The sequence below is a fragment of the Marinibacterium sp. SX1 genome, assembly GCF_050389775.1.
In the GTDB taxonomy this organism is placed as follows: domain Bacteria; phylum Pseudomonadota; class Alphaproteobacteria; order Rhodobacterales; family Rhodobacteraceae; genus Marinibacterium.
The window spans coordinates 2,575,001-2,631,474 of record NZ_CP177144.1; the positions used below are offsets into that span (position 1 = coordinate 2,575,001).

Below are 56,474 nucleotides of genomic sequence, written 5' to 3' on the forward strand. Positions count from 1 at the left end.
TGGGAGAGCGCCTGATTTGCATTCAGGAGGTCAGGAGTTCGATCCTCCTAGGCTCCACCAAGTTATGGCCCTTGTACAACCACTTATGGGCCCCAACCAAGCTTGCGAAAGCAAGGTCAGATGGGTCGGTAGCTCAGGTGGTTAGAGCGCACGCCTGATAAGCGTGAGGTCGGAGGTTCAAGTCCTCCTCGACCCACCATCGTCTCTTTTGCGAAGCAAAGGAGAGCGAGTGCGACAGGCTCTTTGCATGGCAAAGATGCCGAGAGGCACTCAGTTGAGGTCAAGCAAAGCATCTTCGGATCCCGATAGGCAGACAATGCCGATTAGACCGTCGAGCACTGAGCGATCAGTGTTCCATCGTCCAATCGGACGTCTTTTACATCGTTTAGAGAGAAAAATATCAACACTGTTTGATCGCACCGAGTGTGGTGTGGATCTCAGTCGTTCCTCTTCGTGCTCAAGTAGCGCTCCGCGCGGTAGCACATAAGAAGAGGCGGCAGCCGGACCGAGTGCTTCCTCGCTCGTCCGATTGTATCGCGGCTGAAACGAACAGAGTTGTCCAAGTCAAGTACACTAACCAAGGATCCATTGGATCCTGGGCATCGCAAGCGAAAGCACGAGTGGCGATGTTCGGGAGTAATGGATCTGGGATAGTATGCTTTTTGGTCCGGAAACAGGGATCGAGGGTTGTTCCAGCTTCCCATATCGATCGCGATGGATCTTGATCGTTCTACCCGCTACCTTTGGGCACCCATTGCCCTCAAGTAGCAAAGCGGTAGGGCATTATATCATGTCTGTCTCTTTCTGGATCAAATCAAGCGCGAGAAGGGCGTTTGGTGAATGCCTTGGCAGTAAGAGGCGATGAAGGACGTGATACTCTGCGATAAGTCCTGGGGAGCTGAGAATAAGCTTTGATCCAGGAATTTCCGAATGGGGCAACCCACCAGAAAGTTTGTTATAATTGCCTTATGGCAGCTTATAGCGGGCTTAATCTGGTACTTATTACCTGAATACATAGGGTTTTAAGAGCAAACCCGGGGAACTGAAACATCTAAGTACCCGGAGGAAAGGACATCAATAGATACTCCCCTAGTAGCGGCGAGCGAACGGGGACCAGCCGAGCCTTGAGAGTGAGAAGAACATGTTGGGAAGCATGGCCATAGCGGGTGACAGCCCCGTATTCTAAGCTCGATGGGACGTATTAAGTAGGGCGGGACACGTGAAATCCTGTTCGAAGATCGGAGGACCACCTCCGAAGGCTAAGTACTCCTTACTGACCGATAGTGAACCAGTACCGTGAGGGAAAGGTGAAAAGCACCCCGACGAGGGGAGTGAAACAGTACCTGAAACCGAACGCCTACAATCAGTCGGAGCCCTTCGGGGTGACGGCGTACCTTTTGTATAATGGGTCATCGACTTGGTCTCACGTGCAAGCTTAAGCCGTTAGGTGTAGGCGCAGCGAAAGCGAGTCTTAATAGGGCGTCGAGTTCGTGGGATCAGACCCGAAACCGAGTGATCTAGGCATGATCAGGCTGAAGGTTGGGTAACACCAACTGGAGGGCCGAACCCACACCTGTTGAAAAAGGTCGGGATGAATTGTGCCTAGGGGTGAAAGGCCAATCAAACTCGGAGATAGCTGGTTCTCTGCGAAATCTATTTAGGTAGAGCGTCATCCGAATACCCCGGGGGGTAGAGCACTGGATGGGTAATGGGGCCCCACAGGCTTACTGATCCTAACCAAACTCCGAATACCCGGGAGTACTAGATGGCAGACACACTGCGGGTGCTAACGCCCGTAGTGGAGAGGGAAACAACCCTGACCTCCAGCTAAGGCCCCCAATTCATGGCTAAGTGGGAAAGCAGGTGGGACGACCAAAACAACCAGGAGGTTGGCTTAGAAGCAGCCATCCTTTAAAGATAGCGTAACAGCTCACTGGTCTAAACAAGTTGTCCTGCGGCGAAGATGTAACGGGGCTCAAGCCATGAGCCGAAGCTGAGGATGCCGTAAGGCATGGTAGCAGAGCGTAGTGTGACATAGTCTCATGTCTCCTTAGCAGGTTCGCCTGCATTGGAGACAAGAGGCTTTCGATGAAGCCGGGGCGTGAGCCATCCGGTGGAGAGATCACTAGCGAGAATGATGACATGAGTAGCGACAAAGAGTGTGAGAGACACTCTCGCCGAAAGTCCAAGGGTTCCTGCTTAAAGCTAATCTGAGCAGGGTAAGCCGGCCCCTAAGCCGAGGCCGAAAGGCGTAGGCGATGGGAACCAGTTTAATATTACTGGGCCAGGAGGATGTGACGGATCGTGGCGGCGTGCGTATCTTATCGGATTGATGCGTATCCAAGACGGTTCCTGGAAATAGCCCTCCATCAGACCGTACCCTAAACCGACACAGGTGGACTGGTAGAGCATACCAAGGCGCTTGAGAGAACGATGTTGAAGGAACTCGGCAAAATACCTCCGTAAGTTCGCGAGAAGGAGGCCCGGTACATGAGTGCCGGGGGCACAAACCAGGGGGTGGCGACTGTTTATTAAAAACACAGGGCTCTGCGAAGTCGCAAGACGACGTATAGGGTCTGACGCCTGCCCGGTGCCTGAAGGTTAAAAGGAGGGGTGAGAGCTCTGAATTGAAGCCCAGGTAAACGGCGGCCGTAACTATAACGGTCCTAAGGTAGCGAAATTCCTTGTCGGGTAAGTTCCGACCTGCACGAATGGCGTAACGACTTCCCCGCTGTCTCCAACATCGACTCAGCGAAATTGAATTGCCTGTCAAGATGCAGGCTTCCCGCGGTTAGACGGAAAGACCCCGTGCACCTTTACTACAACTTCAGACTGGCAACAGGACTGGGATGTGCAGGATAGGTGGTAGGCTTTGAACCGGGAACGCCAGTTTCCGTGGAGCCTCCCTTGAGATACCACCCTTCGCATTCTTGTTGTCTAACCGCGGCCCGTTATCCGGGTCCGGGACCCTCTGTGGTGGGTAGTTTGACTGGGGCGGTCGCCTCCTAAAGCGTAACGGAGGCGCGCGAAGGTTGGCTCAGAGCGGTCGGAAATCGCTCGTTGAGTGCAATGGCAGAAGCCAGCCTGACTGCAAGACTGACAAGTCGAGCAGAGTCGAAAGACGGCCATAGTGATCCGGTGGTCCCGAGTGGAAGGGCCATCGCTCAACGGATAAAAGGTACGCCGGGGATAACAGGCTGATACTGCCCAAGAGTCCATATCGACGGCAGTGTTTGGCACCTCGATGTCGGCTCATCTCATCCTGGGGCTGGAGCAGGTCCCAAGGGTACGGCTGTTCGCCGTTTAAAGAGGTACGTGAGCTGGGTTTAGAACGTCGTGAGACAGTTCGGTCCCTATCTGCCGTGGGTGTAGGAGACTTGAGAGGAGTTGCCCCTAGTACGAGAGGACCGGGGTGAACGATCCACTGGTGGACCAGTTGTTATGCCAATAGCAGTGCTGGGTAGCTATGATCGGACAGGATAACCGCTGAAGGCATCTAAGCGGGAAGCCCCCCTCAAAACAAGGTCTCCCTGAGGGCCGTGGTAGACGACCACGTCGATAGGCCGGAGGTGTAAGCGTAGCGATACGTTCAGCTGACCGGTACTAATGGCCCGATAGGCTTGATTTGATCCAGTAACAGGCAGACTGTTACCCAAATCAGACCAAATCGCATACACATCACATGATGTACAAAACCTGGACAACACGTTGATATTGACTGCAGGCCGCATGTGACATCCTCACATGCGCGCCTGGAACGTCAACGTGCGCCAACGCGCCTTTTGCCATGCAAAAGACGCTGCCTGGCGCCCGTCGCGCAAAGCGCGACGTTGGCTTTTTACTCGGTTTGGTGGCCATAGCGCGAGCAAAACACCCGGTCCCTTCCCGAACCCGGAAGTTAAGTGCCGCCGCGGCAATGGTACTGCGTCTCAAGACGTGGGAGAGTAGCTCACCGCCAAACCTAGCAAAAAGCCAAGCCTCTCAACGATGTAACAATCAAGATCACAAACGCGCCCCAGCAAGGGGCGCTTTTTGCGTTCGGGCCTACCCTTATCGTAGCAGATCCACGCTCAGAACCGTCGGAAGATGCTTGGCGATCTCGTTCCAGGTCTCACCTTCATCCGCGCTGGCATAGACCGAACCGGAATTTGTCCCGAAATAGAGCCCGGCGGTGGCATGGTCGTCGGTGGTCATGGCCTGCCGCAGCACCGTGAAATAGCAATTTTCCTGCGGCAGCCCGGCCCGCATCGGCGCCCAATCCACCCCGCCATTGCGCGACCGCCAGACCGCCGCGCTGGCCCCCGGCGGAAACCGCCCGATGGAATCTCCGTTCATTGGCAGGACCCAGATCGTCGCCGGGTCATGGGGATGCACGGCAATCGGAAAACCAAAGGACGAGGGCAGCCCGTCCGTCACATCGCGCCAGTTCCGCCCGCCGTCCTGGCTGCTCAGCACGCCGTGATGGTTCTGCTGGTACAGCAGGTCGTTCTCGCCCCGGGCCCGTACCATGTTGTGCACGCACATGCCGACCTCGGTATCGCTGCCGGCCGCCGGATGGTCCGTCGCGGCCCGTCCACAGGCATTGTCGCGCCTGTTGCGCCGCTCCCAGGTTTGGCCATGGTCTTCGGTGCCAAAGACACCCGCCGCCGAGATCCCGACCCAGCAGCGCGCGGGATCGGTGGGGTGGCGGACAATCGTATGCAGGGTCAGCCCCGCGCCGCCGGCCTCCCAGCTGTCCGCCGACGGGTGATCGGTCAGCCCGTCCAGGCGCGCCCAGCTTGCGCCGCCATCATCGCTGCAGAGCAACATGGCCGGACGCGTGCCGGCCAGCAGGCGCCCATGGGCCATGGACAGCGACCAGACGGAATCGAACTGGCCGGTGAAGGGGCCGGGCGGCAGCGGGGTCATGCCAAGTGTCTGGGCCAGCTCGGGATTGTCCCGCAGGAACCCATCGGCCTCGCCATCCGAGAGCTTGGCCAGCGTCCAGGTCTCGCCTCGGTCGGTAGACCGCCAGACACCCGCGCCGGTCCAGCCGCCGCCTCCCGCGGCCCAGATGCACCCGGCCGCCTTGTCGCCGGTCATGTGGTTGATCGGCCAGAGATCGCAGAAGGGCCCACGCAATGTCCAGCCCCGGCGATCAGGGCTGTCGAGCAGAAAGGCGCCCTTGGTCGTGCCGATCAGTAGCGTGACGTCCTGGTCCATGCGAGCCCCCTGGAACCGCCGAAAGCCTGGGCGCGATGATAACACGCCGCGCCGCTTCTGTCGTGGGAACCGTGGCCGGCAGGGCAGGGGGTGAGGATGTCATAATTTCCTTACAGATGCCCTTGCCTTCCCCGCGCCGGGGGCATAGCTAGGCGTCATTGGCGCGGGATGGAGCAGCCCGGTAGCTCGTCAGGCTCATAACCTGAAGGTCGCAGGTTCAAATCCTGCTCCCGCAACCAATAAACAGAAAACGCCCCGCGTCTTCGCCCGGGGCGTTTCTGCATTCAGGGGCCTTGAACAACCCGAGCCCGACGCGGAAGGGCAAACCTTGCCGCGCCTTCACCCGGTCTGGCCCTCACCGTGGCAAACAGCCGGCCGCCGTCGTGTATTCGGCATCTGACAGTTTCTCCATCCAGGTCACCGCAGAGCCGTCCACCGCTTCGGACAGCGCGATATGGGCCATCGGCCCGTCGGCCGACGCTCCGTGCCAATGGCGGGCGGCGGGCGGGATCATGACGAAATCGCCCGGGCCGGCGCTGACCACCTCCTGGCCCTCGATCTGCACCAGCGCACAGCCTTCGGTGACATACAGCGTCTGGCCCAGCGGATGGGTGTGCCACGCCGTATGGGCGCCGGCGTCAAAGCGCACCAGGCCGCCGCCCAACCGTGCCGCGCCGGGGGCCGAGAACAGCGGGCCGACGGTCACGGTGCCGGTAAAGGTGGCCTCGGGCCCGGCAAAGGTTTCACCATCGGCGCGCACGACCGACAATTCGGTCAGCTCGGGGGCGGGGGCCGCATCGGCTCGGGCTTCGAAGACCGCGCGCATCGGGCCGACGGCCGAAAAGGCCCGGGGCCAGCCGGTGTAATAGGCCAGGTGGCGCACCATCTCGGCGGCCTCGTCGCGGGTCAGCCCGGCATCCATGGCCCGGCCCAGGTGATAGCCCAGCTGTTCGGCCTGGCCCATGGCCACCAGCCCGGCCACGGTGACCAGGCTGCGATCGCGCGGGGCCAGCCCGCCGCGCAGCCAGAGATCGGCAAAGAGCACGTCATCGGTGTCATCGGCCAAGCCCGGCGCAAAGGGCCGTGCGTTGCGGTCGACCGAGGCCGCCCGGGCGGCTTCCTGGGGGGCGTCTGGCGTCAGCGGCGTGGCCCGCGTGTCGATCTCGACACGGATGCCCCGGGCGTCAAAGACCTCCTTCAGCTCGTAGACCGAAGAGATCGCCACCGGCCAGCCGGCGTAGAAGGCCAGGTGGGTGACCAGTTCGGAGAGTTCCTCGGGCGTCACGCCATTGTCCAGCGCCCGGCCCATGTGGCCGCGCACCTGGGCGATGCGCCCGCCGGCCACCAGCGCCGAGACCGTTGTCAGCGACCGGTCGCGGGCCGACAGGCTGTCGGCATCGGGCCAGACCGCGCCAAAGAGCACATCGTCGGTATAGCGGCCGAGCTGCGGCGCCACCTGATAGACCGCATCCGGGGCGATCCCGCCTTCGGGCCGGGTCTGGGCGTCGGCCGCGGTCATTGCGGTGGCCACGGTCATGGCGGTTGCGATCTTCTTCATCATCGTCTCCTTGGCTGGGGCGAGGGTGCCTGCTGTCAGAGATCGGGCCGATTGCCCCGGAGTTAAGGCCGCTCCGGGGGATTGTAGTAATGCTGGTGGTTCATCAATCGACGCGGCGCTTTGTACTCACGAATATGTCATCGCATTGCCCAGCTGAGCCCCGCCGCCCGTGCAGGTGCGGCAAATCTTTCGCAAGTGCGGCGCAGGTTTTCACATATATGTAGTTTCGCCCTCCGAAGCCCGGGCCGGAAGGGGCCAGCGTTTCACACTTGTGAAACTGAAATGCATGAACGGGTTTCCTTTTGACAGCGGCGCGGCGATGGCGCGAGATCGGGACACACGGGCGGAGTGGAGGCCGCCCCGGTGGGAGGAGTACCCGATGCGTGGCCTGATGCAGGACCGCCAATTGCTCGTGTCGTCATTGATCGAGCATGCCGGTCGTTATCACCCTGATGTCGAGATCGTGTCGCGGACCTGCGAAGGCCCGACCGTCCGGCAAACCTATCGCGGCCTGGCCGACCGGGCGCGTCAACTGGCCCGGGCACTGATCGCCCTGGGCGTGAAACCGGGCGACCGGGTGGCTACACTGGCCTGGAACACCCATCGCCATCTCGAGCTCTACTTTGCGGTCTCGGGCATCGGCGCGGTGCTGCACACGGTCAACCCGCGGCTGTTTCCCGAACAGATCGCCTATATCGTCAACCATGCCGGCGCGCGGGTGCTAATGTTCGACATCACCTTCGACGGGCTGGTCGCCGGGCTGCGCCCGGAGCTGGATACGGTCGATACGCTGGTCGCCCTGACCGATGCGGACCACATGGCGGGCATGCCAGAGGGCGCGCTGTGTTACGAAACGCTGGTGGCCGCCCAGGACAGCGCCTTTGACTGGCCGATGGTCGACGAGGATGCGGCTTCGTCGCTATGTTACACCTCGGGCACGACGGGCAATCCCAAGGGCGTGCTCTATTCCCACCGTTCGACGGTTCTGCATGCGATGATGCTGTGCCAGGTTGACGGGCTGGGCCTGTCGCGGCGCGACAGCACGTTGCTTTGCGTGCCGCTGTTCCATGTCAACGCCTGGGGCATTCCCTATGCCTCGGCCATGTGCGGGGCCAAGCTGGTGCTGCCCGGGCCCAGCCTGGATGGTGCCAGCCTCTATGACCTGGCCGTGGCCGAGCGCTGTACCTTTTCGCTGGGCGTGCCGACGGTCTGGTTCGGGTTTCTCGACCATGCCGAGGCCCGGCCCGACGCCCGCGAGGCCCTGTCGTTCCAGCGCATCCTTGTCGGCGGGGCGGCGGCGCCGCGGGCGCTGATCCGCCGGCTGCGGGCGCTGGGGATCGACGGGCGCCAGGCCTGGGGCATGACGGAAACCAGCCCGGTGGCCACGGTGGGCAACCTGCTGCCGCGCCATGACGGGCTGGACGAAGACGCGCTGATCGACGTGATCTGCTGCGGCGGCCGGCCGGTCTATGGCGTCGAGTTGCGCCACCTGGGCGATGATGGCCAGGTGCTGCCGCGCGACGGGGTCAGCCCGGGCGAATTGCAGGTCCGCGGGCCCTGGGTGACATCAGGCTATTTTGGCCAGGATGGCACCGGGCCCGATGATCAGGGCTGGTTCGACACCGGAGACATTGCCACGCTGGACGCCGATGGGTTCGTGCGCATCACCGACCGGTCGAAGGATGTGATCAAGTCGGGCGGCGAGTGGATTTCCTCGATCGACCTGGAAAACGCGGCCATGGCCCATCCCGACGTGGCCGAGGCCGCGGTGATCGGATTGGCCCATCCCAAGTGGCAGGAACGGCCGTTTCTCATTGTCGTGCCCCGCCCGGGGGCCGAACGCCGGCCCGAGGCACTGCGCACGTTCCTGGCCGGGCATGTGGCCGGTTGGTGGCTGCCCGATGACATCGCCTATGTCGATGAAATCCCGCACACGGCCACGGGCAAGATCCAGAAAACCGCGCTGCGCCAGCAGTTTGCAGATCACGTGCTGCCCGACGCGCGCTGAGCGCCACGGGGCGGCAGAGGAAGGGGGGAGAGATGACCGGATTGACGCTGGAAGACGAGGATGGCGGGCTGGCCTTGCTGCGCGAGAGCGTGGCGGGGTTTGCCGAGCGGCACGGCGGGGTCGCGGGCTTTCGCCGCCGCCGGGCGGCCGGGGCGGACCTGGACCGGGCGACCTGGACGGCCATGGCCGAGGCCGGATGGCTGGGCCTGCTGCTGCCCGAGGATCTGGGCGGTGCCGGGCTGGGCCTGGCCGAACAGGCAGTGCTGAGCGAGGCCCTGGGCCGGGCGCTGATCACCGAGCCGCTGGCCCAGCTGGCGGTTCTGGGCGGCACGTTGCTGGCCGGGCTGGGCGAGGGCGCCGAACGCCGGCGGCTGGCCGAGGGTCTGGCCGGTGGCACGGCGCTGGTCGTGCCGGCCTGGCAAGGGCCCGATGGCGCGCCGGCGCCGGTGACGGCCACGGCCGAGGGTGATGGTTATCGGCTGACCGGCCGGTTGCATTTCCTGCCGTTGGGCGCGTCGGCCACCGACCTGGTCGTGCTGGCCCGGGCCGGAGGCGAGGACCTGCTGATCAGCCTGCCTGCCGGGGCGCCGGGCCTGCGGATCGAGACCCGGCCGACGCTGGACGGCGGCCAGATGGGCACGCTGCACCTGGACGATGCCGCCGCCGGGCCCGGGGCGCTGCTGGCCGGGGGCAACAGCGTCGGCGCGGCGCTGGATCGGGCGGTATCCGTGACCCGGCTGGCCCTGGCCGCCGAGATGGCCGGCATTGCCACCCGGGCGATCGCCGACACCATCGCCTTTACCCGGCAACGGGTTCAGTTCGGCCGGCCGATCGCGGCGTTCCAGGTCGTGCAGCACCGGCTGGTCGACATGTGGTCGGATGCCGAATTCGCCTGTGCGGCGGTGGTCAACGCCGTGGAGCGCGCGGCCGAGGCGGGCGGCCCGGTCGGCGGCCCGGCATATGCCATGGCCGATGGTATGGCCGGTGACCCGGCGCACGACATGACCGACGACATGATGACCGACGACATGGCGGGGGCGCTGGCCGTGCTGGCCGCCAAGGCCCGGGCCGGGGATGCGGCGGTGTCGATCACCCGCCGGGCGATCCACCTGCACGGGGCCATGGGCTTTACCGACGAATGCGACATCGGGCTGTTCATGAAACGCGCCGTCGCCCTGAACGCAACCCTGGGCCAGCCCGACGCGCTGCGCCTGCAATTCGTGGCACGCGAACGCGCCGCCGCCTGAAAGGACCCTGCCTTGGACACCTCCCTGATCAGGACCGACATCACCGATCATGTCGCCACCGTCACGCTGGACAACGCGCCGGTCAACGCCCAGTCGAAGGATTTCATGGAAGAGCTGATCTCGGTCTTCGACGAGCTGAACGCCACCCCGGGCGTGCGCGCCGTGGTGCTGACCGGCAACGGCAAGTGCTTCTCGGCCGGGGCCGACATCAAGGGCCGGTCGAAACAGGCGGAATGGGCCCCGGGCGAGGTCTATCGCCACCTGCGCCGGGCCCGCGAGGTGGGCTTCGTGATCATGGAGATGAACATTCCCGTCATCGCCGCGGTCAACGGCCCGGCCCTGGGCGCGGGGATGGGGCTGGCGATCTGTTCCGACATCATCGTGGCCTCGACCAACGCGGTCTTCGGCCTGCCGGAAATCGACATCGGCCTGATGGGCGGCGTGCGCCACACGATGCGTGTCTTTCCCGTCGGCCTGACCCGGCGCATGGTGCTGACCGGCTACCGGGTGCCGGCCGAAGAGCTCTATCGCCGCGGCCTGATCGAGGCCTGCGTCGCGCCCGAGGCACTGATGCCCACGGCGATGGACATGGCCCGGTCGATGGCCTCGAAGAGCCCGACGGCCATCCGCCTGGCCAAGCGCGCGCTGAACACGGTCGAGACGATGGGCCTGAAGGACGGCTATCGCTTCGAGCAGAACCTGACCGTCGAGATGACCCACCATCCCGACAGCAAGGAAGCCATGGCGGCCTTTCTCGAAAAGCGGCCGGCGGTCTTCGGGGATGACGCGTGATGGCCGGGCAGCAGGACTGGAACGCGCTGAGCGACGGTGACTTCCGGGCGATCTTTCGCGACTGGGTCGAGGAGAACTGCCCCGCCCACCTGCGGTTCATGCGCAACCAGCGGCCGGTCTTCGACGAGGTGGCCGAATGGTATCACCTGCTGGCCGAAAAGGGCTGGCTGTCGCCGGTCTGGCCGCAGGAATACGGGGGCATGGGCCTCGATGCGGGCAAGCACATCGTCTATGTCGAGGAATGGGCCCGGCTGGGCTGTCCGCGCATCCCCGATCACGGCATCGGCCTGACCGGCCCGCTGCTGATCCGCCATGGCAGCCAGGCCCAGAAGGATTACTTCCTGCCGCGCATCCTGAGCGGCGAACATGTCTGGTGCCAGGGCTATTCCGAGCCCGGCGCCGGGTCGGACCTGGCCAGCCTGCGCACGGCCGCCGTGCGCGACGGCGACGATTTCATCGTCAACGGCCAGAAGATCTGGACCACGCTGGCCCATTGCGCCAACTGGATCCTGCTGCTGGTGCGCACGACGACCGATCCCGAGCGGCGCCAGAAGGGCATCACCGTGCTGCTGGCCGACATGAGCGATCCGGGGGTCAGCGTCCGGCCGATCCCGAACCTGCGCCAGGAAGCCGATTTCTGCGAGGTCTTCTTCGACAATGTCCGGGTGCCGGCGGCCAATGTCGTGGGCGAGGTTGACCAGGGCTGGGCGCTGGCCAAGGCCGTGCTGGGCCACGAGCGGATTTTCCTGGGCGCCCCGTCGCGGCCCGAATATGCCATCCGCCGGCTGGAACGGCTGGCCCGCGATCGCGGGGCCTTTGACGATCCGGGCTTCGTGGCGCGGTATGCCCGGCTGCGGCTGGATCTCTATGACCTGGGCTCGGCCTTTGAACGGTTCGCCCGGGTGCTGCGCGCGGGGGGCGAGCTGGGGGCCGATGTGTCGGTGCTCAAGATCTTCTGTTCCGAGCTCTACCAGCGCATCACCGAGGAAATGCTGACCGTGGCGGGCGAGGAGGCCCGGTGCTGGGACGACCTGATGACGGCCGAGGGCGAGGTCGATGCGATGAACCTCTACCTCGACAGCCGCGCGCCGGCGATCTTCGGCGGGTCGAACGAGATCCAGCGCGGGGTCCTGGCCAAGGGCGTGCTGGGCCTGCCGTCCTGAGGACGGCCGGCACAACGAGGCAATCGGCGTTGGGGGAGGGGACGATGTCCGACGACAAGGAGACGGTCCATGCGCTGGAGGCGCGGGGGATCGGCAAGCATTTCGGGTCCTTCTGGGCCGTCCGCGACGTGGATCTGAAGGTCCGGCAGGGGTCGATCCATGCGCTGATCGGGCCGAACGGGGCAGGCAAGACAACCTGTTTCAACCTGCTGACCAAGACCCTGCAGCCCTCGACCGGGCAGATCCTGCTGAACGGCCACGACATCTCGCGGCTGCGCACCAGCGAGGTGGCCCGGCGGGGCATGGTCCGGTCGTTCCAGATCTCGGCCATCTTTCCCGACATGACGGTACTGGAAAACGTCCGGGTGGCGTTACAGTCGAACCATGGCGGGGCCTGGCGGTTCTGGGCGCCGCTGTCGTCGATCCACGGGCTGAACGCCCGGGCCGAGGCGCTTCTCGATGACGTCGGCCTGGCCGATGCGCGCGATCTCAAGGCGGCCGAGCTGTCCTATGGCAAGAAGCGGGCGCTGGAAATCGCGACGACGCTGGCGCTGGATCCGCAGGTCATGCTGCTGGACGAGCCGACGGCCGGCATGGGCCACGAGGATATCGAGCCGATCACCGCGCTGATCCGCAAGGTGTCGCGGGGGCGGACCATCCTGATCGTCGAGCACAACCTGTCGGTGGTCTCGACCCTGTCGGACCGCATCACCGTGCTGCAGGCCGGACAGGTGTTGATGGAAGGCACCTATGCCGAGGTCTCGGCCGATGAACGGGTCATCGCCGCCTACATGGGAGGAACCGAGGATGCCTGACGCACCGCTTCTTCAAGTGCGCGACCTGTCGGCCTGGTATGCCGAAAGCCAGGCGCTGCAGGGGGTGGGCTTTGACGTGCACCGGGGCGAGCTGGTCACGCTGATCGGGCGCAACGGGGCGGGCAAGTCGACCACGCTGCGGTCGATCATGGGCATCGTGCGCAACCGCACTGGCTCGATCCGCTTCGAGGGCCGCGAGCTGATCAACCTGCGCACCTACCAGATCGCGCGGGCGGGCATCGCCTGGTGTCCCGAGGAACGCGGCATCTTCGCCTCGCTGTCGGTGCGCGAGAACCTGTCGCTGCCGCCGGTCCTGATGGACGGCGGGATGAGCGACGAAGCCCTGCTGGACACCTTTCCCAACCTGCGGGCCCGGGCAACGTCGGGCGGGATGAGCCTGTCGGGTGGCGAACAGCAGATGCTGGCCATCGCGCGCATCCTGCGCAACGGCGCGCGCTTCCTGCTGCTCGACGAGCCCAGCGAAGGCCTGGCCCCGGTGGTGGTCAAGGAGATCGGCAACCAGATCCGCCGGCTCAAGGCCCAGGGCTACACGATCCTGCTGGTCGAGCAGAACCTCAACTTCGCCCGGTCCGTGGCCGATCGCTACGTGGTGATCGAACACGGGCAGGTCGTGGACCAGCTGAACAACGACGACCTGGCCGCCGATGCGGACCGGGTGCGGACCTACCTGGGAGTATGACGATGTTCGACGGGATCACCCCGCAGCTCTTGTTCGGCCAGCTTCTGATCGGCATCATCAACGGGTCGTTCTATGCCATGCTGGCCATGGGCCTGGCGATCATCTTCGGCCTGATGCACGTGGTCAACTTTGCCCATGGCGCGCAATACATGCTGGGCGCCTTCGTGGCCTGGCTGCTGCTGTCGACCCTCGGCGTGCCCTATTGGGGGGCGCTGTTCATCGCGCCGGTCGTCGTGGCGATCTTCGGGATCGTGATGGAACGATTGATCCTGAAACCCATAGCCAATCTCAACCATCTCTATTCGCTGCTGGTCACCTATGCCGCGACGCTGGTCATCGAAGGCCTGGTCCGCCAGCAATTCGGCTCGACCGGGCTGCCCTATAGTTCGCCGCTGCCCGGCGGGGTCAACCTGGGGTTCATGTTCATGCCCTGGTACCGGCTCTGGGTGGTCTGTTTCTCGGTCTTCGTCTGCCTGGGCACCTGGATCCTGATCGAACATACCAAGCTGGGCGCCTACCTGCGCGCGGCCAATGAACAGCCCGAGATCGTCGAGAGCTTTGGCATCAACGTGCCGCGCATGATGACCCTGACCTACGGGTTCGGCGTCGGGCTGGCCGGGCTGTCGGGCGTGCTGGCCGCACCGATCTACCAGGTCTCGCCCTCGATGGGTTCGTCCTTGATGATCACCATCTTCGCCGTGGTCGTGATCGGCGGCATGGGCTCGATCATCGGGGCCATCCTGACCGGCTACCTGCTGGGCATCGTCGAGGGTCTGACCAAGGTGTTCTACCCCGAAGGCGCCAACCTCGTGATCTTCTTCATCATGCTGCTCGCCCTGATCCTGCGGCCGAGCGGGCTGTTTGCCGGACCGGAGAAATCCTGATGCGCGTCGTCCTTCTGCTGGCTGGCCTTGCCGTGGCCCTGGCCCTGCCGTTCTTCGTCTATCCCGTGCTGCTGATGACGATCCTGTGCTTCGTCGTCTTCGCCACGTCCTTCAACCTGCTGCTGGGCTATGCCGGGCTGCTCTGCTTCGGCCAGGCCATGTTCCTGGGCCTGTCGGCCTATGTCACCGGCTGGCTGCTCAAGTCGACGGGCCTGTCGCTCGAACTGGGCATCCTGGGCGGGGCGCTGGTCTCGGCCGCGCTGGGCGCCTTTGTCGGCTGGGTCGCCGTGCGCCGGTCGGGCATCCAGTTTGCCATGATCACCTTTGCCTTCGCCCAGTTCGTCTATTTCCTGCTGCTGCAATCCGAGTTCACCGGCGGCGAGGACGGCATGCAGGGCATTCCCCGGGCCGATCTCTTCGGCCTGGTCGATGTCAGCGACAACCTCACGCTGTACTACGTCGTGCTGGGCTTCACCGCGCTGGCCATCCTGGCCGTCTACCGGGTGATCCATTCGCCCTTCGGCGAGGTGCTGCAGGCGATCCGCGACAACGAGGCCCGGGTGGAATCGCTGGGGTTCCGGCCCGAGCGGTTCAAGATCATCGCCATGACGATCTCGGCCGGTATCGCGGGCTTTGCCGGGGGGATGAAGGCCACGGTCTTCCAGTTCGCCACCCTGACGGACGTGTCCTGGCACATTTCCGGCGAGGTCATCCTGATGACCCTGCTGGGCGGGCTGGGCACGCTGAGCGGGCCGATGGTCGGGGCGGCCATCGTCATCGGGCTGAACGACGAGCTGGCCCAGTTCGGCGAATGGGCCCTGATCGCCCAGGGTGTCATCCTGATCCTCGTCATCCTGTTCTTCCGCCGGGGCGTGGTCGGCGAGGCCGCCGCGCTCTATCGCCGGCTGCGCAACGGCCGCACCGGGGGCGCGTGATGTCACAGCTCGATCTGCACCGGGTGGTCGAATTCGGGATCGGTGCGCACCGAGCGCACGGCCTTGCGCAGGGCCTGCAGGTAGCGGTCGTGGTTCTTGCGGAACCGGTCGGCCACCCCGCCCAGGGCCAGCACGACGGGCTGGCCGCGCACCAGGACCGGCAGGATCATGGCAAAGGTCGCGCCGCCCTCGAAGGGCAGGTCCTCGACATAGCCATAGCCCAGCCGGCGGATCTCGGCGACCTGTTCGGCAATGTCGGCCAGCTTGACCCGGTCGGCGGCCCGGGGCGTGGCGATATTGGCCCGGCGCACGGTGTTCTCGATCTTGTCGGCGGGCAGGGTGGCCAGCAGGGTCAGCCCGGCGATCGACTGGGTGATCGGCCGGATGGTGCCTTCCTCGATGTGGAAGCGCAGGGCATGGATCGATTCCCGGGTCTGGATGTACTGCAGGTAGACGTCGTTCTTGGCCCCGATGAAGATGCCCTCGCCGGTGGCCGCATGCAGGTCGAGCATGGCGTCGATGACCTGGCCGTTGCCGAACAGGGCCTTGGGAATCCAATCGCCCAGCCCGGTGACCTTGGTGGTCGGGAAATAGACCCGTTCGCGCCGGTCGTAGTTGAGATAGCCCAGCTTGACGAGCGTCTTCAGCAGGACCGTCGTCGAGGACAGCGGATAGCCCAGGCCATTGGCCAGTTCGGACATCGACCGGGGCTGCCGGCTGACGCGGAAATACTCCAGGATCTCGAAGGCCCGGGCGGCCGATTTCACCTTGTCGTCGCTCATGAGGGCCTCCTCTCCCGCAATCACTTCACGCATGTGAATTACTGCTACACATATCGAAAAGAGTTTGTGCGCACAACGTGGCGTGACACAGTGTCGGACAAGGCGCACGGCAGGAGGCGGCACCGGGAGACAGCTCCCGGCACCGGCCCGCGCGTCGAGGAGGAACCGGGCCGTGGCCTGCCGGAGGCGGGCAGGGCCGGGCCTATCGTGACATGGCAGGAACATTCCCCGCCGGCCGGGTGGCGCAGGTGCGCCCGGCGGATGCCGGGTCGTGCCGGGTCGGCGCTGCGCGCGGCTGGGGCGGTGGGTGAGGCTGGGCCTTGGCCAGCGGGTCGGGGACGGGCCCTGGGCGAGTGTTGAACGGAGGTCGGACGTCAGGCGGCCGGCGGCCATGAGGCGAACCCGGGCCACGAGACAGCCGACCGCCATGAGACAGACGGCGGCCACGAGACAGACGCCGGCCATCGAACTGACGACGGCCAGCGAATTGACGACGAAGGAGGAGACCCGCAGATGAGCGGACGGTTGGACGGCAAGGTGGCCCTGGTCACCGGCGGCGGGCGCGGCATCGGCCGGGCGATCTGCGAGGCCTATGCCCGCGAAGGCGCGGCGATCGGGGTGCTGGACCTGCGCGAGGACGTGGCCGAACCGGCCGCCCGGGCGATCCGCGAGGCCGGGGGCCGTGCCATGGCCATCGCCGGCAACGTGGCCGACCGCGCGGCGGTCATGGCCGCCACCGACGAGCTGTGCCAGGCCTTCGGCCCGGTGACCCTGCTGGTCAACAACGCCATGTGGAACCGCTATGGCCCGCTCGAGGACCAGGACGAGGGTGCCATCGGCCGGATGATCGGCGTGGGTTTCAAGGGCGTGATCTGGGGCTACCAGGCCGTGTTGCCGCAGATGCGCGCGGCCGGCGGCGGGGCCATCGTCAACATCGCCTCGCCCTCGGCCGTGATCGCGATGAAACACGGCATCATGTACTCGGCCATCAAGGCCGCCGTGGCCGCGGCCACCCGGTCCGGCGCGGCCGAATTCGGCCCCGACAACATCCGCGTCAACGCCATCGCCCCGGGCCCGACCCAGACCGACGGGGCCATGCGCGTGGTCAGCGAGGACGGCTGGGAACGGCGCCGCGAACGGGTGCCGATCCGCCGCCTGGGCCAGCCATCGGACATGGCCAACGCGGCCGTGTTCCTGGCCTCGGAAGAGGCATCATTCGTGACCGGCGACATGCTCTTCGTCGACGGGGGCATCACCTACGCGTTCTCGTGACGCGCAGGCTCATCCGGCGCGGTGGAGGAGCCGCGCCCGCTTCAGGGAGGAAGCCATGAACCATCTCAAGTCCACGGGCCGACTGGCCGCCCTGCTGGCCGCGACCGCCCTGGTCGCGCCCCAGCTTCGGGCCGAGATTTCCGACGGGGTCATCCGCATCGGCGTGATGAACGACCAGTCCGGGCCCTATGCCGACAATTGCGGCGCCGGGTCGGTGACCTCGGTGAAGCTGGCCATCGAGGACCACGGCGGGGCGGTCAACGGCATGCCGGTCGAGGTCGTCATCGCCGATGACCAGAACAAGCCCGACATCGGCGTGGCCCAGGCCCTGAAATGGGTCGAGGCCGAGGGCGTCGATGCCATCGTCGGCTGTTCAGCCTCGTCCATCGCCCTGGCCGTGCAGGATGTCATGGCCAGCCATGAAAAGCCCTATCTCATCGCCGGAACGGCCACGTCCGAGACGACCAATTCCAAGTGCTCGCCCTATGGCACCAACTGGGCCTACGACACCTATACCCTGGCCAAGGGCTCGGTCCTGGCCCAGCTCGAACAGGGGCTGGACAGCTGGTACTTCATCACCGTCGACTACACGTTCGGCAAGCAATGGCAGGAAGATGCCACGCGTTTCATCGAAGAGAACGGCGGCACCGTCGTCGGATCGATCCTGCATCCGCTGGGCGCCAACGATTTCTCGTCGCAGCTGCTGCAGGCCCAGGCCAGCGGGGCCAAGGTCATCGGCATCGCCAATGCCGGGTCGGACCTGGCCAACGTGATCAAGCAGGCCCGCGAGTTCGGCATCGTGCAATCGGGCCAGAAGCTGGCGCCGCTGGGCATGCAGGTCAACAATGTCCACGGCATCGGGCTGGACGCCATGCAGGGGCTCTATGCCTCGGCCCCGGCCTATTGGGACGAGACCGACGAAACCCGGGCCTTTACCGAGCGGTACGGCGCCCAGATGAACGACCGCAAGCCCAACGAAAGCCAGACCGTGACCTATTCGGCGGTCAACCATTACCTCAAGGCCATCGAGGCCAGCGGCTCGGATGCCGGGCCCGATGTCATGGCCGCGATGCGCGAGATGCCGGTCAACGACCTGTTCACCCGCGATGCCCGGATCCGCGAGGATGGCGTGGTGCTGCGCGACATGCTGCAGGTCCAGGTCAAGGCCCCGGGCGACAGTGCCTACCCCTGGGATTACTACGCGGTTCTCGGCAGCCTCCCGGCCGAGGACATCTGGCGTCCGGCCTCGGAAAGCAGCTGCCCGCTGATCTCCGAGTGACGCCATGCCCCGTGGCCCGGCAGGCGCAAGCGCTGCCGTCCGGGCCACGGGCCTTTCACAAAGGTCCGTTTCCGCCATGACCATCACCGTCACCGCGACGCGCATCTCGCCGGCGCCCGACATGCTGGGCGAAAGCCCGATCTGGGACGACCGGCTGGGCCGGCTCTACTGGGTCGACGGCGTGTCGCGCCGCATCCGCTACCTCGATTACGCCAGCGACCGCGTGACCGAGATCGAACTGCCCTCGATGATCGGATCGATCGCGCTCTGCCGCGATCCCGGCCGGCTGATCGCCGGGCTGGCCGATGGCATCTACCTGGTCTCGCTGGCCGATGGCGGGCTTGAACCGGTCCATGTGCCCGATCCGGGCAACGACCGAGTGCGTTTCAACGATGGCAAGGTCGACCGCCAGGGCCGCTTTGTCTGTGGCACGATGGGTGTCTATGCCGAGCCCGAGGGCCGGCTGGTGCGGGTGTCGGCCGATGGGGGCACCGAATGCCTGGCCACGGGTATCCGCATTTCCAATGCCATCTGTTTCAGCCCCTCGGGCGACACGTTCTATTTCGCCGACAGTCTCGACCGGGCGATCCGGGCCTACCACTATGCCCCGGGCCCCGAGCCGCTGACCGAACCGCGCATCCATGTCGACACCCGGCCGTGGCATTCCGGCCCCGACGGGGCGACCGTCGATGCCGAGGGCTGCCTGTGGGTGGCCCTGGTCCAGGCCGGCAAGATCGGCCGGTTCACTCCCGACGGCACGCTCGACCGGCTGGTCGAGGCGCCGGTCGACATGCCCAGCTGCGTGACCTTCGGCGGGCCGGACCTCTCCGTTCTCTACATGACCTCGATCAAGGATTCCGGCTCGGGCCGGGCAATCTCGCGCCATCCCTACGGAGGGTATCTCTTCGGCCTCGAAGGGCTGGGCGTGACAGGACTACCGGAGCCCCTCTATGGCTGATCCCGCACCCCTTTCCACCGCGGCTCTTTCCGCCGGCACCGCCGCGCCGGGGGATGCCCTTTCCGCCTTGCTGGCGCCCCGGTCGGTGGCGCTGGTCGGGGCGTCCGACGACGTCACGCGCATCGGCGGCCGGCCCTTGCGCTACATGCGCGAGGCCGGTTTTGCCGGGCGCATCTACCCGGTCAATCCCCGGCGCGAGACCGTGCAGGGCCTGCCGGCCTTTGCCGGGCTGGGGGATCTGCCCGAGGTGCCCGACGTGGCCATCCTGGCGCTGCCCGCCGCGGCCACGCTGGGCGCGGTCGAGGATTGCGTCGCCCGGGGGCTGCGCGCGGCGGTGGTCTTTTCGGCCGGTTTCGCCGAGGCCGGACCCGACGGCGCGGCGCTGCAGGCCCGGATTGCCGAAACGGCCCGCAAGGGCGGGCTGAGGCTGCTCGGCCCCAATTGCCTGGGTGTCATGACCCCCGCGCTGGGCTGGTACGGCACCTTTTCGGTCGTGCTCGACGATGCGCCGATGCCCGCCGGCCCGGTGGCCATCGTCTCGCAAAGCGGGGCCTATGGCGCGCATCTTGCCCACCTGGCCCGGGCCAGGGGCATGGGCATCAGCCAATGGGTGACCACCGGCAACGAGATGGACATCTCGCTGGCCGAGGCGCTGGACCACGTGATCGCCCAGCCCGACACCCGGGTGGTCATAGCCTATGCCGAGGGCCTGGGCGATGGCGACCGGCTGCGCGCAGCGCTGGCCCGGGCGCGCGACCTGGGCAAGGCCGTGGTCTTCACCAAGACCGGGCGCACCGATGTCGGCGCCCGGGCCGCGGCGTCGCATACCGCCGCCCTGGCCGGATCGGACGCGGTCTTCGATGCCGTGCTGCGCCAGTACGGAGCTTACCGCGCGCTCAGCACGCCCGAACAGATCGACGTGGCCTATGCCGCCGCCCGGGGCCGGTATCCCGCCGGCGACAAGGTCGGCATCTTCACCATGTCCGGGGGCTTTGGCATCCAGCTGGCCGACGATTGCACCGCCGCCGGGCTCGACGTGGCGCCCATGCCGGCCGATGCCCAGGCCGAGCTCAAGGCGCTCCTGCCCTATGCCGCGCCCGCCAACCCGGTCGATGCCACGGCCCAGGCGGTCAGCGACATGTCGATCCTGACGGGCTTCGTGCGGGCCATGATCGACCGGGGCGGCTATGACATGTTCACCGCCATCCTGGGCACCGGCCCGGCCACGCGCAGCTTTGCCGCGCCCTTGCTGGCCGCCCTGACCGCCGGCCTGGGCGATGGTTCGGGCGATGGTTCGGGCGATGGCCGGGGTGATGGCCGGGGTGATGGCCCGGCCGCCCCGTCGTCCGACACCGGCATCGCTGCGGGCAGCGGACCCGGCCTCAGGGCCGCTCCGAGCCCGATCCGCGCGGTGACCATGTCGGCCCCGCGCGAGGTTGTCGCGGGCTACGAAGACCGCGGCTTCCTGGTCTACGAGGATGGCGCGGCACTGGCCAATGCCCTGGGCGCGTTGCGGGGCTTTGCCCGGGCCTTTGGCCAGGCCAGCGATGCGCCCGCGCCGATGCCACGGCGCGATCTGCCCGCCGGCCCGCTGAGCGAGGCTCGGGCCAAGCGCATCCTGTCGGAGGCCGGCATTCCCTTTGCCACCGAGACCCTGGCCCCTGATCCCGAGGCAGCGGCCCGGGCGGCCGACGCCATCGGCGGGCCGGTCGTGCTGAAGATCTGTTCACCCGACATTGCCCACAAGACCGAGGTCGGCGGCGTGGCGCTGAATCTGGCCGGTGCCGGGCCGGTGCGGGCCGAGGCCGCGGCGATGCTGGACCGCGTGGCCCGGGCCTGTCCCGGGGCCCGGATCGAAGGCGTCCTCGTGGCGCCGATGATCGGCGCGGGTGTCGAGACCATCATCGGTGTGCATGACGACCCGTCCTTTGGCCCGGTTGTCATGTTCGGCCTGGGCGGCATCCATGTCGAGGTTCTGCGCGACGTGACCTTCCGCGCCGCGCCCTTCGGCCCGGACGAGGCCCGCCGGATGATCCGCGAGATCCGTGGCCATGCGCTCCTGGACGGCGTGCGGGGCGCTCCGCCGGCCGATGTCGACGCGCTGGCCCGGCTGCTGTCCGACCTGTCGCGCTTTGCCGCCGCCCATGCCGGGCACATCGCCGGCATCGATCTCAACCCCGTGCGCGTGCTGCCCGCCGGCCAGGGGGCCGTGGCGCTGGATGCGCTGATGGTCCTGAAGGAGGATGATTGCTGATGGCCGACATGCCCCCCGATGACGGCGCCCGCCGCGATCCGCCCGACGCCGCCGCCCTGCAACGCCTGCTCGACCGCGAGGCCATCCGCGATTGCATCTACCGCTACTGCCGGGGCATCGACCGGGCCGACGAGGCCGCGCTGCGGTCGAGCTACTGGCCCGATGCCTGGGACAACCATGGTGCCTATGCCGGGTCGGTGGACGGGTTCGTGGCCATGGCCCGGCAGGTCTGGGCCAGCCAGGCGCGCAATGTCCACACGGTCGGCAACATCCTGATCACCTTCCGCTCCGACCGGCTGGCCGAGGTCGAAAGCTATTTCCTGGCCCTGCAGCGCGGGCCGGGGGCCGATGGCGTGATCCGCCAGGTGCTGCTGGCCGGGCGCTATTGCGACCTCTTCGAACGGCGCGGGGACCAGTGGCGCGTGGCCCGGCGCACGGTGGCCTATGACTGGGTCGACGACCAGGTCCCGCCCGACGGCACCGAGGCCGAGCGGTTCGGCCCGCGCCAGCCCATCGGCTGCTTTCATCCCGACGATCCGGTCTATGCGATCGGCGCCGGCCTTGGCGCGTGACGCGGAAAGGGGGCGGGCAATGAGCGACGGCAACCGCAACGCCACACCGGGGCCGGAGGACACGGCCCCGGTGACGGTCGAGGCCTATACCCTGGCCATGCGCCGGGTGGTGTCGCCGGTGGCCGTGATCACCGCCGCCGCCGGGACCGACCGCAACGGGATGACGGCCACGGCCATCTGTTCGGCTACCACCGATCCGCCGACGCTGCTGGCCTGCATCAACACCGAAGCCCGCGCCCTGCGCCTGATCGAGCAGACCGGCCGCTTTGCCGTGAGCTTCCTGAGCGAAGAGCAGTCCGACATCGCCCGGGCCTTTTCGACCCGCGGCCTGGCCGGCGAGACCCGGCTGAAGCTGGGCCGCTGGACCACGCTGGTCACCGGGGCGCCCGTGCTGGACGGGGCGGTGGGGGCTTTCGATTGCGAGGTGACCGCCACCTATCCCTGCGGCGCCCACCTGATCCTGCTGGGCCGGGTCGTGGGCGTGGCCGACAGCGAGGACAGCGCCTTGCTCTACCGCGACGGGTTCTTTCGCCGGGTGGCACCGGAATGACGGGCGCAGCGGGTTGGTGGGCGATGGCGCCACGATATCGGCCACGGGTTGGCGGGTGTTTGCCGGGCGACCGGGGCGACAAACCGGTGAGGCGCGGGCCGGCCGGCCGCTGGGCCATGGCGACGCCTTGTTGGGTGCGGATCGCCGGGTGCTCGCCCGGCAAACGGGGCGACCCGCTGGTGACGCGTGAACCGCCGGGCCAGCGGGTGACGGCGATACGGCCTTGGCCACGGGCCGGCGGTCGGCCGCCATTCGGCCGGGGCAAGGGGCCGGCAATGCGCGGGTCATCGGGAGACATGGATCGCCCCGGTGCATCGGGCGGACAGGGGCCGCGCGGGGCGGCACAAGGGCGGCTGGCCGGGGGCCGGGCCCAACGAAAGGAGGACACCCAATGACGGCAAGACGTATCACCCTGATCACCGGCGCGGCCGGGGGCATCGGCCGGGCGCTGGTGGCCGAATTCGCCGGGCGCGGCGACCGGGTACTGGCCGTGGACCTGCCGGGCACCGGGCTGGACGCGGTCGTTGCGGCCCATGGTGGCGATCACCTGGCCTTGCCCTGCGACCTGTCGGACCCGGCGGCGATTGCCGCGCTGTTCGACCGGATCGATGACCTGGGCCTCGGGCTGGACGTGCTGGTCAACAACGCGGCCATCGGCCCGACCATGCGGCCGACGATCGACACGCCCACGGCCGAGCTGCGCGCCGCCCTGGGCACCAACCTGGTCGCGCCCTTCCTGCTGGCCCGCGAGGCCGCCGCCCGCATGCCCCGGCCCGGCGCAGGCAATGGCCCGGGTGACCGTCCCGGCGGGGCCATTGTCAATACCGCCTCGCTGGGCGGGATGATCTCGAACCCTGCGCGCAATGCCTATGCGGCATCCAAGGCCGCGCTGATCTCGCTGACGAAATCGCTGGCCTGTGAATGGGCCGGGCAGGGCATCCGGGTCTGTGCCGTAGCCCCGGGCTATGTGCGCACGCCGATGGTCGCCGGGCTGGAAGAGGCGGGCAAGGCCGACCTGGCCGCCGTCCGCCGGCGCATTCCCATGGGTCGGCTGGCCCGGGCCGACGAGATCGCCTCGGCCATCGGTTTCCTGGCCTCGCCCGGGGCGCGTTATGTCACCGGGGCGGTGCTGGTCGTCGATGGCGGCTGGATGTCCTTCAACCAGCCGGGCGAGGCCCATCCGCCGGTATCCGGCGTCCCCCTGGCCGAGACCGCCCGGCCGGTGGCGCCCGCCGGAGGGCGCAACGTGCTGGTGACCGGGGCGGCCACGGGGATCGGCGCGGCCATCGCCCGGCGCTTTGCCCGGGCCGGCGACCGGGTCATCCTGACCGATCGCGATGCCGCCGGGCTGGCCACCGAGGTCCGCGCCCTGGAGGCCGAGACCGGGCAGGAGCCGCCCAGCTTTGTCCTCGATGTCACCGACGAGACCGCCGTGACGGCCATCTTTGCCCATGTGGCGCAGGAATTCGGCCCGCTGGATGTGCTGGTCAACAATGCCGCCATCGCCGATGGGTTCGCCCCGGCCACGGACCAGGGGCCCGATGTCCTGATGCGCGTGCTCGATGTCAACCTGGCCGGCGCCTTTGCCTGTGCCCGCGAGGCCCTGGCCGCCTTTGCGCCGGGGCGCGGGGTGATCCTCAACCTCGGGTCGATCAACACGTTCCTGCCCTTTGCCCCGCGCCATGCCTATGGCGCGTCGAAGGCCGCCATCGACATGCTGACCCGCTGCATGGCGGCCGAGCTCGGCCCCCGGGGCATCCGCACGGCCACCCTGGCGCCGGGTTATATCCGCACGCCGGGCGTGGCCGCGCTGGAAGCGGCCGGGCGCATCGATATCGACGGCATCCGCCGGCGCATCCCGCTGGGCGAGCTGGGCCGGCCCGAGGATATCGCCGAGGCTGCCGTTTTCCTGGCCTCGCCCGGGGCCAGCTATGTCAACGGCGCGATCCTCTATGTCGACGGGGGCTGGACCGCCTTCGGCAATGCCGGCGATGCCTCGGACCCGGCGGCCGCCGGGCCCGGCGGGGATGCTTCGCCCAAGTCTTCCCACATCACATCCCCCGTGACTTCTTCCACGACCACCGACGAGGTTCTGACATGAGCACCCCCCAAGCAACACGCCACGACGTCATCGTGATCGGCGCCGGTTTCGGCGGGATGTATGCCGTCCACAAGTTCCGCGAACTGGGCCATGACGTGGTCGGCATCGAAGCCGGCGGCGATGTCGGCGGGGTGTGGTACTGGAACCGTTATCCCGGCGCGCGCTGCGACCTGATGTCGGTCGATTATTCCTATGGTTTCTCGGACGAGATCCAGCAGGCCTGGACCTGGTCCGAACAATTCGCCGCCCAGCCCGAGATCCTGGCCTATGCCAATTTCGTGGCCGACCGGCTGGACCTGCGCCGCAGCTTCAGGTTCGACACCCGCGTGGCCAGCGCCATCTGGGACGATGACGCCCGTCTGTGGCGGGCCACGACCGAGGCGGGCGCGGTGCTGGAAGCGCCGTTCTGCATCATGTCGACCGGGCCGCTGTCGATCCCCAAGGACCCCGACATCCCCGGGCTGGACCGCTTTGCCGGCGAGCTCTACCGCGCCCAGAAATGGCCGCATCACCCTGTTGATTACGCCGGCAAGCGCGTGGGCATCATCGGCACCGGCTCGACGGGCATCCAGATCGTGCAGGAGGTCGGCCGGGTCGCGGGCGAGCTCTTTGTCTTCCAGCGCACGCCCAGCTGGACCCTGCCGATGCGCAACCACGACCTGGAGGCCGATTACATCGCCGAGATGAAGGCCCATTACCCGGCGATGCGCCGGTCGATGCGCATGAACCCGACCGGGGGCACCCGGCCGGTGACCACCCGGCCGTTCTTTTCGCTGCCACCGTCGCAGCGGCGCGACGTGATGGAACATGCCTGGGCCGATGGTGGCCATACCTTCCTGGCCTGTTTCTCGGACCTGCTGTCGAACCCCGAGGCCAATGACCAGGTGGCCGATTTCGTGCGCGACAAGATTGCCGCCGTGGTCGACGATCCGGCCACCGCCGAGGCGCTCAAGCCCCGGGGCTATCCGATCTTTGCCCGGCGGGTCTGCCTGGATACCGAGTATTACGAAACCTACAACCTGCCCGGCGTGCACCTGAAGGATTGCCTGGCCGATCCGATCGTCGAGATCACCGAAAAGGGCGTGCGCACCGAGGCCGGCGAGGTCGAGCTCGACATGCTGATCCTGGCCACGGGCTATGACGCGCTGACCGGTGCGCTGCTGGCCTTCGACGTGCGCGGGCGCGGCGGGCGCCGGTTGCGCGACAAGTGGCAGGGCGGGCCCAGTTCGTACCTGGGCATGATGGTCGAGGGCTTTCCCAACATGTTCGCGACCAGCGGGCCGAACGGGCCGGCGGCGCTGGCCAACCTGATCACCATTGCCGAGAACGATGTCGACTGGATCGCCGGGCTGATCGGCCACATGCAGGCCACCGGCCAGGCCACGGCCGAGGTCACCCCGGCAGCCGAAGAGCGCTGGATGGACGAGGTGCGCGCGCTGGCCGAGCATTCGCTGGTGCGCAAGGCCAAGACCTGGTGGGTCGGGTCCAACGTCAAGGGCAAACCCGAGGGGCTGACGATGTATGTCGGCGGGTTCCACAAGTACCGCGAGGCCTGCGAAGCCGCGGCCGGTGATGGCTATGCCGATCTTGTGTTCGAACCGGCGATGGAACACGCCTGACGGGCTACGGGCTACGGGCTACGGGCTACGGGCTACGGGCTGCGGGCTACGAGCCACGGGCTACGGGCTTCAGGCAACGTGTTGAGGGCTGCGGTCTGCGGCGAACGGCAACTGCGTGAACCGGTCGGGCAGCCTCCAACGGCAACGGCTTGGCTGGCAACGGATGTCGGCAACCGGAAACCCGCGATGGGCTATGGACCGCAGGTTGCGCGTGGTGGGCACCTGCTGCCCGGGAGGCTGGGACCGGGCAATCGCGTGGCGGGCGACAGGCGCGCGACACGCACCTGGTGGACCCTGGATGCCGGCCCTGTCGCATCGGGACCAACCGGCACCCTGGGCGGGGCAACTTGTTTCTTCGGTTATGGGCACCGGGCGCACCGGGGCGGGTGATGGGTGCTCCGCCGATGGTTGGCGCCGGCGGAACAGCTCAGCCCGGGACCAGCCGGCCCTCGGCGAGGTGCAGCGTGTCGGGCGCGATCGCGGCGCGGAAATCGGGGTTGTGGCTGACCAGCAGGATGGCCTGGGGCAGCGCGGCCAGGATCTCGCGCAGGCGGGCCTCGTTGGCCGTGTCCAGCGCGTTGGTCGGCTCGTCCAGCAACAGCACCTCGGGGTCCATCGCCAGAACCGTGGCCAGCGTGACCAGCCGCTTTTCCCCGCCCGACAGCTTGTGGGTGATGCGGTCGCGCAGGTGCATCAGGCCCAGATCGGCCAGGGTCCGGTCGACGATGGCCAGCGCCTCGTCGCGCGTGCGGCCCAGGTTGAGCGGCCCGAAGGCCACGTCTTCGGCCACCGTCGGGCAGAACAGCTGATCGTCGGGATCCTGGAACACCAGCCCGACCCGCCGGCGGACCTCGTGGAAATCGGCCTCGGCCCGCCGGTCGCGGCCCATCACTGTCACCCGGCCGGCATCGGGTTTCTGCAGGCCCAGGATGATGCGGAAGAGGGTCGACTTGCCCGCCCCGTTGGGCCCGTGCACCGACAGCCGCTGCCCGGCCTCCAGCCGCAGCGACGCGCCGTTGAGCACCGGCGCCTGGCCGGGATAGGCGAAATGCAGGTCGTCGAGCTCGATCAGCGCCATGTGACGCCCGAACCAACACCCGAACCGATACCCGCATCCAGCCCGACCAGCGCCAGCGCCGCCCCCGCGCAGAGCGCGGCAAAGACATGGTCGCGGCGCGACAGCGAGAAGTCCTGCAACAGCACGATGCGCCCGGCAAAGCCCCGGCATTTCATCGCGTCCAATATCCGTTCCGACCGTTCGATCGCGCGCACCAGCATCATGCCCACAAGGTAGCCGAAGCTGCGGTAGGTATGCCAGTTGGTTCCGGGCCGGAACCCGCGCACCTTCATCGCCGCGCGCAGGCGCAGGTATTCCTCGCGCAGGACCTCGATGTAGCGGATGGTGAACATCAGCAGGTGCACCAGCGTTTCGGGGCAGCGCAGCCGGTGCAGCGCATGGCCCAGCGTGACCGGTTCCATCGCGCCGACCAGCGACATCAGCGCCAGGATCACGGCATTGGCCGTCAGCCCGATCTCGACCGCGCGCAGCAGGCCCTGCCACGAGGCGGTCAGGCCGAACACCGTGAACATCGGCTCGCCCGGCACGGTGAAGGGCAGCAGCGCGAGCATGAACAGGATGAACCCGTCCATCATCGCCATGCGCCGAAGCGTGCGGCGCGGGGGCAGGTGCGACAGGCGCAGCAGCACCAGGGCCAGGCCAAGGGCGGCGGCCAGGGCGGGCAGGGTCGACAGGCCGACGGTCACGATGCCAAAGCCCAGGGCCGCGCAGATCCGCAGGCGCGGGTCGATCCGGTCGAGCGGGCCGCGGTCCGGCCCGGTGGTGCCCGCCCGCAGGGTGGTTTCGGGCCGGGTCAGCACATGGGCCATCTCAGCCCCCCAGCCGGCGCCGCGCGGCGACATAGAAGCCCAGGCCGAAGATGCCCAGGATATAGCCGATGCCGCCCAGGATGGATTGCAGGTCGTTGTGTTCGCGATAGGCCGCGATCTCGCGGCGCAGGGGGCGGATCTCGTCGCGCACGGCGGCGGCGATGGCCGCCCGGTCCGCATCGCTCAGCGTGACCACGGCGGGGGTGCCGGCCGGAGCGACGGGTGCGCCTGTGGCGGGGGTGTCGGCGGAGGCCGCCGGGGTCGATGCGGCAGCGGCCGGGGCCTTGCCCAGGATCGCCGCGACCTCGTCGGCGGGCATGGTCACGTCGGCCACGTGGCCCGCGCCCAGGTCGGCCCGAAAGGTATGGGCCACGGGCAGGGCCGGTTCGAACAGGAAGAACCCGTCGTCATCGGTGATCACCCGGCCCAGCTCGGCCCCGTCCGGCCCGGTCACCACGACCTCTTCGCCGGCGGCCATCACGCCGTTGGAGAAGCCGATCTCGCCTTCGATAGCCGTGCCCGAGGGAAAGACCGCGGCAATGACCTTGTGCGCCAGCGCCGGCAGCGGCACGGCACAGAGCGCCACGAGGGTCATGGGGATCAGCAGGCGGGGCAGGCGGGTCATCGGGCGGCGGCTCCGTTGAACGTGGTGAACAGCTCGGGCTTGACCTTGCGCGCCAGCAGCACGGCGCAGCCGGTCAGCAGGCCTTCGATGACCATGACGGGCAGGTGGGCCAAAAAGACCAGCCGGGCGGCGGGCAGGAATTCATCGCCCGACAGGGCCAGCGACAGGGCGACCATGGCCGTGGTGCCGGCAATGGCCAGCGCCCCGCCGATGCCGCCCCAGATCGCTCCGGACAGCGGGCTGCCCCGGGCGACCAGCCGGCCCAGCACCAGCCCGACCAGCACCGCGGGCAGGGCGATGTTGACGGTGTTGACGCCCAGCACGGTCAGCCCGCCAAAGCCGAAGAACACGGTCTGCAGCAACAGGCCGACAAAGAGGGCGGGAAAGGCCGCCCAGCCCAGCACCAGCCCGGCCAGGCCGTTGAGGATCAGGTGCACCGACGATGGCCCGATCGGCACGTGGATCAGCGAGGCCACGAAGAAACTGGCCGACAGCATGCCCGTGGCCGGGATGCGTTCGAGTGTCAGCGACCGCAGGCCCATGGCCACCCCGCCCACGGCGGCAATCGCGCCACCGATGACAACGGGGTTGGACAGGGCGCCATCGACGATGTGCATGGCCGGTTACTCCAGGTCCCAGGCGCGGATCCAGATCACCGCGTCCTGGCTCAGCTCCTTGCCGTCGTGCTCGGTCGCGGGGCCCGTGCCCAGGGCGGCAAAGCCCCAGTATCCGGCTTTCGGGATGCCGAAGGTGAAATAGCCGTTGGCATCCGACACCGCGACCACCGCGCCACCCGGCGGCGGGGCAACGACGGGCGCGGAGGCGGAGGCGCTCTCCATGTCGGGTTCGGCGGCCATGTATTCGATCTCGATCTCGGCGCCGGCGACCGGCGCGCCATCGGCCAGGACCCGGCCCGTGAAGGTCGACCCGGCCAGCACGTTGTAGGGCTTGTTCAGCGGCACGATCTCGGTCGGCAGGCCCACGGGCTCCATCCAGTCGGTCGGCAGCTCGTTGCGGTTGAGGAAGGCCTTGGTCAGCTGCTGGATATAGATATCCTCGGATTCCTCGTAATAGGGCACCGGCACCGTCACCAGGACGTAATCGCCCGAGCGTTTGACCGGCACCACGCCCCTGAAGGCCGCCCCGGTGTTCTCGCCGCCCGTGAAGTCGACCGGCTCCAGCGAGCCCTTGAGGTCGGTCTTTTCGCCGTTGTGGATCATGTAGAATTCTTCGGGCATCGCCAGGTCCATGACATGGCCGACGGTCATCGGATGCCAGAAGATCAGCTTGACCGGCACATCGCCGGGCCGGTCGATCATCGTGTCGGTCGTGTATTCCAGCAGGAAATGGGCCCGGGCGGCGCCGGGGGCCAGAAACGGCACCATCGCGGCCAGGGCAGAGGCGGCCACCGCGGTCAGCAGGGTCTGTCTCATGTGGTCTTCATCCTTGTCGACTTGCGCCACACCCGGCGCAATTGCTGTCAGGACGACAAGGGCGGCAGACCCGTTGAGCGGCGCGCAAGCCATGCGCCGCCACAGGCCAGACGCGCACCCCGGCGTCCGGTGGGAACGCCTTTTCCCAAAGGCGCTTGTCCGGCAGGTCTCCTGACTTGCGGGTCGTGGCGCCGGTCTGGCCTTCCCGGATTGCTCCAGTGGCATGTCAGCCGCGCTCGCCGCTTACAGTTGCGGGGGCAGTTGCAGACTTGGCGCGTCCGGGCAAAGGCCCCTGGCGCCGCACTGCATTCCCTCTTTCCTCCGGGCCCCCGAAAGGCCCCGGAACCGGTCGCCGTCACGCTTGGCAGGAAACCCGCGCAGCTGTCAATCGGCAAATCCGGCCGTGTGGCGCGGTCCGGCCCCTGTCCCGCGCCGCCCGGCCATGCCCTGCAAGCGCATTGGGCGATCCATCGAAATGCGGGGCATCTTCATGACTGAGGCTCATATTCTTCTTTCCCATTATGAATTTGCCCTCAGTTCCCCACGCGCGGTAAAGAGGGCGCGATCAAACTCGCGAGCCCCATCCATGCATGCCTTCACGCTTCCCGCCTCACCGGCTTTTGCCGATCTCACCCGCGCGGCCCAGGATCGCATCCTGATCCTCGACGGCGCCATGGGCACGCAGATCCAGACGCTGGGCCTGGGCGAAGACGATTTCCACGGCCATGGCAACAAGCCCTGTCCGCACCATTCCGACCATCCCCAGAAAGGCAACAACGACCTGCTGTCGCTGACCCAGCCCGAGGTGATCGAACAGATCCACTATGATTTCGTCATGGCCGGGGCGGACATCGTCGAAACCAACACCTTTTCCTCGACCACCATCGCCCAGGCCGATTACGGCATGGAAGACGCGGTGCATGACCTGAACGTCGCCGGCGCCCGCATCGCCCGCAAGGCGCTGGACCGGGCCACGGCCGAAGACGGCAAGCCCCGCTGGGTGGCCGGAGCCGTGGGGCCGACCAACCGGACGGCCTCGATCAGCCCCGACGTGAACGACCCGGGCTATCGCGCCGTGACCTTCGACGACCTGCGCCTGGCCTATGGCCAGCAGATCCGCGGGCTGATCGAAGGCGGGGCCGACCTGATCCTGATCGAAACGATCTTTGACACGCTCAACGCCAAGGCCGCCGTCTTTGCCTGTTTCGAGGCCTTTGCCGAACATGGCACGCGCCTGCCGGTGATGATTTCCGGCACGATCACCGATGCGTCGGGCCGCACGCTGTCGGGCCAGACGCCGACCGCCTTCTGGCACTCGGTGCGCCATGCCCGGCCGCTGACCGTCGGGTTGAACTGCGCGCTGGGCGCCTCGGCCATGCGCCCGCACCTGTCCGAACTCGCCGGGGTCGCCGACAGCCTGATCTGCGCCTATCCCAATGCCGGCCTGCCCAATGCCTTCGGCGCCTATGACGAAGGCCCCGAGGACACTGCCAAGCAGGTGGAAATCTTCGCCCGGGAAAAGCTGGTCAACGTGGTCGGCGGCTGCTGCGGCACCACGCCCGACCATATCCGCGCCATTGCCGAGGCCGTTGCCCCGCACGCCCCGCGCCAGATCAAACGGGAGACCCTCGCATGAGCGATCATCTGCTCCGCCTGTCCGGCCTGGAACCCTTTGTCCTGACCAGCGACATTCCCTTCGTCAACGTCGGCGAGCGCACGAACGTCACCGGATCCGCCAAGTTCCGCAAGCTGATCACCAACCGCGACTATGCCACCGCCCTGGACGTGGCCCGCGACCAGGTGGCCAACGGCGCCCAGATCATCGACATCAACATGGATGAGGGCCTGATCGATTCCAAACAGGCGATGATCGATTTCCTCAACCTCGTCGCCGCCGAGCCCGACATCGCCCGCGTGCCGATCATGATCGACAGTTCCAAGTGGGAGGTCATCGAGGCCGGGCTGCAATGCGTGCAGGGCAAGCCGGTGGTCAACTCGATCTCGCTGAAGGAAGGCGAAGAGGCGTTTCGCCATCACGCCGGCCTCTGCCTGGCCTATGGCGCGGCGGTTGTGGTCATGGCCTTCGACGAGGACGGCCAGGCCGACACCTTTGCCCGCAAGACGGAAATCTGTGCCCGGGCCTACAGGATCCTCACCGAAGAGGTGGGCTTTCCGCCCGAGGACATCATCTTTGACCCCAACATCTTTGCCGTGGCCACGGGGATCGAGGAACACGACAATTACGGCGTCGATTTCATCGAGGCCACCCGCTGGATCCGGGCGAACCTGCCGCATTGCCACATCTCGGGCGGGGTTTCGAACCTGTCGTTCTCGTTCCGGGGCAACGAACCGGTGCGCGAGGCGATGCACGCGGTGTTCCTGTATCACGCCATTTCGGCGGGCATGGACATGGGCATCGTCAACGCCGGGCAACTGGCCGTCTATGACCAGATCGATGCCGACCTGCGCGAGGCCTGCGAAGACGTCGTCCTGAACCGCCAGCCCAAGGCGGGCGGCACGGCCACCGAACGGCTGCTGGACATTGCCGAACGCTTCCGGGGCGAGGGCCGCAAGGAAAAGGTCCGCGACCTGGCCTGGCGCGACTGGCCGGTCGAAAAGCGGCTGGAGCATGCGCTGGTCAACGGCATCACCGAATTCGTCGAGGAAGACACCGAGGCCGCCCGCGTCGCCGCCGAAAAGCCGCTCGACGTGATCGAAGGCCCGCTGATGGCCGGCATGAACGTGGTCGGAGACCTCTTTGGCGCAGGCAAGATGTTCCTGCCCCAGGTGGTCAAGTCGGCCCGCGTGATGAAACAGGCCGTGGCCGTGCTGCTGCCCTACATGGAAGCCGAGAAGGAAGGCCAGCGCCAGTCCGCCGGCAAGGTCATCATGGCCACCGTGAAGGGCGACGTGCACGACATCGGCAAGAACATCGTCGGCGTCGTGCTGGCCTGCAACAATTACGAAATCGTCGACCTGGGCGTCATGGTGCCCCCGCAAAAGATCCTCGACGTGGCGCGGGCCGAAAATGCCGATGTCATCGGGCTCTCGGGTCTGATCACGCCCTCGCTCGACGAGATGGTTCATTTGGCCGACGAGATGGAAAAGGGCGGCTTTGACATCCCCCTGCTGATCGGCGGCGCGACCACGTCCAAGGTGCACACGGCCGTCAAGATCGCGCCGCAATATGCGCGCGGCCAGGCGATCTATGTCACCGATGCCAGCCGGGCGGTGGGGGTCGTGTCCTCGCTGCTCAGCCCGACGCAGAAGCCCGCCTATATCGAAGGCATCCGCGCCGAGTACAACGAGGTGGCCGAACGCCACGAACGCGCCGAGGCCGCCAAGACCCGCCTGCCGCTGGCCGAGGCCCGGGCCAATGCCATGCAGATCGACTGGTCGGACTATTCCGTGCCCGCGCCGGGCTTTACCGGGGCGCAGGTCATCGAGGGCTGGGACCTGGCCGAGATCGCCAGCTATATCGACTGGACCCCGTTCTTCCAGACCTGGGAGTTGAAAGGCGTCTATCCCAAAATCCTCGACCACCCCGAACAGGGCGAGGCCGCCCGGTCGCTCTTTGCCGATGCCCAGGCCATGCTGCAAAGGATCATCGGCGAGAAATGGTTCGGCCCGCGGGCCGTGCTGGGCTTTTGGCCGGCCAATGCGGTGGGTGACGACATCCGCCTTTATACCGGCGAGGACCGGACCGAAACGCTGGCCATGCTGCACACGCTGCGCCAGCAGACCCGCAAGCGCAACGGCCGGCCGAACCTGGCTCTGGCCGATTTCGTGGCGCCCGAAGGCACCGTCGCCGATTATGTCGGTGGCTTTGTCGTCACCGCCGGGCCCGAGGAAATCGCCATTGCCGAACGGTTCGAGGCCGAGGCCGACGATTATTCGTCGATCCTGGTCAAGGCGCTGGCCGACCGTTTTGCCGAGGCTATGGCCGAGATGCTGCATGAACGGGTGCGGCGCAGCCATTGGGGCTATGCCGGCGACGAGGTCTTCTCGCCGCAGGAGCTGATCGGTGAGCCCTATCGCGGCATCCGTCCGGCGCCGGGCTATCCGGCCCAGCCCGACCACACCGAGAAGGACACGCTGTTCCGCCTGCTTGATGCCACGGCCCATACCGGGGTCGAGCTGACCGACAGCATGGCCATGTGGCCCGGCTCGTCGGTTTCGGGGCTCTATATCGGCCATCCCGACAGCTATTATTTCGGCGTGGCCAAGATCGAGCGCGACCAGGTGGCCGATTATGCCGCGCGCAAGGGCATGTCGCTGGCCGAGGCCGAGCGCTGGCTGGCGCCGATCCTCAATTATCGCCCCGGCGGCGCGGCCTCTATCGCGGCGGAATAGGGCAGGGACCCTGTTGGCGAGAACGCATGCACCGTCCGGCATTGCCGGGCGGTGTTTTCATGTCGGGCGTGACCCGTGGCGCAGCCAGGCAGTCAGGCGCCATAGCCGATCCCCGGGTGCAGCGCCTCAAGCCCGGCGATCAGCGCCTGGGCGGTGGGATGCAGCCCGCCGGGCGCAAAGGCCATCGTCGAGGTGAAACAGCCGATGCGCGTGTCCAGCCGGGCCTCGATCCTGTGTTCGGGGCCGTCGGTCATCTCGACCCGCGTGGCCTCCAGCCCGGGGCCGCAGAGCGCGGCGGCCACGGCAAAGTTCAGCTCGTCGGGAAAGGCCGCCGCCGCCGCGCGCAGCGGGCCGGCAAATTCGGCTCCCGATCCGGGCCGCGAGATCCGCAGCACCAGCCCGGTGGCCAGCCCGGGCGGCACCTGGGCCACGCCGGCCACCCAGGGACCGAACAGCCGCAGCCCGTGGCCATGGGTCCGGGCCACGCCCGCGAGCCGGTCGCGCAGGCTGTCATCGACCAGCGCGGCGGCGCCCACCGACCAGACCGGCGCATGGGCCAGGCAGGCCGCGCCATGGGCGCGCAGCGCGCCGGGGCCGGCGGTGTCGAGGATCAGGTCGCAGGGGGTCGACAGGAAGTCATCCGCATCTCCGGTGTCGGGCCGGCCGCTGCGGGTCAGCACGCGCCCGGGGATCAGCCCGGGCGCGGCATCGAGATGGGCCAGCACCTGCCGGCCGATCCGGCCATGGCCGATGACGGCCACGACCAGGTCGCGGGGGCCGGCCGGTGCCTTCATCACCTTGCCGCTCAGTTGCCCGTCAGCAGGCTGCGGACCTCTTCCTGGGTGATGTAGCTGACCTCTTCGGTGCCGGTTTCGGTGAATTTCCAGGTCACCGCCGGGGCGGCCACGTCGCCATTGGCGTCAAAGACCACGTTGCCCGTGGCCCCCTGGTACATCACCGTGCCGCCCGCGCCGAGCACCTCGATGGCCTGGGCAAAGCCGTCGGCATCGGCGGTCACCGGCGTGCCGGCCGGATCGGTCACCCGGGCCACGGCGGCGGCGATGTCCTTGCCCGTCGCATCGGGGCCGGCGGCCTGCATGGCCAGCAGGGCGATCATCGCCGCGTCATAGCTGTTGGGCAGGCCCGGGCCGTTGGGCGCGCCGCCGAAACGCTCGGTATAGCTGGCGACGAAGGCATCGGCGCTGGCCACGCGCGGCGCGGCATTGTCCATGCCCACGGCCTGGGTCAGGTATTTCGCGCCCACGGCCTCGCGGAATTCATCCGAACGCAGCGAATTGGAAAAGACCATCTTCTGGCCGCCGCCCAGTGACAGCCATTCGCGGATCAGCACGCCGCCCTCGGTCGGATAGAGCAGGCCCACGATGCCCTCGGGCGCCCCGGCCAGGGCGCTGGTCACCTCGGCCCGGTAGGACGGCTGGTTGGCATTGACGGCCACGCTTTCGATCACCTCGATGCCCAGGCCTTCGAGGTAGCCGGCCAGCCGCTTTGCGTAATCCTGGCCCCAGTCGTCGTTCTTGTAGAACAGCGCCACCTTGCCCAGGCCCTGGTCCTGCACGATCCTGGCCGTCACCGCGGCCTGGATCTCGGTCGTGGGATAGGTGCGGAACCACAGGCCCTCGGTCTTGCCCTCCTGGGCCAGCTCGGTAAAGGCCGTGGCCGCCGAGCAGCAGGAGAATTCGGGGATGCCCGCCGGCACGGCCACGGTGGTCAGGATGGGCATCGACACGCCCGAACCCACGGCGCCCAGCAGCAGCTTGGCACCGTCGAGGTCGACCAGGGCCTTGGCCGCATCGACGCCGACCTTGGGGTCGTTCTGGGAATCGCGCAGCATCAGGTCGACGGTGCAGCCGTTGACCCCGCCGCCGGCATTGGCCTGGTCGACGGCAAATTGCGCCGTCTCGGCGATCGGCCGGCCCCAGTCGAGCGAGGTCGGAAAGATCCCGCCGATCTTGACCGTGCAGGATTGCGCCGCCGCGCCGCTGGCCAGGGCCGCAAGGCCCGCGCCCATGGTCAGCGCCAGGGCCAGGCCGGCCGGCCGGGTGGTTTTGGTCTTGGATGTCATGGTCTTCTTGGCTCCCTGTTGGCCGGGGAACTTGCCCCGGATTGGTTCCTGTTGATCTTGTTGGTCCGGTTGGTCCTGTTGGTCCCGGCCGGTGTCAGGCCCGGTTCCGCTGTCCTTGCCCGTGCCAATCCCGGTGCCAATCCCGGTGCGGATCCCCGTGCCACCGGCCCGGCCGTTGCCGGGGGGCGTGCTGGGGTCCGGCCGGTCATCGCCGCGCCTCGCGGCGCCCGGGCCGGGCAATCAGCAGCCGCTCGGGAAACAGCCCCTGCGGCCGCCAGAACAGCATGGCCACGATGACCGTGCCGATCAGCACGTATTGGATCGACCCGGTGTAAAGCTGCATCTCAAGCGGGGCGAAACGCGCCAGGGCCCAGCCGCTCAGGGTCCAGGCCGCCCAGACCAGCACCGTGCCCAGGATCGCCCCGGCATTGTTGCCCGCCCCGCCGACGATCAGCATGGCCCAGATCTGGAAGGTCAGGATGGGCAGCACGTCCTGCGGGCTGACAAAGCCGTAGAACGTGGCAAAAAGCCCGCCCGACAAGCCCATGATGACCGACCCGGTGACAAAGGCCGTCAGGCGCACCCGGGCCGGGGCCTTGCCCAGCGACCGCGCGGCGGTCTCGTCTTCGCGGATGCCGCGCAGCAGCCGGCCGAAGGGCGAGGCCACCAGCCGTTCGAGAAAGAGATAGACCGCGCCCAGCACCAGCAGGACAAAGGCCAGGAACCCGGCATTATAGGCCAGCCCGGCGCCAAGAACGTCTTGCAGCGGCCGTTCGAACCCGCGCAGGCCCTGGGCTCCGCCGCTCAGCCAGCTGGCATTGCGCGCCACGCTTTCAAAGGTGATGGCCACGCCAAAGGTCGCGATGGCCAGGTAATCGTGGCGCAGGTGCAGGGTGAACCGCCCGACGACCAACGCCAGCAGCCCGGCGCCCAGCCCGCCGCCGGCCAGGGCCAGCAGGTAGGGCAGGGCCAGCCCGCCCAGCCGGTCGGGCTGGTCCATGCCGCCCAGGATCAGCGTGACATAGGCGCCCATGCCGAAGAACGCCGCCACGCCGCCGTTGAAGAGGCCGGTATTGCCCCATTGCAGGTTCAGCCCCAGCACGGCGATGGCCAGGATGGCCGCCATGGTCGAGAAGAACACCAGGTAGGAAACCACGCCGATCATGCCCGTTCCTCTCCGAAAAGGCCGTTGGGCCGGATCATCAGCACGACGAGGATGATCAGGAACGGAAATGACGGGGCATAGCCCGAGGGCACGACCAGCAGCGCCAGGTTGGCCGCGATGCCGATGACAAAGCCGCCGGCCACGGCGCCATAGACCGAGCCGATGCCGCCGACGATCGTGGCGGCGAAGACCGGCAGCAACAGGTCCGAGCCCATCATCGGCGTGATCTGGTTGGTCAGCCCGTAGAACACCCCGGCCGCCGCGGCCAGCCCGCCGCCGATCAGCCAGACCGCGGCAATGATCCGCGACAGGCGGATGCCGTTGACCTGGGCCAGGGCCGGGTTCTCGGCCACCGCGCGCAGGGCAAAGCCGAAGGTCGTGCGCGACAGCACCAGGTGCAGAAGGCCCATGCAGACCAGTGCGGCGACCAGCACGAAGATCTGGTCGGGCTTGACCAGGATCAGCGGGTCACGGCTGAGCACCATGGCAAAGGCGATGTCGTCGCTGTAGAACACCGGCGACAGGCCGAAGGCCAGGCCGATCAGGTTGCGCAGGATCAGCGCCACGCCGAACGAGGCGAAGACCATGGATTGCGGCACGCCCCGCGCGCGCACCCGGCGAAAGACCAGCCGGTCGATCAGCACCGCGCTGAGCCCGGTCAGGCCCATCGACAGCACCATGGCCAGCAGCAGGGCCAGGCTCATCGACAGCGGGCCGATGGCCGCGCCCAGCGGGGGCAGCACCACGGCCAGCACCCGTTCGAAGACCAGCGCGCAATAGGCCCCCACCGACAACAGCTCGGCATGGGAGAAATTGGCAAAGCGCAGCATGTGCATGACCATGGTCAGCCCGATCGCGCCCAGCGAATAGATGGCGCCCACCAGCACCCCGTCGATCAGCGACTGGATCATGATGTCACCCTTGCGCGCTTGCCGCCCAGGTAGATGTCGGCCACCACCCGGTCGCCCAGCAGCTCGGCCGCCTTGCCGTCGACCTGGTTGCGGCCCTCGGCCAGGATGTAGCAGTGATCGGCCAGTTTCAGCGCCTGGGTCACGTTCTGTTCGACCAGCAGGATCGTCACGCCCTGGCGCGTCAGGTCGCGGGCCATGCCCAGCACCTCCTGCGCGGCCATCGGCGACAGCCCGGCCGAGGGCTCGTCCATCAGGATCAGCCGCGGCTCGACGGCCAGGGCATTGGCCACGGCCAGGAACTGGCGCTGCCCGCCCGACAGCGCCCCGGCCTTTTCGCCGCGCTTGGCCGCCAGGGGCGGAAAGGTCTCGTAGAGCCGTTCCAGCCGGGCCTTGCGCGCCTTGCCCGCCCGGCGCAGCGCCAGGGCGAGGTTTTCCTCGATGGTCAGCGAGCGGAAGATGTTGTCGGTCTGGGGCACATAGGCCATGGCCTCGTCGGCCAGGGCATGGGGCGCGATATTGGTGATGTCGCGGCCGTCGTGGCGCACCTGGCCGGCGCTGACGGGCACCAGCCCGGCAATCGCCTTGATCAGCGTCGACTTGCCCGCGCCGTTGGGCCCGATGATCACGGTCACGCTGGCCGGGGCCACGGCGATCGACACGTCGCGCAGGATCGGCAGGTCGGGCACATAGCCCGCGGTCACGCCGCTGGCCGTCAGGATCGGCTGGGGCGTGTCAGAGGAGGGCGTGTCTGCCGGTGTCGTGCCCTGGCGGGCCACGTTCGAGGGGCGCGCATCTGTCGGGGACGCGGCGGAGGAACTCGGATCAGCCGGTCTTGCATCGGTCGGGGCCGCATCGGGCCGGGGCGGGCGCATGTCAGGCATCGGCCGGCGCTCCCAGGTAGGCATCCAGCAGCACCGGGTTGGCCCGGGCCTCGTCCGCCGTGCCCTCAAAGATCACCCGGCCTTCGGCCAGGGCGATCACCGGGTCGCAATGGCGCATGATGAAATCCATGTCGTGTTCGATGATCAGAAAGGTCGTGCCCTGGCGGTTGAGCTCTTCGATCTTCTCGATCAGTACGCCGGTCAGCGTCGGGTTCACCCCCGCCGCCGGCTCGTCCAGCAGGATCAGCCGCGGATCGCCCATCAGCACGCGGGCCAGTTCCAGCAGCTTCATCTGCCCGCCCGAGATCTTGCCCGCCGGGTGATCGGCCAGCGGTGCCAGCGTCACGAAATCCAACACCTCAAGCGCCTTGCGCCGAAAGGCCGCTTCCTGCGCCCGCACCTTGCCAGGCCGCAGGAACAGCCCGCCCAGCCGTTCGCCGGCCTGGTCCTGGGGCGCCAGCATCAGGTTTTCCAGCACCGACATCCGGGCAAAGGGCCGGGGGATCTGAAAGGTCCGGCCCAGCCCGGCGGCATAGCGCGCATCCGGGGCCAGCCCGGTGACCTCTTGCCCGTCCAGCCGCACCTCGCCGGCGCTGGGGCGCAGCTCGCCGGTCAGCAGGTTGAACAGCGTCGACTTGCCCGCGCCATTGGGTCCGATCAGCCCGGTGATCGAGCCCCGGCGCACCGTCAGCGATACGTCGTCCACCGCCCGGAACGGGCCGAAATCGCGGGTCAGCCCGCGCGTCGTCAGCAGGCCGTCAGCCATCGACCGTCCCGAGGGTGCTGTCGTCGGGCCGCGTGTTGAGATTGTATTTCATGATCCGCCCGTGGCGGCCGGCCCGTTCGCCTTCCAGCCCATAGACCGGCCCGTCCGGCCCGCCGGCCCGGTCCAGCACGGCCTGGATCATCGCCCGGTCCGCCGCATCCATGGCAAAACCAAAGACCTCCAGCGTCTTGGGCAGGTGGCGGGCATAGCGCGCGCCGACGATGGCCGCGGCGACCTGCGGCCGGTCCAGCACCCAGCGCGTGGCCACCGACGACAGCGACACGCCATGGCGGTCGCCCACGGCCTTCAGCGCGGCCAGCAACTCCTGGAACAGCGGCCAGGGCCCGAATTCGTCGATGATCAGCCGGTACTTGATCAGCGAGCGGTTCTCGAAGGCAAAGCCCGGATCCTCGGCGCCCAGCCATTTCTCGGTCAGGAAACCTCCGGCCAGCGTGCCGTAACACAGCAGCTGCATGTCATGGGCCGCGGCCCAGTCGGTCAGCCCGTTCTCGGGCCGGCGGTCCAGCACCGAATACTGCACTTGGGCCGAGGCCACGTCATAGCCCGCATCGGTGAACCGGGCGATATTGTCGTATTCCCAGTTGGTCACGCCCAGGTTGGCGATCTTGCCCTTTTCCTGGCAGCGCCGCAGCACCTGCAGCGCCTCGACGGCATCGCCCTGGGCCAGGTCCCACCAGAAGAACTGCACCAGGTGCAGCCGGTCAATCTGCAGGCGCTTGAGCGAGCGGTCGATGATCGCCTCGACGCCCTCGGCGCCGATGGTCGGCAACAGGCCCAGGTCGGGCACCAGCTTGGTATGCACGATCGCCCGGTCGGCAATCGCCGCGCCCCGGCGCCGGCGGACATCGGCGATGAACTCGCCGATCATCTCCTCGACGCCGGTATAGATGTCGGCGCAGTCGAAGGTCGTGATGCCCGCGTCGAGAAAGGCCTCCATGTCGGCGATGGCCGCGCTGCGATCGACCGCGCCATGATCGCCGGCCAGCTGCCAGCCGCCCTTGATCACGCGCGAGATTTCGTGGCCGGGGCGGAGCAGGGCGGTTTCTGTCGTGCTCATGCGTCGGGGTCCTTCTTGTCGGGGTCTTGTGCGGGGGCGGGCGTGTCGCCGGCCTCCCAGTAGGGCGTGCCGCGCTGGTCGGGCAGGCCGGTCGTGGCGGCATGACTGAACCAGCGCCGGCCCTCGCGGGTGATGCGGAACCGGCCCCCGCAATGGGGGTCGGGGCAGGCGATCTCGGCGTCAGTGGTCATCCAGTCATGGGCATCGGTGTCGCGCTGCTTGGCCGGCAGCAGCGGCAGGATGGCGGCCAGGGCATACATCGACACCCGGTCCATCCGGTCGAACACCAGGGTTTCGCCGATCACGGCAAAGCTTTCGCCTTCGACATGGCGACAGACCGGCACCCGGCCGTCCAGCACGACCGTGACCCGCAGGTCATGCAGCCAGAAGCCCTTTTCATCCATCCGCCGTCCCATCCGTTGGTCCTGTCCGGTCTCTCGCCCGGCGCTCCTGCGCGGCGCGGCCGCTCTCCGGCCCGGCAAAAGGTCCGTTTCGCAGGCAGCCGCCCCATTCAGCTGTGATATTTTATATTTGATGTTGTGTAATCGGCTTGTCCAGCCGGTTCCTTCGGCTACACTTCGATCAAGGGCAGGTTGCACAGGATTGACGCAGACGGGCGATGGACGGACCGCGTATCGAACGGATCGAGCAATCCAAGCTCCGCGAAAGCGCCTATTCCGCCCTGCGCGGGGCCTTCATGCGCGGTGAATTCGCGCCCGGCACGGTGGTCAGCCTGCGCACGCTGGCCGACCAGCTGGGCACGTCCATGACCCCGGTGCGCGAGGCCGTGCGCCGGCTGGTGGCCGAAGGCGCCTTTGTCGACACGCCCAGCCGCAAGCTCGAGGTGCCGCCCTTTGACGAACGGCGGATGAAGGACCTCAAGGCGGCGCGGCTGGCGCTGGAAACCCTCGTGCTGCGCCAGGCCTTCGCGGCCATCACCCCGGCGGATATCGCCGCGCTGCGGGCCATCATCGACCGGCCGTCACATGCCGGGGCAGGGCCGGTTCCTGCACCGTCACCCGATGCCGTCGCCGGGCAACCCGCGCCGCCGCCCGTCGCGGCATCGCCGGCTGCCTCCGATGCCGCACCGTCATCCCAATCCGCTCAGGCCTCGGCCGTCGGGTCCGCATCTGCCGGTCCGAACGCCCCGGCCAGTCTGTCCACATCGGCTGATCCAACTGACCCGGCCGCGATTCCGACATCGGCCACCCCGACCACCCCGGCCGCAGGTCCCGCATCCTCGGCCACTGCTCCCGCCTCATCACCGGCCCACATCCCGGACGCCATGCCGACCCGCCGGGCCATCGACCTCGAAGCCAACCACGACTTCCATTTCACCCTCTACCGCCTGTCCGGCTCCGAGGTCCTTCTGCCCATGGTCGAGGCGCTCTGGCTGCAATACGGCGCCTATCTCAACCGGATCATCCACCAGGACGCCGCCCTGCGGCTCGAAGAACACGCCCACCACCGCGAGATCGTCCAGGCCCTGTCCTCGGGGGACCTCACCGCCGCCGAAGCCGCCCTGCGCGCCGATATCGACCGCAGCTTCGGCGTCCTGCTTCCCCCCGACTGACCTCGCCGTCCGGTCGCCGTCCGGTCCTTTGCCGCGCTGCGTCCCGGTGGCCGCCTGGCGTCCCAATCCGGCGGCCCACGGTCACCCCCCGCGTCACGCAATCCATCTGCGCGGCTTCCTGACGCTCCGCTCACGGCCCGCGCCATGCACTCAGCCAACGCATCTTCCCCGAACCAGGCCTGCGCACCACGCCCCGCGCCCAACCCACGCGCCAACCCGGGCTGTACACACACAACCAACGCCCCCCTTCGGCCTCCTGCCTCCGGCTCAACCCAAGCCCAAACCCAGCGCCCGGAAATCGCCCCAGGCCACCGGCCCAATCCACACACCAATCCAACGCAGCACCTCCTTCCCGTACCTCGCCCAAATTCCGCGCCACACCCCTGCTTCTTTCTCTTCTCAAGTATTCCCGGGGGAGTCCTCCACCGGAGGACGGGGGCAGCGCCCCCAGCACCGTCGAAACCCGCGTCGGGCTCACCACCTTCTCTGGTCCGCCCGCCTGTTCCACAACGCACCCAACCCCATTGTCCCATCCCTCACGTCGAACACAAAATCACCCGATCCCGCGCGCAACTCCCTTGCTGTAGGCAAAACCATAAGATTACAATCAATTTGCACCACACACCCGGAAAACCCCCATGCCCCCCGACCACCCGACCGATCCCACGACCCCGGCCAATCCCGCCCGCATGATCGCCCCGGGGCCCGGGCGGCGGGTCCTCGTTGTCGGGGATTACATGCAGGACATCCTTGTCCGGCCCGAAGGCCCGTCCATTCCCGGGGCCGATCGTCGGGCCGAAATCCGTATCACCCCGGGTGGATCCGGGGCGAACCAGGCCGCCTGGCTGGCGGCCGAAGGCGTGGATGTCATCCTGGTCGCGCGGGTCGGCGCGGGTGACCTGAACGACGTGAAGAACGACCTGCAAGCATATGGCATAACGCCACAAATATCCGCCGACCCCCATGTTCCAACCGGCTCGATCGTCTCGATGATTGCCCCCGATGGTCAGCGCTCGTTCTACACGTCGCGTGGAGCCAATGACCGGCTCAGCCCGTCCGACCTGCCGCCAGGCCTGCTGGATGGAGCCGCCCTGCTGTTGGTCTCGGGCTACTTGCTGCTGACCGAGCCGGCGCGCGGCACCTTGCGCGGGCTGATCGCCGAGGCCGTCGCGCGGGGCATCCCGGTGGCCGTCGACCCCGGCTCGGCCTCGTTCCTTCAGGACATCGGCCCGGCGGAGTTCCTCGACATGATCGCCGGCGCCAGCATGCTGATCCCCAATACCGACGAGGCCGGGGTTCTGGCCGCATCCGACGATCCGGCGGAGCAATCCCGTGTCCTGGCCGCCCGGTTCCCCCTGCTGATCGCCAAGGGCGGCGCCGGGACCGCGCGGCTTTATGCCCAGGGCGCCTGCATCGCGGCGGTCGAGCCGCAGGATGTTGATGTCATTGATACAACCGGCGCAGGTGATGCCTTTGTCGCCGGCTTTGTCGCGGCCTGGCTGGGCGGCGAAGATGGGGCGGATTGCCTGGCCCGGGGCCATGCCGTCGCCGCCCGCGCCGTGGCGCGCATGGGCGCCCGGCCGGCGTGATCGCAGGCTGCCCCGGCGCCCGGATCAATACCCCCGTCAGGCTGCAGCCGGTGCCCTGGCGGCGGCCACGCAATCGGCCGGAGCCAGCAACCCGCCATCGGTGATGTAGCCCGTGATCAGCGCCGCCGGGACTACCTCGAAGAACTGGTTTACCACCGTCACCCGCCCGGTTGCGGCCATGTCCCAATCGCCGACCAGCTCGGCATCGGGGCGGATCTCCATGTCCACCTCGGCGCTGTCGCCCAGGTGCACCTTGCTCAACTCGGCCGCCACGTAGAAGGGCACGCCGTACTCCCGGCAGATCAGCGCCAGCGGCAGCGACCCGGTCTTGTTGGCCATCGACCCGTCCGCCAGGATTGCATCGGCGCCCACGATGGCCACGTCGGCCTGGGGCGCGGCGATGCCCATGCCCGCGTCGCTGAACAGGGTCATCCCGGCCGGCAGGTCGGCCAGCATGCTGGCCATCAGCCGGCTTTCGCGCAGCGGGCGGCTTTCGGTCAGCAGGATGCCCGCCGCGTCCAGCCCGGCCATGTTGTGGCGCAAGACATTGATCAGGCTCTCGGAAAACGAATGGGTCATGACCGTGATCCCGTCGCGGAACAGCGGCGTGCCGGCCTGGGCCAGGGCCAGGATGGCCCGTTCGCTGTCGGCCACGAAACCGCGCATGGCCCGCACCACCGCCTGTGACAGGCCGGGGCCATCCCCCTGGGCGTGCATCGTCGCCCGGGCCAGGTCGGCCACGGCGCGCACGCTCGTCATCGACGGCTTGGTCGTTATGCCCCAGGCGCAGGCTTCGTCCAGCGCGGCGGTCAACTCGGCCGGGGTCGCCTGGGCATGGGCCTCGGCGGTCAACGCGATCACCTCGGCCACGGCCCGGCCAAAGGCGCTGCCGCCCTTGACCTCGTTGTCGGCAATGCGGCGGCGCAGTTCGGTCAGTTCAGTCATGTGGGCAGGTCCTGGTTGCGGCCCCGTTCGAGGCGAAAGGTAAATCGTTCGGCGTCGTACTGGCTGCGCGCCAGCTCGACCGCCCGGCCATCGCCGTCATAGGACAGCCCGTCGATGCGCAGCATCGGGTGGCCGAAGGCCAGCCCCAGCGGAGCGGCCAGCGCGTCATCGGCACGGATCATGTCCAGCTGGCCTTCGGAGAAGGTCAGCCGCAGCCCGGCCTGCGCCAGCAGGCCATAAAGCGATTGCCCGGCGGCCAGCCGGGCGGCATCGCCGGCCTCGCTCAGCCCGGCCGCGTCAGCGGCAAAGGGCGCCAGCCAGCTTTCCAGCAGGATTGCCGGTCGCCCCCGCACGGCCAGGACCCGGCGCAGCCGGGGAATGGTCGTGCCGGGCGCCAGCCCCAGCGGAGCGGCCACGCGAGGCTCGGCCGCCACCCGGTCGATCCGGCTGTCGAGCACGGCGAACTCGACCCGCGCCGCGCGCAGGCTGTCGGTGGTGCTGGCCAGCAGGCGCAGGGCGTATTGCACCCGGGGTTCGGTCACAAAGGTGCCACGGCCCTGCAGCCGCTCGATCCGCCCCGATTGGGCCAGGCTGGCCATGGCCATGCGCACGGGGGCCAGGCTGACCCGCAACTGCGCGGCGATCTCGCGTTCGGTGGGCAGCCGGTCACCGGGAGCAAACCGCCCGGCGTCCAGCTCGGCATTCAGCCAGCGCCGGACCTTTTCGTGCAGCGGTTCGCGGGAATGGGGATCAAGCGGCGATGGGGGCAAGGCGGGGCTCCGGTCTGCTGTGGGGCGATCTTGATATAAGATTATAATCTTGTCAAACGCCGCGGGCCGCGGATCGGTGCATCACCGGGTCAAAAAAGGGCCGCGGGCGATGCCGCGGCCAGTCTGGGGGAGATCGGGATCGAAAGGGCGCCGCCGGTCATGGGCGGCGCCCGGTCAGGGCAGGTGCCCGGGCACGAGACGGGGCACGGGACAGGGCACGATGCCCGTCACGGCTCTGGAAACGGGCCGCCCGCTCACGCGCACCAGCGCAGGATCTGGATGGCGATGGCCTTGGCACAGGCGACCAGGTCGGCGATTTCGACCTGTTCGTTGGGCTGGTGGGCAAAGGCCGGATCGCCGGGGCCGAAATTGATCGTCGGCGTACCGCCCAGGGTCGTGGGCAGGCCGATGTCGCTGTGGGCGCCGAACCCGTCCAGCGCCGGGTTCAGCCCGGCCTGGGTGGCGGCTTCCTGCATCGACAGGACCGACGGGTGGTCGGCCGGGATCTCGGCGCAATCGGCATCGAGGATCCATTCGACCCGGGCGGGATGGGCGCGCAGGTAGGGATCAACCTCGCAGATCCGGGCGACGTGCTCTTCGATTTCCCGGCGCACCTTGCCGCCCAGGGCCACGTCGTCATGTTCGTGGGGCAGGTACTGGGCATCGAAGGTGATCACCCCGCGCCCGGCGATCGAGGCCGGGTGTTCGCCGACCTCCAGCCCGGTGACGATGATCTGGTTGGGCAGGGGCATCAGCGGGTGGTTCTTGGCCGGGTCGTATTGCCAGCGCCGGTTCAGCACGTCGATCCCGTCCAGCACCTGGCGCGTCAGGGTCACGGCATCGACCGGGCCGGTCTCGTTCCAGCCCTTGGGCACCAGCTCGGCATGGCCGCCGATGCCGTCGATGATGATCCGGCCCCACAGGATGCCGTGGCAGAGTGGGGCGATGCGGTTGTCGGTCGGCTCGGTCATGATCCCGGCATCAGCCCGGAACCCCCGGTCGACCATGGCCAGCGAGCCCATCCCGCCGATTTCTTCATCGACAACCGTGGTGAAGACCACGTCGCCGCGCAGGGGCAGGCCCAGTTCGTGCACGGTTTCCAGCGCCAGCAGCATGGCCGCCACGCCGCCCTTCATGTCGACGGCCCCGCGGCCGTGGATGCGCCCGTCGATGATGCGGGCGACAAAGGGATCGGTGGTCCAGTGTTCGATCGGCCCCGGGGGCACGACGTCGATATGGCCGGTCAGCATCAGAGACCGCCCGCCGCCGCTGCCCTTCAGCGTGCCGCCCAGGTTGGGCCGGCCGTCGAAGGTGCGGCCCTTGTGCGCGCCGGCCCGACCTTCGTACTTGGCATAAAGCGCCGGGCCGTCGGGTTCCCACAGGTCGGTTTCCATGCCCATCGCGGCCAGGCGCTGCTGCAGGTAGATCTGGCAATCGCGTTCACCGGGGCCGGCCTCGGTCGGGTCCGATTTCACGATCGAGGGGAAGTTGATCAGGTCGCAGAGCGTCTCGGCCAGCCGGTCGGCCCGGGCGTCGAGATGGTCTGAAATGCGGGCGATGTCGTCTTGGGTGACAGCCATGGGTCATTTACCTCGGTTCATGGAATAACGGTCGGCGAAGAGCGCGACGATCAGCAGAAGGCCCACGCAGCCGACCTGCCAGACGGGGTTCAGCCCGCCCTGCAACATGGCCGTCTTGAGCGTGACGATGAGCAGCACGGCGGCCAGCACGCCGGGAATGGCGCCCTTGCCCCCGTCGATGGCCACCCCGGCCAGCATGACGGCGGTCAGCGCCTCAAGCTCGAGGTTCAGGCCGATGTTGGGCCGGCCGCTGCCCAGCCAGGCGATCGAGACAAAGCCCGCGGTGCCGCAGAGCGCGCCGGTGATGGTGTAGATGATGAACCGCAGCCGATCGACGGCGATGCCCGACAGGTGCGCGGCCTTTTCGCCGGCGCCCATGGCATAGATCCAGCGGCCCCAGGAGGTCTGCCAGAGCAGCAGGATGGCCACCAGGTAGGCCGGCACGACCAGCCAGAGGAAAGGCAGGGGCAGGATGCCCCAGCTGCCCCGGCCCCAGGTTGTCAGCCAGGCCGGCAAGCCGCCCAGCGAGGCGCCGTTGGTCAGGGCCAGGGCGCTGCCGGAATAGAGGTAGAACGTGCCCAGCGTCAGGATCAGCGGGGTGACGCGCAGCGTGTTGACCAGCCAGCCGTTGAACGCGCCCAGCACGGCGCCGAGCAGCGGGCAGAGGATGATCAGCCCCCAGGCCGGCAGGCCCGCGGAAAAGGCCATGGTGCCCAGAACGGCGGTCAGCGACACGGTGCCCCCGACCGACAGGTCGACGCCCGATCCGCCGATCACCACCAGCCCCTGGCCCAGGGCCACCAGGGCCAGCAGGGTCGAGAATTGCAGGACCGAGGTCATCGTACAGGGAGACAGCACCCAGGGCTGCACGGTGACCAGGAACAGCAGCAGCGCGGCCCAGAGCACCATCAGCATGATCACGACCAGGTGGCTGCGCAACCCGTGCAGCCGGGCCAGCATGGCCGGGCTGAGGCGCGCGGATGGTCCGGTTCGGCCGCCGGGGTCGGTCGGGCCGCCCGGGCCGGTTGCGGGGCGGGGGGTGCTCGGGGCGGTCATGCCGGGCTCCTCGACTTGATCAGGTGGTTGAGGCGGCCGCTGGCCACTTCGATGGCCAGCACGGCCAGCAGCAGCCCGCCGGTCACGACGGTCTGCCACAGCGAGGGCACGCCCATCATCAAAAGGCCGTTCTGGATGATCCGCAGCAGGGCCACGCCCAGCACGGTGCCGATGATCGAACACCGCCCGCCGGTGATGGCCGTGCCACCCAGGATCACGGCCGCGATGGCTTCGAGCCCGATGGCCGTGCCGACGGTCATGGTCACGTTGCGATAGGTGGCGATGAAGATGATCGCCGCCGCGCCGCCGAGCGCGCCGCTGATCACATGGGTCAGCACGCGGATGCGGGTGACGGGCAGGCCCGACAGCCGGGCGCGCAGCTCGGAATGGCCGACGGCCAGGATGTGCAGGCCGAAACTGGTCCGGCGCAGCATCAGCCAGATCGCCCCGTAGAGCGCGGCAATGCCCCAGATCGTCATCGGCAGGCCGAAAAGGGGCGTGGCCAGCGCCTGGGTCAGCGTGTCGGGCACGCCCGACATCCATTGCCCGCCGAGATAGAGATAGATGGCCATGCGCAAGACGCCCATGATGCCCAGCGTGCCGACGATCGGCGGGATCTGCCCGCCGACGACCACGCCGGCCACGCCCAGCCCGATCACCGCGCCCACCGCCGGGCCGATCAGCAGCACCGCCAGCAGCGGCCAGCCGTCGAACAGGGCCTGGCCGACGAACAGCGCGCAGAACCCCATGGCAATGCCGATCGAGATGTCGACCGCGCCCATGGCCATCAGCAGGGTCATGGCCAGCCCGATGACCAGCAGTTCGTAGCTGTTGCGCAGCACGGTCTGGGCATTGGCCAGCGTGGCGTAATTCGGCTCGATCAGGGCAAACAGGGTGGCCGTCACCAGACAGGCCAGGGCCAGCGTCAGCTCGCGTCCGTGGTCGGACCAGATGTTCATCGTTGCATCCCGGGGTCTTGTTGCTCGAGGGGGCCGCCCGGCGCAGCGGTCGCGCGGCCCGTTGGTGTCATGCGGGGGTGCCCCGGTCAGAAGTCGAAATCGTTGACGTTCTCGGCCGTGAAGACCGCCGGTTCGCCCAGCAGCAGGATGCCCGTCTCGGCATCGAAGGTGACCGGCGCGTCAAAGGTCGGCACGGTGTTCTCGGCGGCAAAGGGGGTGCCCTCGATCAGCTGCTTGCCGGCCCAGACGGTCAGGTAGCCCAGCTTGTAGGGGTCCCACAGCACCGAGAACCCGAAGGCGCCGCTTTCAATGTAGCTGCGCACGGTGTTGGGGCTGCAATAGCCGGTGCCGATGATCTCGCCGGTCTTGCCCGCGGCCTCGATGGCCTGGCCGACACCCGGGCAGGTCGAGGACGCCACCGAGATCACCGCGTCCAGCTCGGGCGTGGCCGAGATCAGGTCCGAGGTCAGCTGCGCCGCCCGTTCGGCCGTGCCGCCGGCATATTGCGGGTCGAGCAGGGTCATCTCGGGGTATTCGGCCGCCGCGCGTTCCTGCATGAAGCCGATCCAGGCGTTCAGGTTCGACGAGGTCGCCTCGCCCGAGACGATGCCGATGGTCGCGTCCTTGCCCACCCGTTCGGCCAGCTCGTCGATGATCGTGTAGCCCAGCCCCTCGTCGGTGGCCTGGGCGACATAGACCGGACGGCCGCTGTCGGCGGCATCGCTGTCGGAGGTGAACAGGACCGCGTCCGAGGCCTCGGCTTGCTGGACCAGCGGGGTCATGGCCGAGGCGTCGATGACGCTGACCGAGATGGCATCGACGCCCCGGGCAATCAGGCTCTGGACGATCTGCAGCTGGTCGACGGGGTTGGCATCGACGGGGCCGGTATAGATGAACTCGACACCCAGGTCCTCGCCCGCGGCCAGGCCGCCGGCTTCCATCGAGTTGAAATAGGGAATGCCGATCAGCTGCGGCACGAAGGCGACCGAGGGCGTGTCCTGGGCCAGGGCGGGGCCGGCGGTGGCGGCGGCCAGGCCCAGCGTGGCGGCGGTCAGGGCCAGCAGGCTGGCGCGGGGGGACGGGGTCTTGGGCATGAGTGTGTTTCTCCGTGTTGGTCGTGAAACTGCTTGGCAGCGGTATTGGCGGCGAAATGGCCGCTTGGTGGAGGCCCGGTCGCCCGGACCCCGGGCCGGCCTACTGGCGCAGCCGTTCGTCCAGCGCCCGGGCATCGGGATGGGCGCCGGTGATCAGCGAGACGATCTCGTCCGGGTCGGTTTCCGACCGGTGGCGCTCGGCGATCTTGTGGCCCCGGCGGAAGACGCACATGCGGTCCGAGACCTCGAAGACATCGGCGATGTTGTGGCTGATCAGCACCACGGCACAGCCCCGTTCGGCGAGCCGGCGGGCCAGCGACAGGACCTTGCGCGTCTCGGCCACGGCCAGGGCGGCGGTGGGTTCGTCCATGATGACCACCCGGGCATCCAGGTTCAGCGCCCGGCTGATCGCCACGGCCTGGCGCTGGCCACCCGACAGCCCGCCGACCAGCGCGCGGGTGTCGTGGATATGGGCGTCCAGCGTCTTGAGCAGCTCGGCCACCCGGGCCTGCATCTCGCGCCGGCGCAGGAAGGGCAGGCCCAGCACCCGGCGCGTCAGCTCGTGACCCAGGAAGACATTCTCGGCCACGGTCAGGTTCTCGCTGAGCGCCAGCTCCTGGTAGATCGTCGCGATGCCATGTTCGGCGGCGTCCTTGGGCGAGGCGAAGCGCACGGCCTGTCCGGCCATTTCCAGCGTGCCGTCACTGGCCGGATGGGCTCCGGCCAGGACCTTGACGAAGGTTGTCTTGCCCGCGCCGTTGTCACCCAGCAGGGCGGTGACCTCGCCGGCGCGGATGTCCATGTCGACACCGGCCAGCGCGGTCAGCGCGCCGAACCGCTTGGTGATGCCGCGCGCCCGGACCAGGACATCGCCGGGCAGGGCGCCCTCGCCGAAACGGGGCGCGTCGGCGGGGCTGGATGTGCTGGCCTGCGGGGGTGCGGCGGTCATGGTCTCAGCCCTCCTTGCCGGTCAGCCAGTCGAGGCAGTTCAGCCAGATCTGCCGATAGCCCGGCCAGTCGATGAAATCCTGCGGAAGCCAGTGCGGGCCGACATCCGACGCCCAGGCGATCGACCGGCCCTTGCCGGCGGTGCCGGCCACCAGCAGCGGATGCGCGCCGTCGCCCTGCGGCAGCGTGGCCACGACCTGGGCATCGGCCCGGGGCACGATCTCGTTGGCGCCCAGCAACAGCGGCCAGTCGCCTTCGATGCCCTTCATCAGAGGATGGGCCGCATCGGTGACCACGGCCGAAAAGCCTTCGGGCACCTCGACGCGGTCGTCGAAGGGCAGGCAGGTCACGGGCAGCACCTCTTCGACCGGCGTCTTGTGCCAGCGGCCCTTGCCGTCGATGCCCTGGAAGGTCAGATAACCGCCGATCATCATCAGCCCGCCGCCCTGCAGCGTCCAGTCACGCAGCAATTTCAGGCGGTTGGGCCGGGGCTGGCTGCGCAGGAAGACATCGGGCGGCAAGAGCAGGGTATTGGCCCCGATGTCCGACAGGATGATCACGTCCCATTGCGACAGCCCGTCCATGTCATAGGCCAGCTGGTCGACGGCCTCGTGGGCGGGCATGTAGGTCACGGCATATTCGTCGCCGTCCACGGCCTCGACGAAAGGCTTGCCGCCGAGATGGAAATTCACGCTGTTGAATTGGTCGAAGCCCTTGAAATGGGTTTCGGCCGTGACCCAGCTCTCGCCCAGCAGCAGCACGTTCTTGGTCATGGTCGTTCTTGGTCCTTTGGGTTGTTCCGTGTCATCCGACACCAGTCGTTCAACGGGGCGGTTCAGCGCCCCGTGCGGCCGGGCGGCGGCCCGACCGAGGCCCGGCGCATCAGCGCGACGGGCAGTTTCAGGCAGGCCGGTTCGCTGTCGTCGCCCGGCGCCGGCGGGGCGGTCAGCCGGTCGCAGAGCAGCCCGACCGCCGCATCGGCCAGCGCATGGATCGGGTGGCGGATGGCCGTGATCGGCGGGTCCATGAAATCCAGCGGGGCCATGTCGTCGAAGGTCACCACCGAGATCTCGCGCCCCGGGCGCAGCCCGCGCGCGCGCATGACTTCCAGCGCGCCCATGAAGATCGCGTCCGACCCGGTGAACAGCGCCGTCACCTCGGGCGCCTCGTCCAGCAGCCGGTGCATCGCCTGGCGCCCGTGGTCGGCATCGTGCTCGCCATGGGCGACCATGTGGATGCGCGCCCCGGGGCCGGCCGCGGCCACCGCCCGGGCAAAGCCCGCGCCCCGTTCGATGGTGCTCATCAGGTTCTCGGGCCCGCCGATATAGGCGAAATCGCGGTGGCCGGCCTCGACCAACACCTCTCCGGCCAGGGCGCCGCCCTGGTCGTTGTCGGAAAACACCTTGGGCACGCGGGTGCCGGGAATGTCCTCGTCCACCAGCACGACCCGCGCGGCATTGTCGTTGACCAGCCGGGCCAGCGCGCCGTCATCGGCGCGGTTGGTGGCAAAGAGCAGCCCGTCGAACACCCCGTGCGACAGCCGGTCAAAGCTCTTGGCCTCGCCGTCGATCCGGTTGAGCGTCGAGGACAGGATAACCGACCGGCCGCGATCCAGGCTGACCGCCTCGGTGGCCGCGGCAAAGCGCGAGAAGAACGGGTTGGCGATGTCGGGCAGGGCCAGGCCGATCGTGTCCGACCGGCCCAGCGACAGCGACCGCGCATGGGGGTTGGGCCGGTAGTTCAGCGCCGTGATGGCCGCGTTGATCCGTTTGACCGTGTCCTCGGGCAGGGTGATCGCCCCGTTGAGAAACCGCGACACCGTCGGCGCGGCCAGCCCGGCATGGCGGGCGACGTCCTTCAGGCGGGCAGGTTTGGAAGTTGGCTCGGTCATGGGATGAGGATGGAATCATGAAACCGGTTTAGTAAATCGCTTTAGTGAGATGGGAACGTGATCTGATGTACAATTTTTGCCGTTTGCTGGAAAAATGGGCGTGGATTTGGGGTGATCTGCCCGGCGGATGGGCGTGACCGTCATGCGATTGTCATGCCGGGCCGGGTGACGCGGGGGGAATCACTCGCCCCCGCAGATCGGCTGGGGGTGCCTGCACGGGGTGAGGTGGCGGGATGGCCATTCGGCATTCCGCCCGCGCCGGCGGTCTTGGGGTGTCGGGCTTGGGCAGGTGATCCGCGTGACATCACCCCGCGGATCTGACGAGCCGGCAGGCGGCCCCGGCACGGGGCGCCGGAGGCGTGGGCCTTCACGCGGGTCGTCAGCTGGTCGGGGCAGTCAACCCCGGGGGCAAGCGGTCAGCCCGGGAGCAAGTCTCAGCGAGGCGGGACACGGTCAGAAGCGGAAACCGTCGACCGCGGCCATGTATATGCACGCCGCGCCCTCGGCCTCCGCGCCGGCTCGGCGCAAGCTGCGCCCCCGACTTGCGCACCGGGTAGTATATGCAAGCGGCCCCCTCGGCCTCCGCACCGGGTAGACGCAAACGGCACCTTTGGCCTCCGCTCCGTGTCTTTCACCGGGCGCGGACGTCGGACCGGCCATCAGCCCGGATGCGTGCTGACCTGGTAGTGCGAGCGGGCCAGCCATTCGGGCGCGGGATCGACCCCCCAGCCCGGCGCGTCGGTCACCACGGCCTGGCCGTCCCGGATCTCGTAGGGGTCCGAGGTGAACAGCCCGTATTGCCAGGGATAATAATCTGCCCCCTCGATCGAGAACTCCAGGTACTTGCCCGCATTGGGAATGGCCCGCAGCAGGTGCATGGTGAACAGCGTGACCATCGACAGATTGGCTGCATGGGGCGTGATCGGCAGGCCCGCCGCTTCGGCCATGCGGCAGACCCGCAGGGTGCGGGCAATGCCGCCCAGGTAACAGATGTCGGGCTGGGGCACGTCGACGATGCGCCGGTCGATCATGCCTTTCCAGTTGGCCATCATGCAATCCTGCTCGCCGCCGGTGACGTCGATCTCAAGCGCGTCGGTCACCTGCTTGGTCTGGTCGAACTCCCAGTAGGGGCAGGGCTCTTCGTAATGCGAGATGCCGTGATCCTGGAGCATGCGCCCGACCTCGATGGCCCGGGCCGGGGAATAGCAGGAATTGGCATCGACCAGCAGGGCCACGTCGTCGCCCAGGGCCCGGCGCATGGTCGGCACGATCTCTTCGGTGCGGCCCGGCCATTCGTCGGTGTCACGCCCGACCTCGGCGCCGATGCGGAACTTGAAGGCATCGAACCCATGGTCATCGCGCAGCCGGGCCATGCGCGCGGCCTCGTCCGCCGGGGTGATGTCGCGCTTCATCGACGAGCCATAGGCCCGCACCGACCCCGGCGTACCGCCGATCAAGGCACAGACCGGCAGGCCCTGGCGCCGGCCCAGCAGGTCCCAGATCGCCGTGTCCACGCCGCCCATGGCCCGGCGCAGGTAGGCCCCGGGAAACTTGTGCTCGCGGTCGCGCACCAGGTCCATCGCGGCGTCGATCTCGGCTAGCCCGTCGCAGGGCAGGCCCAGCACATGCGGCGCGACCTGGCGGTGCAGCACCTGGGCCGTGATGTCGGCGCAATAGGGCGCGACCTGGCCCCAGCCGGTGGCGCCGTCTTCGGTGGTCAGGCGTACAAAACAGACGAACGCGTCCGTGAAGGTTTCGATCGAAGTGATTTTCATATGTCCCGCGCCATGGCCCGAATTGATGTGCGTGCCGGCAAATTGTAGAAGGAATGGACTGAAGAACAGATCCATTTCGCGCAGGCTGTCGGACCAATTGATCGGCCATCTGCGGCGGGCGGGCCCGGGTGGCCCGGTCAGGAGGGGCATGAAACAGACCGCCGGCGCCCTGTTGTCGTCGATCCGGCTGGACCGCAATGCGCGGCAGGGGATCAGCGTGCAGCTCTACCTCGCCCTGCGCGAGGTCATCCTTTCGGGCGGGCTGCGGGCCGGAGAGCGGCTGCCTGCCACGCGCACCCTGGCCCGGGAAACCGGGGTGTCGCGCACCACGGTGATCGACGCCGTCGACCGTCTGGTCGCCGAGGGCATGCTGGTTTCGCGGGTCGGCGCGGGCACCTTCGTCAGCGACACGCTTGATCAT

The 56,474-nt window shown here is 67.9% G+C and carries 46 protein-coding genes, 3 tRNA genes, 2 rRNA genes, 1 pseudogene and 1 riboswitch (2 of these 53 running past the window's edge); of the genes and pseudogenes, 26 read left to right on the forward strand and 26 right to left on the reverse strand.

Annotated features, from left to right (window positions below; genetic code table 11):
- The 4 genes from ACK3BB_RS11535 to rrf all read left to right on the forward strand — a co-directional run.
- A tRNA-Ala gene (locus tag ACK3BB_RS11535) sits at window positions 1–60 on the forward strand (it extends 16 nt beyond the left edge of the window).
- 62 nt (window positions 61–122) lie between these two features.
- Window positions 123–199, forward strand: a tRNA-Ile gene (locus ACK3BB_RS11540).
- A gap of 613 nt (window positions 200–812) precedes the next feature.
- Window positions 813–3,628 (forward strand): 23S ribosomal RNA (locus tag ACK3BB_RS11545).
- Window positions 3,629–3,846: 218 nt separating this feature from the next.
- Window positions 3,847–3,961: ribosomal RNA gene (gene rrf, locus ACK3BB_RS11550) — 5S ribosomal RNA — on the forward strand.
- 89 nt (window positions 3,962–4,050) lie between these two features.
- Here the strand turns inward: rrf and ACK3BB_RS11555 are convergent.
- Window positions 4,051–5,202: a WD40/YVTN/BNR-like repeat-containing protein gene (locus ACK3BB_RS11555; RefSeq protein ID WP_428924791.1), complete on the reverse strand. Its 1,152-nt coding sequence runs from the start codon at window positions 5,200–5,202 to the stop codon at window positions 4,051–4,053.
- A 162-nt stretch (window positions 5,203–5,364) separates the two neighbouring features.
- Between ACK3BB_RS11555 and ACK3BB_RS11560 the strand changes: the two genes are divergently transcribed.
- A tRNA-Met gene (locus tag ACK3BB_RS11560) sits at window positions 5,365–5,441 on the forward strand.
- 116 nt (window positions 5,442–5,557) lie between these two features.
- On the opposite strand, the gene ACK3BB_RS11565 is transcribed toward ACK3BB_RS11560, so the two are convergent.
- Complete coding sequence (locus ACK3BB_RS11565) at window positions 5,558–6,760, reverse strand: (R)-mandelonitrile lyase (RefSeq protein ID WP_428924792.1); 1,203 nt, start codon at window positions 6,758–6,760, stop codon at window positions 5,558–5,560.
- A 379-nt stretch (window positions 6,761–7,139) separates the two neighbouring features.
- Between ACK3BB_RS11565 and ACK3BB_RS11570 the strand changes: the two genes are divergently transcribed.
- From ACK3BB_RS11570 to ACK3BB_RS11605, 8 genes are read left to right on the forward strand one after another with little or no spacing between them, the layout of a single operon-like run.
- Complete coding sequence (locus tag ACK3BB_RS11570) at window positions 7,140–8,768, forward strand: long-chain fatty acid--CoA ligase (protein ID WP_428924793.1); 1,629 nt, start codon at window positions 7,140–7,142, stop codon at window positions 8,766–8,768.
- A 32-nt stretch (window positions 8,769–8,800) separates the two neighbouring features.
- Window positions 8,801–10,015: an acyl-CoA dehydrogenase family protein gene (locus tag ACK3BB_RS11575; RefSeq protein WP_428924794.1), complete on the forward strand. Its 1,215-nt coding sequence runs from the start codon at window positions 8,801–8,803 to the stop codon at window positions 10,013–10,015.
- 12 nt (window positions 10,016–10,027) lie between these two features.
- Complete coding sequence (locus ACK3BB_RS11580; protein ID WP_428924795.1) at window positions 10,028–10,807, forward strand: enoyl-CoA hydratase/isomerase family protein; 780 nt, start codon at window positions 10,028–10,030, stop codon at window positions 10,805–10,807.
- Window positions 10,807–11,970, forward strand: a complete 1,164-nt coding sequence (locus ACK3BB_RS11585) for an acyl-CoA dehydrogenase family protein (protein WP_428924796.1) — start codon at window positions 10,807–10,809, stop codon at window positions 11,968–11,970. Before ACK3BB_RS11580 ends, ACK3BB_RS11585 begins: the two co-directional genes overlap by 1 nt.
- Before the next feature lie 44 nt (window positions 11,971–12,014).
- Window positions 12,015–12,785, forward strand: coding sequence for an ABC transporter ATP-binding protein (locus ACK3BB_RS11590; RefSeq protein ID WP_428924797.1), 771 nt, complete (start codon window positions 12,015–12,017; stop codon window positions 12,783–12,785).
- Complete coding sequence (locus ACK3BB_RS11595) at window positions 12,778–13,485, forward strand: ABC transporter ATP-binding protein (protein ID WP_428924798.1); 708 nt, start codon at window positions 12,778–12,780, stop codon at window positions 13,483–13,485. The genes ACK3BB_RS11590 and ACK3BB_RS11595 overlap by 8 nt, the downstream gene beginning before the upstream one ends.
- Window positions 13,482–14,369 carry a branched-chain amino acid ABC transporter permease gene (locus ACK3BB_RS11600; protein WP_428924799.1) on the forward strand — a complete coding sequence of 296 codons (888 nt, stop codon included), beginning with the start codon at window positions 13,482–13,484 and terminating at the stop codon, window positions 14,367–14,369. Before ACK3BB_RS11595 ends, ACK3BB_RS11600 begins: the two co-directional genes overlap by 4 nt.
- Window positions 14,369–15,304, forward strand: a complete 936-nt coding sequence (locus ACK3BB_RS11605; protein WP_428924800.1) for a branched-chain amino acid ABC transporter permease — start codon at window positions 14,369–14,371, stop codon at window positions 15,302–15,304. The genes ACK3BB_RS11600 and ACK3BB_RS11605 overlap by 1 nt, the downstream gene beginning before the upstream one ends.
- Window positions 15,305–15,306: 2 nt before the next feature.
- On the opposite strand, the gene ACK3BB_RS11610 is transcribed toward ACK3BB_RS11605, so the two are convergent.
- On the reverse strand, window positions 15,307–16,086 hold the full coding sequence (locus tag ACK3BB_RS11610) for an IclR family transcriptional regulator (RefSeq protein ID WP_428924801.1): 780 nt from the start codon (window positions 16,084–16,086) through the stop codon (window positions 15,307–15,309).
- A 513-nt stretch (window positions 16,087–16,599) separates the two neighbouring features.
- On the opposite strand from ACK3BB_RS11610, the gene ACK3BB_RS11615 reads away from it, so the two are divergent.
- The 8 genes from ACK3BB_RS11615 (at window position 16,600) to ACK3BB_RS11650 (ending at window position 26,691) form a co-directional block, all read left to right on the forward strand.
- Window positions 16,600–17,358 carry an SDR family NAD(P)-dependent oxidoreductase gene (locus tag ACK3BB_RS11615; RefSeq protein WP_428924802.1) on the forward strand — a complete coding sequence of 253 codons (759 nt, stop codon included), beginning with the start codon at window positions 16,600–16,602 and terminating at the stop codon, window positions 17,356–17,358.
- 55 nt (window positions 17,359–17,413) lie between these two features.
- The gene (locus tag ACK3BB_RS11620; protein WP_428924803.1) at window positions 17,414–18,637 is read left to right on the forward strand and encodes an ABC transporter substrate-binding protein; all 1,224 of its coding nucleotides are present in this window, start codon (window positions 17,414–17,416) and stop codon (window positions 18,635–18,637) included.
- Window positions 18,638–18,713: 76 nt separating this feature from the next.
- A complete protein-coding gene (locus tag ACK3BB_RS11625) occupies window positions 18,714–19,595 on the forward strand; it encodes an SMP-30/gluconolactonase/LRE family protein (protein ID WP_428924804.1) in 882 nt (293 codons plus the stop codon).
- On the forward strand, window positions 19,588–21,849 hold the full coding sequence (locus ACK3BB_RS11630) for an acetate--CoA ligase family protein (RefSeq protein ID WP_428924805.1): 2,262 nt from the start codon (window positions 19,588–19,590) through the stop codon (window positions 21,847–21,849). The genes ACK3BB_RS11625 and ACK3BB_RS11630 overlap by 8 nt, the downstream gene beginning before the upstream one ends.
- Window positions 21,849–22,421, forward strand: a complete 573-nt coding sequence (locus tag ACK3BB_RS11635) for a nuclear transport factor 2 family protein (RefSeq protein WP_428924806.1) — start codon at window positions 21,849–21,851, stop codon at window positions 22,419–22,421. The genes ACK3BB_RS11630 and ACK3BB_RS11635 overlap by 1 nt, the downstream gene beginning before the upstream one ends.
- Before the next feature lie 19 nt (window positions 22,422–22,440).
- Entirely contained in the window at window positions 22,441–22,971 is a 531-nt protein-coding gene (locus ACK3BB_RS11640; protein ID WP_428924807.1) for a flavin reductase family protein, read from the forward strand.
- 391 nt (window positions 22,972–23,362) lie between these two features.
- Complete coding sequence (locus ACK3BB_RS11645; protein WP_428924808.1) at window positions 23,363–25,072, forward strand: SDR family oxidoreductase; 1,710 nt, start codon at window positions 23,363–23,365, stop codon at window positions 25,070–25,072.
- Complete coding sequence (locus ACK3BB_RS11650; RefSeq protein ID WP_428924809.1) at window positions 25,069–26,691, forward strand: flavin-containing monooxygenase; 1,623 nt, start codon at window positions 25,069–25,071, stop codon at window positions 26,689–26,691. Before ACK3BB_RS11645 ends, ACK3BB_RS11650 begins: the two co-directional genes overlap by 4 nt.
- Before the next feature lie 427 nt (window positions 26,692–27,118).
- Here ACK3BB_RS11650 and ACK3BB_RS11655 read toward each other — a convergent pair whose 3' ends face one another.
- Genes ACK3BB_RS11655 through ACK3BB_RS11675 form a run of 5 tightly spaced genes read right to left on the reverse strand, consistent with a single transcriptional unit; the run spans window position 27,119 to window position 30,636 of the window.
- Window positions 27,119–27,769 carry an energy-coupling factor ABC transporter ATP-binding protein gene (locus ACK3BB_RS11655; RefSeq protein WP_428924810.1) on the reverse strand — a complete coding sequence of 217 codons (651 nt, stop codon included), beginning with the start codon at window positions 27,767–27,769 and terminating at the stop codon, window positions 27,119–27,121.
- Entirely contained in the window at window positions 27,760–28,578 is an 819-nt protein-coding gene (gene cbiQ, locus ACK3BB_RS11660) for a cobalt ECF transporter T component CbiQ (RefSeq protein ID WP_428924811.1), read from the reverse strand. Before cbiQ ends, ACK3BB_RS11655 begins: the two co-directional genes overlap by 10 nt.
- Before the next feature lies 1 nt (window position 28,579).
- Window positions 28,580–29,203, reverse strand: coding sequence for a cobalt ABC transporter permease (locus ACK3BB_RS11665; RefSeq protein WP_428924812.1), 624 nt, complete (start codon window positions 29,201–29,203; stop codon window positions 28,580–28,582).
- Window positions 29,200–29,820, reverse strand: a complete 621-nt coding sequence (cbiM, locus tag ACK3BB_RS11670; RefSeq protein ID WP_428924813.1) for a cobalt transporter CbiM — start codon at window positions 29,818–29,820, stop codon at window positions 29,200–29,202. Before cbiM ends, ACK3BB_RS11665 begins: the two co-directional genes overlap by 4 nt.
- A 6-nt stretch (window positions 29,821–29,826) precedes the next feature.
- A complete protein-coding gene (locus ACK3BB_RS11675) occupies window positions 29,827–30,636 on the reverse strand; it encodes a DUF4198 domain-containing protein (RefSeq protein ID WP_428924814.1) in 810 nt (269 codons plus the stop codon).
- A 144-nt stretch (window positions 30,637–30,780) separates the two neighbouring features.
- Window positions 30,781–31,001: riboswitch (cobalamin riboswitch) on the reverse strand.
- Window positions 31,002–31,222: 221 nt separating this feature from the next.
- On the opposite strand from ACK3BB_RS11675, the gene ACK3BB_RS11680 reads away from it, so the two are divergent.
- Both ACK3BB_RS11680 and metH read left to right on the forward strand, forming a co-directional pair.
- A complete protein-coding gene (locus ACK3BB_RS11680) occupies window positions 31,223–32,272 on the forward strand; it encodes a homocysteine S-methyltransferase family protein (RefSeq protein WP_428924815.1) in 1,050 nt (349 codons plus the stop codon).
- The gene (metH, locus tag ACK3BB_RS11685) at window positions 32,269–34,989 is read left to right on the forward strand and encodes a methionine synthase (RefSeq protein WP_428924816.1); all 2,721 of its coding nucleotides are present in this window, start codon (window positions 32,269–32,271) and stop codon (window positions 34,987–34,989) included. Before ACK3BB_RS11680 ends, metH begins: the two co-directional genes overlap by 4 nt.
- A gap of 92 nt (window positions 34,990–35,081) precedes the next feature.
- On the opposite strand, the gene ACK3BB_RS11690 is transcribed toward metH, so the two are convergent.
- From ACK3BB_RS11690 to ACK3BB_RS11725, 8 genes and pseudogenes are all read right to left on the reverse strand, one after another.
- Window positions 35,082–35,783 (reverse strand): aspartate dehydrogenase domain-containing protein, encoded by a 702-nt coding sequence (locus ACK3BB_RS11690; RefSeq protein WP_428928728.1) that lies wholly within the window; start codon window positions 35,781–35,783, stop codon window positions 35,082–35,084.
- An 11-nt stretch (window positions 35,784–35,794) separates the two neighbouring features.
- Window positions 35,795–37,072 carry an ABC transporter substrate-binding protein gene (locus ACK3BB_RS11695; RefSeq protein WP_428924817.1) on the reverse strand — a complete coding sequence of 426 codons (1,278 nt, stop codon included), beginning with the start codon at window positions 37,070–37,072 and terminating at the stop codon, window positions 35,795–35,797.
- 205 nt (window positions 37,073–37,277) lie between these two features.
- Window positions 37,278–38,237 carry a branched-chain amino acid ABC transporter permease gene (locus ACK3BB_RS11700; RefSeq protein WP_428924818.1) on the reverse strand — a complete coding sequence of 320 codons (960 nt, stop codon included), beginning with the start codon at window positions 38,235–38,237 and terminating at the stop codon, window positions 37,278–37,280.
- Complete coding sequence (locus tag ACK3BB_RS11705; protein WP_428924819.1) at window positions 38,234–39,148, reverse strand: branched-chain amino acid ABC transporter permease; 915 nt, start codon at window positions 39,146–39,148, stop codon at window positions 38,234–38,236. Before ACK3BB_RS11705 ends, ACK3BB_RS11700 begins: the two co-directional genes overlap by 4 nt.
- On the reverse strand, window positions 39,145–40,029 hold the full coding sequence (locus ACK3BB_RS11710) for an ABC transporter ATP-binding protein (RefSeq protein WP_428924820.1): 885 nt from the start codon (window positions 40,027–40,029) through the stop codon (window positions 39,145–39,147). The genes ACK3BB_RS11705 and ACK3BB_RS11710 overlap by 4 nt, the downstream gene beginning before the upstream one ends.
- A pseudogene (locus ACK3BB_RS11715) lies at window positions 40,022–40,738 on the reverse strand (ABC transporter ATP-binding protein); the annotation flags it as partial. The pseudogene ACK3BB_RS11715 and the gene ACK3BB_RS11710, both read right to left, overlap by 8 nt.
- Before the next feature lie 49 nt (window positions 40,739–40,787).
- On the reverse strand, window positions 40,788–41,873 hold the full coding sequence (locus ACK3BB_RS11720; protein ID WP_428924821.1) for an aldo/keto reductase: 1,086 nt from the start codon (window positions 41,871–41,873) through the stop codon (window positions 40,788–40,790).
- Window positions 41,870–42,289 carry a TIGR04076 family protein gene (locus ACK3BB_RS11725; protein WP_428924822.1) on the reverse strand — a complete coding sequence of 140 codons (420 nt, stop codon included), beginning with the start codon at window positions 42,287–42,289 and terminating at the stop codon, window positions 41,870–41,872. Before ACK3BB_RS11725 ends, ACK3BB_RS11720 begins: the two co-directional genes overlap by 4 nt.
- 203 nt (window positions 42,290–42,492) lie before the next feature.
- Here ACK3BB_RS11725 and ACK3BB_RS11730 point away from each other — a divergent pair, with 203 nt between their 5' ends.
- Together ACK3BB_RS11730 and ACK3BB_RS11735 are read left to right on the forward strand one after the other, a co-directional pair.
- Window positions 42,493–43,446 carry a GntR family transcriptional regulator gene (locus ACK3BB_RS11730; RefSeq protein WP_428924823.1) on the forward strand — a complete coding sequence of 318 codons (954 nt, stop codon included), beginning with the start codon at window positions 42,493–42,495 and terminating at the stop codon, window positions 43,444–43,446.
- A gap of 638 nt (window positions 43,447–44,084) precedes the next feature.
- On the forward strand, window positions 44,085–45,035 hold the full coding sequence (locus ACK3BB_RS11735; RefSeq protein ID WP_428924824.1) for a carbohydrate kinase family protein: 951 nt from the start codon (window positions 44,085–44,087) through the stop codon (window positions 45,033–45,035).
- 36 nt (window positions 45,036–45,071) lie between these two features.
- Here ACK3BB_RS11735 and ACK3BB_RS11740 read toward each other — a convergent pair whose 3' ends face one another.
- The 10 genes from ACK3BB_RS11740 to ACK3BB_RS11785 all read right to left on the reverse strand — a co-directional run bounded on the left by ACK3BB_RS11740 (window position 45,072) and on the right by ACK3BB_RS11785 (window position 56,053).
- Window positions 45,072–45,980 (reverse strand): hypothetical protein, encoded by a 909-nt coding sequence (locus ACK3BB_RS11740; RefSeq protein ID WP_428924825.1) that lies wholly within the window; start codon window positions 45,978–45,980, stop codon window positions 45,072–45,074.
- Window positions 45,977–46,750, reverse strand: coding sequence for a GntR family transcriptional regulator (locus tag ACK3BB_RS11745; RefSeq protein ID WP_428924826.1), 774 nt, complete (start codon window positions 46,748–46,750; stop codon window positions 45,977–45,979). Before ACK3BB_RS11745 ends, ACK3BB_RS11740 begins: the two co-directional genes overlap by 4 nt.
- 254 nt (window positions 46,751–47,004) lie before the next feature.
- Entirely contained in the window at window positions 47,005–48,330 is a 1,326-nt protein-coding gene (locus tag ACK3BB_RS11750; protein WP_428924827.1) for a M20 family metallopeptidase, read from the reverse strand.
- Between the two features lie 3 nt (window positions 48,331–48,333).
- The gene (locus ACK3BB_RS11755) at window positions 48,334–49,386 is read right to left on the reverse strand and encodes an ABC transporter permease (protein WP_428924828.1); all 1,053 of its coding nucleotides are present in this window, start codon (window positions 49,384–49,386) and stop codon (window positions 48,334–48,336) included.
- A complete protein-coding gene (locus ACK3BB_RS11760; RefSeq protein ID WP_428924829.1) occupies window positions 49,383–50,345 on the reverse strand; it encodes an ABC transporter permease in 963 nt (320 codons plus the stop codon). The genes ACK3BB_RS11755 and ACK3BB_RS11760 overlap by 4 nt, the downstream gene beginning before the upstream one ends.
- 86 nt (window positions 50,346–50,431) lie before the next feature.
- Complete coding sequence (locus ACK3BB_RS11765) at window positions 50,432–51,439, reverse strand: autoinducer 2 ABC transporter substrate-binding protein (protein WP_428924830.1); 1,008 nt, start codon at window positions 51,437–51,439, stop codon at window positions 50,432–50,434.
- Window positions 51,440–51,539: 100 nt separating this feature from the next.
- A complete protein-coding gene (locus tag ACK3BB_RS11770; protein ID WP_428924831.1) occupies window positions 51,540–52,388 on the reverse strand; it encodes an ATP-binding cassette domain-containing protein in 849 nt (282 codons plus the stop codon).
- A gap of 4 nt (window positions 52,389–52,392) precedes the next feature.
- Window positions 52,393–53,160 (reverse strand): glutamine amidotransferase, encoded by a 768-nt coding sequence (locus tag ACK3BB_RS11775; RefSeq protein WP_428924832.1) that lies wholly within the window; start codon window positions 53,158–53,160, stop codon window positions 52,393–52,395.
- 62 nt (window positions 53,161–53,222) lie between these two features.
- Complete coding sequence (locus tag ACK3BB_RS11780; protein ID WP_428924833.1) at window positions 53,223–54,278, reverse strand: LacI family DNA-binding transcriptional regulator; 1,056 nt, start codon at window positions 54,276–54,278, stop codon at window positions 53,223–53,225.
- 659 nt (window positions 54,279–54,937) lie between these two features.
- A complete protein-coding gene (locus tag ACK3BB_RS11785) occupies window positions 54,938–56,053 on the reverse strand; it encodes a mandelate racemase/muconate lactonizing enzyme family protein (protein ID WP_428924834.1) in 1,116 nt (371 codons plus the stop codon).
- Between the two features lie 148 nt (window positions 56,054–56,201).
- Here ACK3BB_RS11785 and ACK3BB_RS11790 point away from each other — a divergent pair, with 148 nt between their 5' ends.
- A protein-coding gene (locus ACK3BB_RS11790) for a PLP-dependent aminotransferase family protein (protein WP_428924835.1) crosses the window boundary here: on the forward strand, window positions 56,202–56,474 show its 5' portion. It continues 1,218 nt past the right edge of the window; the window shows 273 of its 1,491 coding nt (coding positions 1–273); the start codon lies at window positions 56,202–56,204; its stop codon lies off the right edge, out of view.

Excerpts from the sequence above, each read along its gene's own strand:
- ACK3BB_RS11710 (WP_428924820.1), bottom strand. The coding sequence starts at position 40,029 with ATGCCTGACATGCGCCCGCCCCGGCCCGATGCGGCCCCGACCGATGCA.
- ACK3BB_RS11755 (WP_428924828.1), bottom strand. The coding sequence starts at position 49,386 with ATGACCGCCCCGAGCACCCCCCGCCCCGCAACCGGCCCGGGCGGCCCG.
- metH (WP_428924816.1), top strand. The coding sequence starts at position 32,269 with ATGAGCGATCATCTGCTCCGCCTGTCCGGCCTGGAACCCTTTGTCCTG.
- ACK3BB_RS11635 (WP_428924806.1), top strand. The coding sequence starts at position 21,849 with ATGGCCGACATGCCCCCCGATGACGGCGCCCGCCGCGATCCGCCCGAC.
- ACK3BB_RS11640 (WP_428924807.1), top strand. The coding sequence starts at position 22,441 with ATGAGCGACGGCAACCGCAACGCCACACCGGGGCCGGAGGACACGGCC.
- ACK3BB_RS11655 (WP_428924810.1), bottom strand. The coding sequence starts at position 27,769 with ATGGCGCTGATCGAGCTCGACGACCTGCATTTCGCCTATCCCGGCCAG.
- ACK3BB_RS11680 (WP_428924815.1), top strand. The coding sequence starts at position 31,223 with ATGCATGCCTTCACGCTTCCCGCCTCACCGGCTTTTGCCGATCTCACC.
- cbiM (WP_428924813.1), bottom strand. The coding sequence starts at position 29,820 with ATGCACATCGTCGATGGCGCCCTGTCCAACCCCGTTGTCATCGGTGGC.
- ACK3BB_RS11610 (WP_428924801.1), bottom strand. The coding sequence starts at position 16,086 with ATGAGCGACGACAAGGTGAAATCGGCCGCCCGGGCCTTCGAGATCCTG.
- ACK3BB_RS11695 (WP_428924817.1), bottom strand. The coding sequence starts at position 37,072 with ATGACATCCAAGACCAAAACCACCCGGCCGGCCGGCCTGGCCCTGGCG.
- ACK3BB_RS11735 (WP_428924824.1), top strand. The coding sequence starts at position 44,085 with ATGCCCCCCGACCACCCGACCGATCCCACGACCCCGGCCAATCCCGCC.
- ACK3BB_RS11650 (WP_428924809.1), top strand. The coding sequence starts at position 25,069 with ATGAGCACCCCCCAAGCAACACGCCACGACGTCATCGTGATCGGCGCC.
- ACK3BB_RS11700 (WP_428924818.1), bottom strand. The coding sequence starts at position 38,237 with ATGATCGGCGTGGTTTCCTACCTGGTGTTCTTCTCGACCATGGCGGCC.
- ACK3BB_RS11620 (WP_428924803.1), top strand. The coding sequence starts at position 17,414 with ATGAACCATCTCAAGTCCACGGGCCGACTGGCCGCCCTGCTGGCCGCG.
- ACK3BB_RS11645 (WP_428924808.1), top strand. The coding sequence starts at position 23,363 with ATGACGGCAAGACGTATCACCCTGATCACCGGCGCGGCCGGGGGCATC.
- ACK3BB_RS11675 (WP_428924814.1), bottom strand. The coding sequence starts at position 30,636 with ATGAGACAGACCCTGCTGACCGCGGTGGCCGCCTCTGCCCTGGCCGCG.
- ACK3BB_RS11570 (WP_428924793.1), top strand. The coding sequence starts at position 7,140 with ATGCGTGGCCTGATGCAGGACCGCCAATTGCTCGTGTCGTCATTGATC.
- ACK3BB_RS11585 (WP_428924796.1), top strand. The coding sequence starts at position 10,807 with ATGGCCGGGCAGCAGGACTGGAACGCGCTGAGCGACGGTGACTTCCGG.
- ACK3BB_RS11765 (WP_428924830.1), bottom strand. The coding sequence starts at position 51,439 with ATGCCCAAGACCCCGTCCCCCCGCGCCAGCCTGCTGGCCCTGACCGCC.
- ACK3BB_RS11760 (WP_428924829.1), bottom strand. The coding sequence starts at position 50,345 with ATGAACATCTGGTCCGACCACGGACGCGAGCTGACGCTGGCCCTGGCC.
- ACK3BB_RS11690 (WP_428928728.1), bottom strand. The coding sequence starts at position 35,783 with ATGAAGGCACCGGCCGGCCCCCGCGACCTGGTCGTGGCCGTCATCGGC.
- ACK3BB_RS11590 (WP_428924797.1), top strand. The coding sequence starts at position 12,015 with ATGTCCGACGACAAGGAGACGGTCCATGCGCTGGAGGCGCGGGGGATC.
- ACK3BB_RS11575 (WP_428924794.1), top strand. The coding sequence starts at position 8,801 with ATGACCGGATTGACGCTGGAAGACGAGGATGGCGGGCTGGCCTTGCTG.
- ACK3BB_RS11600 (WP_428924799.1), top strand. The coding sequence starts at position 13,482 with ATGACGATGTTCGACGGGATCACCCCGCAGCTCTTGTTCGGCCAGCTT.
- ACK3BB_RS11615 (WP_428924802.1), top strand. The coding sequence starts at position 16,600 with ATGAGCGGACGGTTGGACGGCAAGGTGGCCCTGGTCACCGGCGGCGGG.
- ACK3BB_RS11770 (WP_428924831.1), bottom strand. The coding sequence starts at position 52,388 with ATGACCGCCGCACCCCCGCAGGCCAGCACATCCAGCCCCGCCGACGCG.
- ACK3BB_RS11565 (WP_428924792.1), bottom strand. The coding sequence starts at position 6,760 with ATGAAGAAGATCGCAACCGCCATGACCGTGGCCACCGCAATGACCGCG.
- ACK3BB_RS11625 (WP_428924804.1), top strand. The coding sequence starts at position 18,714 with ATGACCATCACCGTCACCGCGACGCGCATCTCGCCGGCGCCCGACATG.
- ACK3BB_RS11665 (WP_428924812.1), bottom strand. The coding sequence starts at position 29,203 with ATGACCCGCCTGCCCCGCCTGCTGATCCCCATGACCCTCGTGGCGCTC.
- ACK3BB_RS11705 (WP_428924819.1), bottom strand. The coding sequence starts at position 39,148 with ATGATCCAGTCGCTGATCGACGGGGTGCTGGTGGGCGCCATCTATTCG.
- ACK3BB_RS11785 (WP_428924834.1), bottom strand. The coding sequence starts at position 56,053 with ATGAAAATCACTTCGATCGAAACCTTCACGGACGCGTTCGTCTGTTTT.
- ACK3BB_RS11605 (WP_428924800.1), top strand. The coding sequence starts at position 14,369 with ATGCGCGTCGTCCTTCTGCTGGCTGGCCTTGCCGTGGCCCTGGCCCTG.
- ACK3BB_RS11725 (WP_428924822.1), bottom strand. The coding sequence starts at position 42,289 with ATGGGACGGCGGATGGATGAAAAGGGCTTCTGGCTGCATGACCTGCGG.
- ACK3BB_RS11555 (WP_428924791.1), bottom strand. The coding sequence starts at position 5,202 with ATGGACCAGGACGTCACGCTACTGATCGGCACGACCAAGGGCGCCTTT.
- ACK3BB_RS11740 (WP_428924825.1), bottom strand. The coding sequence starts at position 45,980 with ATGACTGAACTGACCGAACTGCGCCGCCGCATTGCCGACAACGAGGTC.
- ACK3BB_RS11750 (WP_428924827.1), bottom strand. The coding sequence starts at position 48,330 with ATGGCTGTCACCCAAGACGACATCGCCCGCATTTCAGACCATCTCGAC.
- ACK3BB_RS11780 (WP_428924833.1), bottom strand. The coding sequence starts at position 54,278 with ATGACCGAGCCAACTTCCAAACCTGCCCGCCTGAAGGACGTCGCCCGC.
- ACK3BB_RS11720 (WP_428924821.1), bottom strand. The coding sequence starts at position 41,873 with ATGAGCACGACAGAAACCGCCCTGCTCCGCCCCGGCCACGAAATCTCG.
- ACK3BB_RS11630 (WP_428924805.1), top strand. The coding sequence starts at position 19,588 with ATGGCTGATCCCGCACCCCTTTCCACCGCGGCTCTTTCCGCCGGCACC.
- cbiQ (WP_428924811.1), bottom strand. The coding sequence starts at position 28,578 with ATGGCCCATGTGCTGACCCGGCCCGAAACCACCCTGCGGGCGGGCACC.
- ACK3BB_RS11730 (WP_428924823.1), top strand. The coding sequence starts at position 42,493 with ATGGACGGACCGCGTATCGAACGGATCGAGCAATCCAAGCTCCGCGAA.
- ACK3BB_RS11775 (WP_428924832.1), bottom strand. The coding sequence starts at position 53,160 with ATGACCAAGAACGTGCTGCTGCTGGGCGAGAGCTGGGTCACGGCCGAA.
- ACK3BB_RS11595 (WP_428924798.1), top strand. The coding sequence starts at position 12,778 with ATGCCTGACGCACCGCTTCTTCAAGTGCGCGACCTGTCGGCCTGGTAT.